This window comes from Actinomadura luzonensis (assembly GCF_022664455.2).
GTDB lineage: Bacteria > Actinomycetota > Actinomycetes > Streptosporangiales > Streptosporangiaceae > Nonomuraea > Nonomuraea luzonensis.
This window is the reverse complement of record NZ_JAKRKC020000003.1, coordinates 227111-284146: the sequence shown is the minus strand read 5'-3', so window position 1 is coordinate 284146 and position 57036 is coordinate 227111. Positions and strand designations below refer to the sequence as shown.

The window sequence follows — 57036 nt, the reverse complement described above, 5'->3', positions numbered from 1 at the left end:
CCCGACGGCGGCAACGAGACCCAGCCCGGGCTGCTGGTGCCGACCAGCGGCTGCCACGACATCACCGCGTACGCGGAGAAGGACATCGCGGCGGGCGCCTGCATGGGCGACGGCGTGCTGTTCGACATCCGCGACCGGCTCAACCCGGTGGTCACCGCCCGCATCACCGACCCGAACTTCGCCTTCTGGCACTCGGCCACGTTCAGCAACGACGCCAGGAAGGTCGTCTTCACCGACGAGCTCGGCGGCGGCGGCCAGGCCACCTGCAACGAGGCGACCGGGCCGACCCACGGCGCGGACGCCATCTACGAGATCGAGCGCGGGCAGCTCGTCTTCAAGAGCTACTTCAAGATCCCGCGCTACCAGGCCGACAGCGAGAACTGCGTCGCGCACAACGGCTCGCTGATCCCGGTCAAGGGCCGCGACATCATGGTCCAGGCCTGGTACATGGGCGGCCTGTCGGTCTGGGACTTCACCGACTCCGCGCACCCGAGGGAGATCGGCTACTTCGAGCGCGGTCCCCGGTCCGCCGGGGGCGGCGGCGGGATCTGGTCCGCCTACTACTACAACGGCTACATCTACGCGGCCGACTTCCACGAGGGGCTGGACGTGGTCAAGATCGACGACCGGCTGACCGACAGCGCCCGGCACGTCAGGACCGACCGGCTCAACGTGCAGACGCAGGAGTCGTACCGGCCCGGCTGGGGGCACTGACCCCTGACGGCCCGCGCGGCGGCCGTCCCTCCTCGCGAGGGGCGGCCGCCGTCCGTCATTGCGGCGGCGCGAACCCGCCCGGCGTGGCGCGCGGCTCCTGCGGCGCGGGCGCGGCCGGGGGAGGCGGCGGGGGCGCGTACGGGGCGGGCCGGGTGTAGGGGCCGGGCTGCATGGAGGGGTGGGCCGGGGCGGCGTTCGCGGCGCCGGAGCGCCGGGCGAGGCGCGCCTCCTCCCGGCGGCGGCGCTCGGCGAGCACGGCGCTCAGGTACGCGTGCGGCGGCACCCCGGCCGGCGCGGCCGGCGAGACGAACGACGCCGTCTGCGTCGCGATCCGCACCCCCATCTCGTGCCGCACCTGCGGCGCCAGGTCGTGCCAGCGCAGCAGGTACTGCCGGGCCGCCTGTGCCACCTCCTCGGGAAGCTGCGACAGCTCCAGCGTGGCCGCCCACGCCGCGAGCGGCGGCGGCATCACGACGGCCTGCCCGCCCTGCCGCGGCGCCCGGTCGGAGATGACGATCGTGCCCGCGAAGACGTCCCCGAGCCGCTTGCCCCGCTGCGAGACCAGCGACGCGATCAGCGCGGGCGCCCCGGACAACATCCAGAACTCCACCAGGCCCGCGAGCCCGCGGAACAACGCCTGCCGGAACCGCTCCGGGCTGCCGTCGTCGCTCACCACCCGCAGCCCGAGCGCCAGCTTGCCGAGGCTGCGCCCCCTGCTGAGCGACTCGAAGATCACCGGATAGCCCACCAGCACCAGGACCACCAGCAGGATCATCACGGCCGCGGCCATGGCCGGGTCGGACACCACGGCGAACGCCCCGATGGCCAGGTACGCCACCACCAGCGCGGTGATCTGCACGGCCATGTCGATGACGATCGCCAGCGCGCGGGAGGGCATCTGCGCCACGCGTACCTCGACGACGACCGCGTCCCCGGTCACAACCTCTGACATATGTGGAGCCTAACGGCTATGGGCGGGTGGCCGAGCGGCCAGAATGTTCGGGTGGACATCGACGCGTTCATCGCCGCACACCGCCCGGTCTGGGACCGGCTCGACCACCTGGTCAAGCATCGCTCGTCGCTGACCGGCGCCGAGGTGGACGAGCTGGTCGACCTCTACCAGCGGGTGGCGACGCACCTGTCGATCGTCCGCTCCTCGGCCCACGACGCCGTGCTGACCGGCCGGCTGTCCGCGCTGGTGGCCCGGGCCCGGTCGGCGGTCACGGGGGCGCACACGCCCGCCTGGCGGGAGTTCACCCGCTTCTTCACCGTCTCGTTCCCGGTGGTGGCCTACCGGGCGCGCTGGTGGTGGCTGGCCGTCGCGGTGTCGTGCACGGTGGTGGCGTGGGTGCTGGGCGCGTGGGTGGCGGCCAACCCCGACGTGCAGGCCACCATCGGCACCCCCGACGAGATCACCCGGCTGGTCGAGCACGACTTCGCCGACTACTACTCCGAGCACCCGGCCGCGTCCTTCGCCAGCCAGGTGTGGATCAACAACGCGTGGGTGTCCGCGCAGGTGATCATCTACTCGGTGCTGCTCGGGCTGCCCATCCCGTGGGTGCTGTTCCAGAACGCCGCCAACGTCGGCATCTCCGGCGGGCTCATGGCCTCCCGCGGCAAGCTGGACATCTTCTTCGGCCTGATCACCCCGCACGGGCTGCTGGAGCTGACCGCCGTCTTCCTGGCGGCGGCGGCCGGGCTGCGGCTCGGCTGGACGGTCATCGACCCCGGCCCGCGCCGCCGCGTGGAGGTCCTGGCCGAGCAGGGCCGGGCCGTCATGAGCGTGGCCCTGGGGCTGGTCGTGGTGCTGTTCGTGTCGGGGCTGATCGAGGCGTTCGTCACCCCGTCGGGGCTGCCGACGTGGGCCAGGGTGGGGGGCTGCCGACGTGGGCCAGGGTGGGCATCGGGGTGCTGGCCGAGGCCGCGTTCCTGGGGTACGTCGGCGTCTTCGGCCGGCGGGCGCTCCAGGCCCGCGAGACCGGCGACCTCGAACGCGCCCCCGACACCGCCCCGACCGCCTGAGCCCGCTCCGGGGGCCTCTCAGAGCCGCCCGGCGGCCTTCAGCGCCAGGTACGCGTCCGCCAGCGCCGGCGCGATGTCCTCCGGCGGCGCGTCCACCACCTCGACCCCGGCCCGCCGCAGCCGGGCCGTGATGCGCCGCCGTTCGAGCCGGGCGTGCTCGGCCGCCGCCGCGTCGTAGACCTCCTCCGCCGACCCCCGCCGGGCCGCCATCGCGGCCACCCGCGGATCGGACACCCCGGCCACCAGCACCAGGTGCCGCGAGGAGAGCTGCGGCAGCACCGGCATGAGCCCTTCGTCCATGGCCGCCCCGTTGAGGTCGGTCAGCAGCACGACGAGGCAGCGCCGCTTGGCCCGCGACAGGACCGCCGCCACCATGCCCTGCGCGTCGGCCTCGATCAGCTCCGCCTCGATCGGCGCCATGACGTTGACCAGCGACGACAGCAGCTCGGTGCGCGAGGCCCCGCTCACCCAGGCGCGCACCGTCCTGTCGTGGGCGAGGAAGTCGACCTGGTCGCCGGCCCGGGCGGCGAGCGCGGCCAGCAGCAGCGCCGCGTCCATCGACCAGTCGAGCCGCGGCCAGCCCGGCGCCGGGCGCGGGTCGGGCCGCACCAGCAGCCCGCCGCCGCGCGGCACCGCCCCCGCCATGGGGATCGGCGCGTCGCCCACCCGGCCCGCCGACGTGCGCCCGGTGTCGAGCACGATCAGCACCCGGCGGTCGCGTTCCGGCCGCCAGGTGCGCACCACCACGTCGTGCCGGCGGGCCGTCGCCCGCCAGTCGATCGAGCGCACGTCGTCGCCGACCACGTACTCGCGCAGCGAGTCGAACTCGGTGCCCTGCCCGCGCACCAGCGCCGGGTGCTGCCCGTCGAGCTCGCGCAGCCGGGCCAGCCGCGAGGGCAGGTGCTTGCGCGACAGGAACGGCGGCAGCACCCGCACCGTCCACGGCGCCCGGTGGCCGCCCTGCCGCGCCGCCAGCCCGAGCGGCCCGACCGAGCGCACCGTGACCGCGACCGACGAGCGGTCGCCGCGCCTGGTGGGGTCGAGCGTGACGACGATCCGGCGGCGCTCGCCCTTCGGCACGTCGAGCGGCACCACCCGCGGCGTGGCCCCGGCCGACGGCGGCCAGGCGTCGCGCAGCACGCCGCGCACCCGCCGCGCGCCGGGGTTCTCCACGACCAGCTCGACCGTGGCGCGCTGGCCGAGCCGCACCAGGGTGTCGCCGGAGCGGTGCAGGCGCAGCGCCCGTACGGACCCGGCGAACGTCAGGTCCACGACGATCGCCGCCGCCAGCAGCAGGCACACGCCGGCCAGCGCCGCCCCGGGCTGCGGCGCGAACATCACGACCACGATCCCGAGCGCGGCGACCAGCCCGGCCCGCCCCGTCAGCGCCATCAGCGCGGGACCGGGACCGAGGCCAGGATGCCGTCGAGCAGGCCGTCGGCGGTCGCGCCCTCCAGCTCCGCCTCCGGGCGGAGCTGCACGCGGTGCCGCAGCGCGGGCCTGGCCAGGGCCTTGACGTCGTCCGGCGTGACGTAGTGCCGCCCGGACAGCCACGCCCACGCCCGCGCGGCCGCCAGCAGCGCCGTCGCGCCGCGCGGCGAGACACCGAGCTGCAACGACGGCGAGTTCCTCGTCGCGCGGGCCACGTCCACGATGTAGCCGAGCACCTCGGGCGCCACGTGCACCTGCGCGGCGGCCTGCCGTCCGGCGGCCAGGTCGTCGGCGGTGGCGACCGGCTTGACCTCCGACAGGTCGCGCGGGTCGAAGCCGCGGGCGTGCCGGTCCAGCACCGCGATCTCCTGCTCGCGGGGCGGCAGCGGCACCGTCAGCTTCAGCAGGAACCGGTCGAGCTGGGCCTCGGGGAGCTGGTAGGTGCCCTCGTACTCGACGGGGTTCTGGGTGGCGCACACCACGAACGGGTCCGGCAGCCGCCGGGCCGCGCCCTCCACGCTGACCTGCCGCTCCTCCATCGCCTCCAGCAGCGCGGCCTGCGTCTTCGGCGGGGTGCGGTTGATCTCGTCGGCCAGCAGCAGGTTCGTGAAGACCGGGCCCTCGCGGAACTCGAACTCCGCGGTCTTCGCGTCGTAGATCAGCGAACCGGTCACGTCGCCCGGCATCAGGTCAGGCGTGAACTGCACCCGCTTGAAGTCCAGCGACAGCGCGGCGGACAACGTGCGGACCATCAGCGTCTTCGCCACGCCCGGCACGCCCTCCAGCAGCACGTGGCCCCTGCACAGCAGCGCGATGACCAGCCCCGTCACCACCGCGTCCTGGCCCACGACGGCCTTGGACACCTCGGCCCGGAGCGCGGCGAGCGCGTCCCTGGCCGCGTCGGCCGACGTCGTCGTGCGGTAACTCTCCTCAGAGTTCACTGACCTGCCTTTCCATGAGGTCCAAGTATGCGGCCAGGGCGACGAGGGCCGCGTCGTCGGTGGGCGGCGGCCCGTACAGGGCCGCGCCGACCTGCTGGGCGTCCTGGCCGGTGCGGACGGCGAGGGCGGCGACGACCTCCCGCCGGTCGGCGCCGGCGGCCAGGCCCAGCCGGGGCGTCAGGCGGTCGATCGCGCCCGCGCGCAGCGCCTCGGCGGCGCGCTGCCGGGCCCGCCTGGCCCGGTAGAGCCGGCCGCGGCCCTCGACCGTCTCGGCCGCCCGCACGACGACCGGCAGGCGCTCGGCCACCACCGGGCCGAGCCGCCGGCCGCGCCAGAACGCGGTCACGGCCACCGCGATGATCGCCATGTAGACGCTCCAGGGGACGTTGTCCGGCATCAGCTCGGTCAGCGTCTTGCCGCGCTCGCCGGGCAGCTCGGTGAGCGGCGGGTGGTCCGGGCGCACCAGCCAGGTCACCGGCCGGCCGGTGCCGATGAGGTTGAGCGCGAGGGCGGCGTTGCCGTCCTCGGCGAGACGCAGGTTCGTCATGAACGAGCCGTCGCCGACGACCGTGATGGTGCCGCGCTCGTTGGCGTAGGAGACCAGGGTGTGGCCGTCGCCGGTCGCCGGGTAGCAGAGCGCCGCCCCCGGCGGGGCGTAGAACGCCGTGCCGCCCAGGTAGGCGCTGCCCGCCGCCCGGGCGGCCGGCAGCGCGCACGCGGGCTCGCGGGAGCGGCGCTGCGCCGGGACCGCCTCGGTGCGCACCCCCGGGGCCAGGGTCTCCAGGCCGGGGAGCGCGCCGACGATCAGCCGGTCGCCCGGGATCGCGGCCAGCGCGTGCTCGCTGACGTACATCGTGTCGGTGATCAGCAGCAACCGGGGGCCGCCCGACGCGGCCAGCCGGGCCGCCGCCTCGGCCGAGTCCACCCGGTCCACCTGGACGCCGCGGGCGCGCAGCAGCTCGGCCAGCGCCCTGGAGCCGGCGAGCGAGGTGTCGGCCGGGTCGAGCGGGCGGGACGGGCCGCGCTGCGGGGCGAGCAGCACGCCGAGCACCGCGATCAGCACCACGAGGGCGCCCAGGAGCACGATGACGCGGCTCGCCCGCCACGCCGAGCGGACCGTGGGGGAGGTGGGCGCGGAGCCGCCCGGCGGGTCGCCGGGGATGACGCCGTCGCGGGTGATGACGGGCTCGCCGAGCGCCGCGCCGCCGGGCGCCAGGGACTCGTCGGCGGGCGCGCTCATGCCGGCCCTCCAGCCGACGGCCCGGCGGGCGGCCCGGGAGGCGGCCCAGGCGGTCCGACCGGCGCAGCCGGTCCCGCCGGGGCCCCTACGAGGGCTCCCGTCAGGGCCTCGGGCGAGGTGGCCGAGGGCAGGGGGGCCGGGCGGGCGTGGCGCAGGCGTTCGTCGAGCCCCGCCAGGGCGGCGTAGGCGTCGGGAGTGCCCGGCACCCCGCCGTACGTCACCTCGTCGAAGGAGCGGGCCGCCGCCGCCAGCTCGCCCGCGAACGCCGGCAGCGCGGCCCCCGCCTCGGCGGCCAGCTCGTCGGCGGTGCGTCCCGGCATGCCGTCCACGAGCGCGCGCTCCTCCAGGTCGCGGGCGATGGCCCGGAGCCGTTCCTGGACGGCCTCGCCCCACCGGCCCTCGCCGGCCAGGCGTTCGGCGGCGCGCCGGTGCTCGTCGGCGGTCAGGGCGCGCGCGCCGAACAGCCCGCCCGTGTCGAGGGACCTCCGGCGGGCGTTGCGGCGGAGCTGCCAGCTCACCAGCACGATCACCCCGATGATGATCGCCAGGATGACGACGCTCGCCACGACCCCGCCCGCCGGCCCGCCGCCCGTGACGGCGTCGAGCAGGTCGTTGAGGAACTGGTTGAAGCGCCGCGAGAGCAGGTCGAACAGCGACTCGTGCTCGTACTGGGGCTTGAGGAGCTCCTCCGCGGCCCGCCGCGCGGCCTCCTCCCTGCCGGCCGGGCTCACGACCTGGCGGAGTTGGACGGGTGCCAGAGCTCGTCGGCCGAGGCGTGCACCCAGCCCTGGCGCTGCTGTTCGATGGCCGCGGTCTGCAGCACGAGGTCGAAGGCCTCGCTGCGCATGCGCCGGTCGGCGTACAGGAGGCCGGCGACCCCCGCCTCGAAGGGGTAGGTGAACATCGCGCCGAGCGTGGCGCCGACGGCGATCAGCACGGCCGACACGACGGCGTTGGCCACCGAGCCCGCGCCCAGCATGCCGAACAGCGTGCCCGCGATCGTGAACGGCACCGACAGGATGCCCGCCACCACCCCGACCAGCAGCGACGTGAGCAGCAGGATGCCGAGCACCCGCCAGAAGTCGCCGGTGACCAGGTGCCAGGAGCGGCGCATGGCGTCGATCGGCCCCCGGCCCTCCAGCACCACGGCGGGCGAGGCGAACGCGAAGCGGGTGCGGAAGAACAGGTAGTAGGCGACGTAGAGCACCAGGAACAGCACGATCACCCCGAGCATGGTGCCGACGCCCGCGCCGCTCGCCGCCAGCGCGACGCCGATCACCACGAAGGCGGCCAGCGGCACCCCCATGACGAGCACCATCAGCCCGACGACGCCGAACAGCGCGGGGACGCGGGCCTTGACGAGCTGCCACGCCTCGCCGGCGCTGAGGTTGCCGCCGAAGACGGCGCGGCCGAGGATGCGGGTGAGCACGCCGGTCAGCAGCGTGACCACGACGAACTGGACGGCGTAGGAGATCAGCGCGCCGCCGTACTGGGCGGCCAGGCCGCCCATGGTGGTCAGCTCGCCGCTCTGGACGCGTTCGGGGTCGGTGAGCGCCGTGCCCATCTCGTCGAGCACGAACGCCTGCCCCACGGCCACCGGCACGGAGGCGAGCAGCGCGGCGACGGCCGACAGGCCCAGCACCGCCTTGGGGTTGGAGCGGATGAGCTTGATGGTGCCGTCGAGCATGTCGCCGAGGCCGAGGGGGCGCAGCGGGATGATGCCCGGGCGCAGCGCGGGGGGCGGCAGGTAGCCGTGACCCGGCTGCGGGTAGGGCGGATGGGGTGTCTGCGGGCCGGGCCCGTAGGGCTGCTGCTGGGGGGTCTGCCCGTACGGCTGCCCGTAGGGCGCCTGTTCGGGGGCGCCGGGCGCGGTCCACGGGGAGGCCGGCGGGGCGCTGTAGGGCGGGGGCTGGGCGGCCGACCACCCGGGTGGCGTCTCGGGCGAGGGACCGTGACCGTCAGACATATCCCAATCCTGGCATGCTGGGCGGGGCGGTGGTGTCGCGGAGCGGATTCGCCCTCGCATTAAGGCCGCATTCCACGGCGAATCTGGCAAGCTTCACATCCTGGGGATGGCCGAAAGTCGTCCCGTTACCTCAGACTGAGATTGCGGTCGCGGGGGCGCAGCTGAAATTCGCCTTTTGCCCGGCTCAAGTCACACTCATGGGCCGACCAAGGGTAACCTTCAGCGATCGTGCGGGTATGTCCCACAATGCGTAGAACGAATGAGGGGCCATGAAAGGTCGCGTGCTGGTCGTCGACGACGACGCCGCTCTCGCCGAGATGCTGGGGATCGTGCTGCGGGGCGAGGGTTTCGAACCATCCTTCGTCTCCGACGGCGACAAGGCCCTCGACGCGTTCCGGGACACGCGCCCGGACCTGGTCCTGCTCGACCTGATGCTGCCGGGGGCGGACGGCATCGACGTGGCGCGCAGGATCAGGGCTGAGTCGGGGGTTCCGATCGTCATGCTCACGGCGAAGAGCGACACGATCGACGTCGTGCTCGGGCTGGAGTCCGGCGCCGACGACTACATCGTCAAGCCGTTCAAGCCGAAGGAGCTGGTCGCGCGGGTGCGGGCGCGTCTCCGCCGCACCGACGAGCCGACCCCGGAGATCCTCCAGATCGGCGACATCACCATCGACGTGGCCGGCCACTCCGTCAAGCGGAGCGAGGAGACCATCAACCTCACGCCGCTGGAGTTCGACCTGCTCGTCGCGCTGGCCCGCAAGCCGCGTCAGGTCTTCACCCGCGAGGTCCTGCTGGAGCAGGTCTGGGGCTACCGGCACGCGGCCGACACGCGGCTGGTCAACGTGCACGTCCAGCGGCTCCGGGCCAAGATCGAGAAGGACCCCGAGCACCCCGAGATCGTGGTCACGGTCCGCGGCGTGGGCTACAAAGCCGGCCCCGCCTGACCTGCCCGCCGTCCTCCCGCCATGCCCCCGACGACGAAGAAGCGCACGCGTCGGCGGACCTTCCGCCAGATACTCGGCGGCGTCCGCCGGCGGGTCCGCCGTGCGGCGGGCAGGGCGCGCCGGGCCTGGCGGCGCTCGCTCCAGCTCCAGGTGGTCACCAGCACGCTGGTGATCTCGGTCATCGTGGTGGTCGTGCTCGGGGTGTTCCTGTCCGACCAGATCAACCGGGCCGTCATCCAGAGCAGCCAGCAGTCGTCGGTCAGCGAGGCCAACGCCGACCGGCTGCAGATCGCCGACGCGCTGGCCCCGCCCGACGAGGACCAGGGCAAGGCCGTCGACGCCGGCAAGACCACGGCCAACCCCCTCGACGAGGTGATGGGCACCGTCACCGGCTCCGTCGACGGCGGCTCCAAGAAGCGCTACGACGTGCTCATCCTCAACGTGGCCAGCCCCGGCCAGTCGCGCGCCTCCGGCCGCATCGTGCCCGCCGACGTGCCGCTCCTGCTCAGGACCGGGCTGCAGCGCAGCGCCGAGAAGCTGGAGTACGACAAGCCCATCGCCTCCATCGCGCGGATCACGCTGGCCGGCCAGAGCCAGCCCCGGCTCATGTACGTCGTCGGCGGCATCGTCCACGAGCCGTTCACCGGCCAGAACTACGAGGTCTACCACTTCTTCCCGCTCGACGAGGAAGAGGCGCTGCTGTCCACCGTCCGGCTCGCCATCGTCGTGGTGGGCCTCGGCCTGGTGCTGCTGCTGGCCGCCATCGCGTACCTGGTGGCCCGGCAGGTCGTCACCCCCGTGCGGCTGGCCCGCCAGGCCGCCGAGCGCCTGGCCGCCGGCAAGCTCGACGAACGGCTCAAGGTGCGCGGCGAGGACGACCTCGCCCGCCTCGCCAACTCCTTCAACGAGATGGCCGCCAACCTGGCGCTCAAGATCCACCAGCTTGAGGAGCTGTCGCAGGTGCAGCGGCAGTTCGTCTCCGACGTCTCGCACGAGCTGCGCACCCCGCTGACCACCGTCCGCATGGCCGCCGACCTGCTCTACGACGCCCGCGAGGACTTCGACCCCATGGCCGCCCGCTCCGCCGAGCTCATGCAGGCCCAGCTCGAACGGTTCGAGTCGATGCTGGGCGACCTGCTGGAGATCAGCCGCTACGACGCCGGCGCCGCCACCCTCGACCTGGAGCCCGTGGACGTCACCAAGGTCGTGCTGCGCGCGATCGAGGACTCGGAGGCGCTGGCCGAGCGCCACGGCACCCGCTTCGAGCTGCGGCTGCCGCCCGAGCCGTGCATGGCCGAGATCGACAACCGCCGGGTCGAGCGCATCCTGCGCAACCTGCTGTTCAACGCCATCGAACACGGTGAGGGCAGGGAGATCGTGGTCACCGTAGGCGCCGACCGCGACGCCGTGGCGGTCGCCGTCCGCGACCACGGCATCGGGCTCAAGCAGGGGGAGGACACCCTGGTGTTCGACCGGTTCTGGCGGGCCGACCCGTCCAGGGCGCGCACCATCGGCGGCACCGGCCTCGGCCTGGCCATCTCCCGCGAGGACGCCACGCTGCACGGCGGCTGGCTCCAGGCGTGGGGGCAGCCGGGCGAGGGCTCCCAGTTCAGGCTCACGCTGCCGAGGACGGCCGGGGCCGACCTCAAGGGGTCGCCGCTGCCGCTGGTGCCGCCGGAGATCGAGATGCGGCGCACCTGGCGCGGGGCCATGACGCCCGTGCTGCTGCCCGCCTCAGGGGACGGGGCGCTCGATGACGAGGACTAGCCGCATCCGCGCGGCCGCCGCCGCGGCGGCCGCCGTCGTGCTGGCGGGCTCCGGCTGCTCGGTGATCCCGGTCAGCGGGCCGTACATGGTCAACGACTCCGGCAGCGGCGACCCGCTGAGCAAGCCGTTCCAGCGGATGATCGCCACCCGGCCGCAGCCCGGCTGGAGCGCCCCCGACGTCATCAAGGGCCTCCAGGCGGCCATGGCCGCCTACGCCGACGACCCGACGGTCCTGCCGCAGTACCTCACGCCCGAGGCGCTGAAGAGCTGGAGCCCGGCGGGCGCGGTGACGGTGCTCGACGACACCTGGAACTGGAACTTCGACCTCGGCGAGCAGGACGGCACCGAAGCCGTCCAGAAGGTGTCGGTCAAGGCCCCGCAGATCGCCAGGATCGAGGAGGACGACACCTACGTCCCCCAGGCCGGCGACTGGACCCGGACCATCGAGCTGGTCAAGGTCGAGGGCGCCGGCTACCGGGTGCGCAGCCTGCCGCCCGGGCTCGTCCTGACCAAGTCCGACGTCGACCGGGCCTACCGGCCCACCAAGCTCTACTACCTGGGCGGCGGCGGGCAGCACCGGCTGGTCGTCGACAGCGTGCGGCTGCGGCTCAAGCCGGCCAAGACGTACGCGCAGGTCATCCTCGAACGGCTGCTCAAGGCGCCGAGCGCCGCCCTGCAGGGCGCGGTGGGCACCGGCTTCCCCGCCGGCACCAGGATCGAGTCGGTGCGCTCCGGCGAGGACGAGCGGGTCGTCGTCAACCTGTCCGGGCCGATCGACACCCTCGACCTCAGCGGCGAGGACGCCCTCATGGCGCAGATCCGCTACAGCCTCAACAACAACGACGTGGCCAAGGGCCGCGTCATCGAGGTGCAGGTGGACGGCGAGCAGTACTCCGTCTCCCAGCCCAACTTCGACCAGGGCTGGCTGGACAACGGCGCCAACGCCGACTACTACGTCACCAAGGGCGCCGTCCACTACATGACCAACGAGGGCCCGGGAGGCGCCATCGCCGGGCCCGCCGGGCAGCCGCGCGAGGGCTACTCCAACTTCGCGCTGTCCAAGCAGGGCGACCTCGTCGCCGCGCAGACCTCCACCGGCATCTCCGTCACCCCCGCCACCCAGGAGGGGCAGTGGCAGGAGGTCATCCAGGGCGCCCCGCAGGACCTCACGGCGCCGTCCTGGCACCGCGACGGGTCGTTGTGGACGTTCGACCGCAAGAACGGCGTCGTGCTGCGCTACGACCCCGCCACCGGCCGCCCCGCCCAGCGCGTCGCGGCCCCCGGGCTCAAGGGCTGGGACGTCACCCGCCTCCGCATCGCCAGGGACGGCGTGCGCGTGGTCCTCACCACCGGCGAGAACCTCGTCCACGTCGGCGCCCTCACGCAGGCGGGCGGGCTCAAGCTCAGCAACGTCCGCGTCCTGACCGCCCGCGACACGGGCGGCGTCATCGAGGACCTGGCGTGGCGGGACGACGAGCACGTGCTCGTCCTGGTCAAGCGGCAGGCCGGGCAGATACTCAACGAGATCGACATCGGCGACGGGGACGTCACCGAGATCCCGCTGAAGAACCGGCTGACGCGGGTGGCCGCGCTCAACGAGCACGTGCTGGCGCAGGCGGAGTCGGACAAGGGGCAGTCGCAGATCCTGGAGCTGTCGCAGGACCAGTCCTGGACCACCAAGATCGAGTCCGACGCCGAGACGCCCCTCTTCCCCCTCGGCTGACCTTTCCGCAACCCGCCCACCACGCGACCTCCGCCGCTCGCGAGGCAGCCCAGCCCTTCAGCGCCCGCCTCCCATCGCCCCGGAGGCCGGCGCACCCTGCCTCGGCCCCTACCCGTCCGCCTTGTGGGGCCGGCTCGCCCGCCCCTCAGCACCCTGACCCCTCTGACCACACCCCAGCCCGCTTCCCCACACCCGCCCCGTTACGCCTTTTGCGCCCCAGGAGCCCAACCGGCCGCGCAACCCCTCACGCCCTACACCGCCCCCAGAGCTGAGCGTTTCGACCTCCCTATCGCCTGCGCCCTGATCACCCCCAACCCCAGCGGTCCCCGGACCCGGACCGGAGGCGCAGGGTCGCGGAACTGTCGGTGGCGGGCGGCATCCTGGGTCGCGTGCTGACCGCCGTGCTCGACCTGCTCCTGCCCCCCGTCTGCGCGGCGTGCGGCGCCAAGGGGGCACGCTGCTGCCCCGCCTGCCTGGCCGAGCTGAGCGCCCACCCGGCCCGGCGCCTCCCGCACCCCCGCCCGTCCGGCCTGCCCGACTGCTGGTCGGCCGGCCCGTACGAGGGCCCGGTGCGCCAGGCCGTCCTCGCCTACAAGGAACGCGGCGCGGTGACGTTGGCCACCGCCCTGGCGGAGGCCCTGGCGTTCACGGCAATCACCGCGTTCACCGCGCTCTCTGACACCCCCGGCGTCGCCCGCGCGCTGGCCGAGGGTTTCGCGGTCGTCCCGGTGCCGAGCGCCCGGGCGACGGTCGGCGCGAGGGGCCACGACCCGGTCGCCCGCCTGGCCGTCCTGGCGGCCCGCGCCCTGCGCGCGCTCGGCCTGCCCGCCCACCCCTGGCCGGCCGCCCTGACCCAGGCCCGCCCCGTGGCCGACCAGGCGGGCCTCAGTCGCGCGCAGCGAGCCGCCAACCTCGCGGGGTCACTACGGGTCAGCCTCTCCGCGAACGGCCCTCCAGCGCCTCATGTGCTCCTCGTGGACGACATCGTCACCACAGGCGCCACTCTCGCCGAAGCCGCGCGGGCCCTCCGAGCAGCCGGAACACGAGTCCCGGCGGCCGTCACTGTCGCCGCGACACGCCGAAGATCTTAAAAAGCATTACGGTGACAGTGAGTAAAACTCACGATCAATTCACCCCGTCACCAGGAGGTCACATGTCACTTCCTCCAACCCGGCGACCGCCCAGCTCAACGAGCGATCAGCGTTCCTCCATAAAGGTCACGGGCCGATTAAACAGGGCATCAAGCGGCCCCCGCGGACCCCGCCGATATCACGCACCGTGATCGTTTGGCCGATCCTCCGGCTGACATTCGCGCAGGATGCGGATAGCGTTCTGACATGGCACCCGTTCGGGTCCGTGGTTGCGCAGGGTCGGGGTCCCCGGCTCTGCTAGCCGATGCCAGCCGCAGGCAAAACGGCCCACGTAAGGCGACTCTTCGTCGACCGATCACGGTGCGGCTTAGGGGTAAGTCCTGCCTTCCCGAGAGGTCAGATGCCTCTCGCCAGAAGAGAAGGGCAGTAGTGGCAACAGAGCTGCGAGACCCTCAGCAGGCGAATGTGGGGTCGAAGACCAGGTCGGCCGGACGGGTGCCAACCGAGTTCCCGGTGACCGCGAGTCGGAAGAGGGTAACGGTGACAGAAGGGCAGACAGAAGACCCCGCCCGCACTGCACGTCGTCGGGCGCTCTTGCTCAGTCGTTAGACGGAAGGGGGGCTGTTGCATGGACATCATCGTCAAGGGCCGGCACACAGGAGTGAGTGACCGGTTCCGAGACCAGGTGGAGACCAAGCTGGCCAGGATCGAACGTCTGGACAACAAACTGATCCGAGTCGATGTGGAGGTGTCGAAGGAACGCAATCCGCGCCTCGCGGGACAGCGGGAGCGCGTCGAGCTGACCATTCACTCACGAGGGCCGGCCATCCGCGCCGAAGCCTCGGCCGACGACCGGTTCGCCGCCCTCGATCTAGCCCTCGACAAGCTGGAAGGCCGCCTCAGGAGGCTGGCCGACCGGCGCAAGGTTCACCACGGCAACCACTGCCCGCCCTCCGTGGCGGAGCTCACCTCGGCGCTCCCCGACATCGCCGACCTGGCGCCCAAGGAGCGCGCCGAGCCGCAGCCGGCCGCGCCCAGCGAGGACGAACTGCTCCAGCAGGCCGACAAGCACTACGACGACAAGACCTACGACGACATCGTCCCGATCGAGATGGACGGCGAGGGGCCGCTCATCGTCCGGGAGAAGTTCCACCGGGCCGAGCCCATGACCATCGACCAGGCACTGCTCGAGATGGAGCTGGTCGGCCACGACTTCTACCTGTTCCGGGACAAGGAGAGCGGCCAGCCGAGCGTCGTCTACAACAGACGCGGGTACAACTACGGCGTGTTGCGGCTCGTGGAGCCCTGATCGCGCGCTGAAAGATCTTCTCGACCACCCGAAGACCGCGGCACACGTGCCATCATGGCGGTTACGGCTCTGGCCCCCCGACGAGGAGGAGACGTGAGCGAGCTCAGTCAGGTTCAGTTGAGCGAGCGAAGCGAGGGATACGCAGTCGCGAGGCGGATCAAGGAGGCCTCGTGAGCGATTCCGGCGAGGCCCGCACGTCAGCGAGCGAGCCCATCCGCGTGCTCATCGTTGACGATCACGAGCTGATACGGCGGAGCCTGGCGTTGGCGCTGGCGGCTGAGCCTGACATCGAGGTGGTCGGTGAGGCGAGCGACGGGCAGGAGGCGGTCGAACTGGCCGATCGCCTCATGCCTGACGTCGCGCTCATGGATGTGCGCATGCCACGGCAGGACGGGATCGAGGCGACGAAGGGCATCAGGGCCTCGGTCCCCAGCACCCGCATCATCATGCTGACGGTGAGCGACGAGGAAGAAGACCTCTTCGAGGCCATCAAGGCAGGGGCGACCGGCTACCTGCTGAAGGACGTCCAGATCAACGACGTCCCCGCCGCAGTGCGCGGCGTGCACGAGGGCCAGTCGTTAATCAACCCGGCGATGGCCGCCAAGCTCATCAGCGAGTTCGCGAACATGAGCCGCAAGGAGGCCGAACGCCCGCCCCAGCTGCCCGTGCCCCGGCTGACGGACCGCGAGATGGAGGTCCTTCGGCTGGTGGCCAAGGGGTTGAACAACCGCGAGATCGCCAAGCAGCTTTTCATCTCCGAGAACACCGTGAAGAACCACGTGCGCAACATTCTCGACAAGCTGCAGCTGCACTCGCGCATGGAGGCCGTGGTGTACGCCGTGCGGGAGCGCATGCTGGAGATCACGTAGCCGTTCCGGTGCAGGGCTCGCCCCCCGCACCGCGACGGACACGTGATCCCCGCGATCCGGGCGTTCCGTGTGGCCGGCGCCATCCCGCGATCCGCCTGACCCGTGCCCGCGCGGGGGGTGTCACCTTGGGGTGTTGAGCAGCGGGATGAGCTCCGGAGGGTTGGCGCGTTCGACGCGTACCGAGTCGCAGCCCACCCACTCGGCGGCCGACCACAGCGCGTCGGCCAGGGCGTCCGCCCATTTGGCGGCGGAGAGGCCGGGCTCCAGGTGCACCTGCCGGGCGACCAGTGTCGTGCCCTCGCGGGCCGGGTCGACCCGGCCGATCAGCCGGCCGCCCGCCAGCACCGGCATCGTGAAGTAGCCGTGCACCCGCTTGTGCTTGGGGACGTACAGCTCCAGCGTGTAGGAGAAGCCGAAGACCCGCTCGGTGCGCCCCCGGTGCCAGATGAGGGAGTCGAACGGCGACACCAGCGTGGTGCGGTGCCGGCCACGCGGCTCCGACGCCAGCGCGGCGGGATCGGCCCAGGCGTTGGCCTGCCCCTTCCGGCCCGGCCAGCCCGCCACGGTGACCGGCGTCAGCCCGGCCGCCCCGCTGAGCAGGACCTCGTCGAGGATCGCCGCGTAACGGCCCTTGAGGCGGAGGAAGTCGATGAGGTCGGTCCTGTTGGCCACGCCGAGGGAGCGCCCGGCGATGCCGGCGAGCCGGGTCACGCACTCCTCGTCCGTGACGTCCTGGGCCAGCAGGTCGGCGGGGATCGCGCGTTCGGCGAGGTCGTAGACGCGGCGCCAGCCGACCCGGCGGGTGCAGACCAGCTCGCCGATGTCCAGCAGCCACTCCAGGCCGATCTTGGAGTCGGACCAGTCCCACCACGGGCCGCCGTTCTTCGCGCCGCCCACGTCGGTGGTCATCACCGGGCCCGAGTCGCGCACCTGGTCGAGCAGCTTGTCGACGTTGTCGGGGACCTGGTGCCACCGGAACTTGCGCTCACGGTACGCGCGGCGGCGGAAGGAGTAGAGCGGCCAGTGCTCGATCGGCAGGATGCAGGCCGCGTGACACCAGTACTCGAAGCTGCGGGCCGGGTCGTGCCAGTAGGCGCTCTCGACCTTGGACCTGCCCACCGCGCCCAGGCGGGCGTAGGCGACCAGCTCGTGCGAGCGGGCCAGGACCGAGATCGTGTCGAGCTGCACGGCGCCCACCCGGCGCAGCATGGCGTGCACCCCGCCCTTGCGCGCGTCGGCGCCGAGCAGGCCCTGGGCGCGCAGGATGAGGCGGCGCGCCTCTTCGGTGGTGAGGTCGATCGGGCTGCCGGTCATGTGCGCGGCGCTCCGGGGACGAGGGGACGGGCGTTCTCAGGGCGGTGCATGCGAGCAATTTAGCGTCGCCCACCGACAAAACGAGCCGTACCCGGGCTCACCCCCACTGACCGGCGCGGAATCCGGTTGCGGCGGCCACCCGGCTCACCCATGCTGGCGGCCATGCTGATCAGAGAGGCGACGCCGGAGGACTGGCCCGGCATGTGGGCGTTCATGGAGGGCATCGTGCGGGCCGGCGAGACGTTCTCGTGGGATCGCGACACCCCGGAGCCCCGGGCCAGGCGGATGTGGTTCCCGGAGCCGCCGGGCCGCACCTTCGTCGCGGTGGACGCGGACGGAACCGTCCTCGGCACCGCCAACAGCGTCCGCAACCACGGCGGCGGCGCCGGGCACATCTCCAGCGCGAGCTTCATGGTCGATCCGGCCCGCAGCGGTCAGGGCGTCGGCCGCGCGCTCGGGGAGCACGTCCTGGAGCAGGCGCGCGCGGACGGCTTCCGGGCGATGCAGTTCAACGCCGTCGTGGAGAGCAACGCGCGGGCGGTGGCGCTGTGGAGGTCGCTCGGCTTCGAGGTGATGGCCACGCTCCCGGAGGGCTTCCATCATCCGGTCCACGGGTACGTGGGGCTGCACATCATGTACCGGAGGCTTTGACACGTACGCCCGGCGACGGGGGGCGGGGTGATCCGCGGCGCGCCCGCACGGGGCCGGCCGGTTCGCGGGGCGGGGCGGGCGAGTGGGCATACAGAAAGGCGGGCCGCCGTATCAAGGGGCCCGCCTTCGGGAGATCGCGGTGTGGTCGGTCGCCGGCCGGCGGCCTCAGCGGTGGTCCTCGGCCCGCATGCCCACGCGCGGCGCGTCGATCACCACGTCGGTGAAGATGTCGAAGACGAGGGCGAGGATGCCGCCCACCACGAACACCCCCGCGCCGATCCAGACGAGCGTCCAGCTGGCGATCGTCAGACCGAAGCCGGCGACGATGAATCCGGCCAGCATGACCGTCACCGCCAGCCACGATGACGCCCGTCCGCCGTGGCTGCCCAGATTCTCCGTCTGCTCCGACTTCTGCCCCTCAACCATGGTTAATCCTTCCTTTTGCCGGTTAAACCGCTATACGTGCGGGCCGGCGGTCAACCGGCAAGCCTACGCCTTGCCCTCATTCTCCCAGACCAGTCCTGCGCCCTCGTCGGCACGGTGGCTGTGTCTGGTTGCAGAAGCGCCTACGATGGCAGTCGGGGAAGTTTGTCTCGGCCTCTCCTCCTGGCGGCGCCGCCGGGGTAGACCTGCGAGGAGCTTTACATAAAGTGGCAGCCATTCTCGACAAGATCCTGCGTGCCGGCGAAGGCAAGACCCTGCGCAAGCTCAAGCGGATCGCAGACCAGGTCAACTCCATCGAGGACGACTTCACGAGCCTGTCCGACGCGGAGTTGCGCGCGCTGACGGACGAGTTCAAGCAGCGCTACGCGGACGGCGAAACTCTCGACGATCTGCTTCCCGAGGCGTTCGCGACCGTGCGCGAGGCGGCCCGCCGCGTGCTCGGCCAGCGGCCCTACGACGTGCAGATCATGGGTGGAGCCAACCTCCACATGGGCAACATCTCCGAGATGAAGACAGGTGAGGGCAAGACCCTCACCTGTACGCTGCCCTCCTATCTCAACGCGCTGGCGGGCAAGGGCGTGCACGTCGTCACCGTCAACGACTACCTCGCCAAGCGCGACGCCGAGACGATGGGGCGCATCCACCGTTTCCTCGGCATGGAGGTCGGCTGCATCGTCTCCGGCCAGCAGCCCGACGAGCGCCGCAAGCAGTACGAGGCCGACATCACGTACGGCACGAACAACGAGTTCGGCTTCGACTACCTCCGCGACAACATGGCGTGGTCGCTGGAGGAGTGCGTGCAGCGCGGCCACTTCTTCGCGATCGTCGACGAGGTCGACTCGATCCTCATCGACGAGGCCAGGACGCCGCTGATCATCTCCGGCCCGGGCGAGCAGTCCGGGAAGTGGTACCAGGAGTTCGCCAAGATCGTCCCGCGGCTGCGCAGGGGCGTCGAGGCGAAGAACCCCGGCGAGGAGAGCACCGGCGACTACATCGTCGACGAGAAGAAGCGCACGGTCGGCATCCTGGAGGCGGGCGTCGAGAAGGTCGAGGACTGGCTCGGCATCGACAACCTCTACAAGCCCGAGCACACCCACCTCGTCGGCTTCCTGAACAACGCGCTGAAGGCCAAGGAGCTGTTCAAGCGCGACAAGGACTACATCGTCTCCGACGGCGAGGTCCTCATCGTCGACGAGTTCACCGGCCGCATCCTGCACGGCCGCCGCTACAACGAGGGCATGCACCAGGCCATCGAGGCCAAAGAGGGCGTCAAGATCAAGGACGAGAACCAGACGCTCGCCACGGTCACCCTCCAGAACTACTTCCGCCTCTACGACAAGCTGGCCGGCATGACCGGTACGGCCGCCACCGAGGCCAACGAGTTCCACCAGACGTACAAGCTCGGCGTGGTCCCCATCCCGACCAACCGGCCGATGATCCGCAAGGACCAGGCCGACGTGGTCTACAAGACCGAGGACGCCAAGTTCAACGCGGTCGTCGAGGACATCAAGGAGCGCTACGAGCGCGGCCAGCCGGTCCTGGTCGGCACCACCTCGGTGGAGAAGTCCGAGCGGCTGTCGAAGGCGCTCAAGCGGCGCGGCGTGCCGCACGAGGTGCTCAACGCGAAGAACCACGCGCGTGAGGCGTCCATCATCGCCGAGGCGGGCCGCAAGGGCGCCGTCACCGTCGCCACCAACATGGCCGGCCGCGGCACCGACATCATGCTCGGCGGCAACTCCGAGTTCCGCGCCGACCTGGAGCTGCGCCAGCGCGGCCTCGACCCGGTCGAGACGCCGGAGGAGTACGAGAAGGCCTACCCCGAGGCGCTGGAGAAGGCGCGCGCCGCGGTCAAGGCCGAGCACGACGAGGTCACCGAGCTCGGCGGCCTCTACGTCCTCGGCACCGAGCGGCACGAGTCGCGCCGCATCGACAACCAGCTCCGCGGCCGTTCCGGCCGGCAGGGCGACCCCGGCGAGTCGCGCTTCTACCTCTCGCTCGGCGACGACCTGATGCGGCTGTTCAACTCGGCGCGGGTCGAGGTCATCATGACCCGGCTCAACATCCCCGACGACCAGCCGATCGAGTCCGGCATCGTCTCCAAGGCCATCGCCTCCGCCCAGCACCAGGTCGAGCAGCAGAACTTCGAGATCCGCAAGGAAGTTCTGAAGTACGACGAGGTCATGAACCGCCAGCGCAAGGTGATCTACTCCGAGCGCCGGCGCGTGCTGGAGGGCGCCGACCTGCACGACCAGGTGCAGGGCTTCATCGGCGAGGTCATCGACGGCTACGTCCAGGGCGCCACGGCCGAGGGCTTCGCCGAGGAGTGGGACCTCGACAAGCTGTGGAAGGCGTTCGGCGAGCTGTTCCCGATCTCGATCAACGTCGCCGACGTCGTCGAGGAGGCGGGCGGCCGCGAGGAGCTGACCGCCGAGCTGATCAGCGAGAAGGTCAAGGCCAACGCGCTGGAGGCGTACGCCAGGCGCGAGGAGGAGATCGGCCCGGAGACCATGCGCGATCTGGAGCGCCGGGTCATCCTGTCCGTCCTCGACCGCAAGTGGCGCGAGCACCTCTACGAGATGGACTACCTGCGCGAGGGCATCGGCATGCGGGCCTACGCGCAGAAGGACCCGCAGATCGAGTACCAGCGCGAGGGGTACGAGATGTTCGCCGCGATGCTCGAGGGCATCAAGGAGGACTCCGTGGGCTTCCTGTTCAACCTCGAGGTCGAGGTGCAGGAGAACCCGATCGTGGAGGAAGAGGACGCGGTCATCGCCGAGACCCGCTCGATCATCGCGCGCGGGCTGCGCGGGCCGGAGCGGCCGGCCGAGCTGGAGTACTCCGCGCCCGGCGAGCAGGGCGAGGTCGAGCACACGCGGGTGAGCACGACGTCGGCCGAGCGGGCCGCGTACGGGAACGTGGAGCGCAACGCGCCGTGCCCGTGCGGGTCCGGCAAGAAGTACAAGCGGTGCCACGGAGACCCGAAGCACGCGGCCTGACCTGCCGGCTGGCTGACCGATCGCGGTCCGGAGGGACCCTCGCCCCAGGTTGGGGCGGGGGTCCCTCCGGCGTTCACGGAAGGATCACCCGGAGGGGTTCCGGAGAGGGCGGCGTGGGCGGCCGTCAGGCGGCTTCCACGTCGGTGCAGAGCCAGTGCAGGCCGCGGCGTTCGAGCCGGACGGCGAGCACCCGGTCGCGTTCACCGCAGTGCACGGTCACGCACATCTCGATCACCCCGTCCCGCGGCTCGGTGACGTGCACGCGGCGGGCGAACGGGGCGCGGCCGGACCGGAACAGCGCGCCCGTCGTGAGCAGGTGGCGGTAGGCCCGGCTGGTGAGCCGGTCCGCCAGGGTCTCGGGGGCGCGGTGCCCGGCCAGCACCTCGGCGAGGGCCTGGCCGAGGTGGCGCAGCCGGCGCTCGTCGGGTGTCGCGCCCGGCGGCCCCCAGATCATGGGCTGGGGGTCGAGGGCCAGAGCGCCGTCGGTGCGCGGGAAGTGGGGGGCTGCCGACACGGGGTACTCCTCTTCGCTCGGGAAATTGCCTTGAAGAGTTTTCGGCCCTCCTCGGCGTGTACGCGACCCGCCAACTTTCCCGGCACCTGCCGGGATCGTCCCGGAATGCCGGGGCCAGGTCGCGCCAACCCCGGCGGGACGAGCGCGTCCGGGCCCATGACGGACGGGGCTTAGGAGTCGGCCGTAACCTCGCGGCCCGGGGTGGGCAGGTTCAGGGCGCGGATGAGCAGGGCGAACAGGGCGTAGTAGACGGCGAAGTAGACCACGCCGAGGCCGAGGATCAGCCCGAGGCCGTGGGTGTTCGCCTTGCCGGCGTTCAGCAGGAGGTCGATCGCGCCGCCGGAGAACGTGAAACCCAGCCGGGCCCCCAGCTCGGCCATGAGCGCCATCGACAGGCCGGTCAGCAGCGCGTGGACGACGAAGAGCACGGGCGCCACGAAGATGAACGCGAACTCCAGAGGCTCGGTGATCCCGGTGACGAAGGCGGTCAGCCCGGCCGAGAGCAGGATGCCGCCGACCGCCGGGCGGCGTTCCGGCGGGGCCGCGCGCCACATGGCGATGGCCGCCCCGAGCAGCCCGAACATCATGACGGGGAAGAAACCGGTCATGAAGACGCCGGCGCCCTGCTCGCCCGCGAAGTAGCAGTTGAGGTCGCCGGTGGCGTCGCGGGTCGCGCCGCGCACGCCGGCGTGGCAGTCGGGCAGGGTGAACCAGACGATCGTGTTGAGGAAGTGGTGCAGGCCCACGGGGATGAGCAGGCGGTTGGCGACGCCGTAGACGCCGGCGCCGGCCGCGCCGTGGGCCGACAACCAGTCGCCCGCCCCGGCCAGCCAGTCGCCCACGGGACGCCACAGCAGGCCGAAGACCACGCCCAGCAGCAGCGCGGCGACCGCCGTGACGATGGGCACCGAGCGGCGCCCGCCGAAGAAGGCCAGCCAGGCCGGCAGCTTGACCCGGTAGAAGCGCTGCCAGAGCAGGGCGGCGGTGAGGCCGATGACGATGCCGCCGAGGACGCCGGTGGGGTTCTGCGCGCCGGTGTTCAGCGTGCGGGTGCCGTCCTGGAGGACCAGCAGGACCTTCTCGTGGACCGCGCCCTCGCCCGCCTCGAAGAACAGGGTCTTGGTGACGCGGTCGAAGACCAGGTAGCCGACCAGGGCGGCCAGGGCGGTCGAGCCGTCGGCCTTGCGGGCGAAGCCGATGGCCACGCCGATGGCGAACAGCACGGGCAGGTTCTCGAAGAGGGCGCCTCCGGCGGCGGCCAGCACCCGGGCGAGCGGCGCCAGGGCGGGGACCGCGCCGAGCAGGTCGTCCTGGCCGAAGCGGAAGAGCAGGCCGGCGGCGGGGAGGACGGCGATGGGCATCATGAGCGAGCGGCCGATGCGCTGCAGCACGGCGAAGGCGGCGCGCCACGCCCCGGCCCAGCGCCGTGCCCCCGCCCAGCGCCGTGCCCCCGCCCGGCGCCACGCCCCGGCCCGGCCGCCCGGCCCGGAGTCGCCGCCGGATGGTGAGGGGGTGTCGGCGCCGCTCATCGTGTGCCCCCGCTCGACGGTCCGTTCGCGGGGGATCGGTGGGTTCCTACCACTCAGGCATGGGGGGAAAACGGTCAGGTCTCGCCGGCGTCGAGGTCCGGCTCGGGTTCCCGGCCGGGGGTCATGATGTCGAGCCGCCGGATCAGGAACGTGAACACCGCGTAGTAGACGACGCCGTAGACCGCGCCCAGCAGCAGGATGCCGGGCAGGTTCTGGGTGTTGGACTTGCTGGCGTTCAGCAGCAGGTCGAGCAGGCCGGCGGAGAAGCCGAAGCCGAGCTGCCCGCCGATGAGCGTGGTCAGCGCCATGGCGAGGCCCGTCAGCAGCGCGTGCACCACCAGCAGCAACGGGGCCACGAAGATGAAGGCGAACTCGATCGGCTCGGTGATGCCGGTGACGAACGACGCCAGCCCCGCCGACAGCATGATGCCGCCCACCGCGGCCCGCCGGTGCTTGGGGGCCGCCCGCCACATGGCCAGGGCGGCGGCCGGCAGCGCGAACATCATGACCGGGAAGAAGCCCGCCATGAACTGCCCGGAGTGCGCGGCGCCGCCGAAGTAGCAGTTCCAGTCGCCGCCGAGCACCCGGCCGCCGACGTCGCACTGCGGGACGACGTACCAGACGACCGAGTTGACGAAGTGGTGCAGGCCGAAGGGGATGAGCAGGCGGTTGATCACGCCGTAGACGCCGGTGCCGACGGGGCCGAGGGCGGTCAGGGCCTCGCCGGCGTGCCGGATCCACTCGCCGATGACCGGCCACAGCCAGCCGAAGACCACGCCGATGAGCAGCGCCACGATCGAGGTGATGATCGGGACGAACCGCCGCCCGCCGAAGAACGCCAGCCAGGACGGCAGCTTGATGCGGTGGAAACGCTGCCAGAGCAGGGCGGCGATCAGGCCCATCACGATGCCGCCGAGCACCTTGGTGGGGTTCTGCATGCCGTAGTTGATGATCTCCCGGATGCCGCCCTGCTCCTGGACCTCCTTGAGCGAGACGGTGTCGCGGATGTCGGAGCCGAAGAACATGACCTTGGTGACCCGGTCGAAGACCAGGTAGCCGACCACGGCGGCGAGCGCGGTGGAGCCGTCGGCCTTGCGGGCGAAGCCGATCGCCACGCCCACGGCGAACAGCAGGGGCAGGTTCTCGAACAGCGCGCCGCCGGCGGCGGCCAGCACCGCGGCGACCTCGTTCATCCAGGCCAGGCCCGCGACGTCGGCCAGGCCGCCGGGGGCGGGGCCGTTCGAGCCGAGCATGTCGGGCTGGCCGAACCGCAGCAGCAGGGCGGCGGCCGGCAGGGCGGCGATGGGCAGCATCAGCGAGCGCCCCAGCCGCTGCAGCACGGTCATGACGCGCGCGAACGGCGAGGGCCGGGCGGCGGCGGTCTCGTTCACCGGCGTTCCTCCGGGCGGGGGTGGGAGCACCGGGGCCGGGGCGCGGCGCCCTGGCCTCGGTCGTGGAGCGGCGGGTGCTCAGCCCCGTCGCCCGGGCATCTCCAGGAGCGTGCGGAGCTGGTAGCGGTCGGCGCGGTAGGTGGAGACGCCCAGCTCCGCGCAGACGCCCCCGGAGAACGAGCGGCGCTGGAGCAGCAGCACCGCCCCGCCGCGCGGCAGCTTCAGCAGGTCGGCGTCGCTCGGGTCGGCGATGCCGCCGTCGATCGTCAGCTCGCCGGCGTCCATGACGAGGCCGTAGCGGCTCTCCAGCAGCTCGTACAGGGATCTGTCCGACAGGTCGTGGTCGGCGAGGTCGGGGGCGAGCTTGACCGGGATGTGCGCGCGCTCGATGGACAGCGGCTCCCCGTCGGCGGTGCGCAGGCGCTCGATGAAGTGCACCTCCTCGCCCGGCTGGATGCCCAGCTCCTTGGCCAGGTGGGCGCTGGCGCGCACGACCCGCCGGTCGAGGTCGCGCGAGCCCGGCACCATGCCCCGGGCCCGCATGTCGTCGGTGAACGAGGTGAGCTGGAGCGCCAGCTCGATCTTCGGCCGGGCCACGAACGTGCCCTTGCCCGGCACGCGGTGCAGCCGCCCCTCGGAGACGAGGTGGTCGACGGCCTGCCGGACGGTCATCCTGGACAGGCCGAAGCGCTGGCACAGCTCCCGCTCGGACGGGATGGCCGCGCCGATGCTGAGCTCGTCGCTGTCGATGAGGTCCAGCAGGATCTCGCGGAGCTGGAAGTACTTGGGCACCGGGCTGTCCGGGTCGATGTGGGCCACGGGATCCTCCCCTCGTTCGAGGACGGTCGATGAGTTATGGTTCGTACTGGTCTAGTCCGGACTAGACCACAGGTCGCCGAAGGCGGTCAAGCCCGATCCGCCCCCATGTGAAGGATGAGCCCACGATGACCACGAAGATGCGCAGCGAGATCGCCGAGCAGCCGGCCGCGCTGCGGGCCACACTGGACTCCCTGCTGCCCAGGGTCGGCGAGGTGAGGGCGGTGGGCGAGCGCACCCGCCAGTTGCTGTTCATCGCGCGTGGCACCTCCGACAACGCAGCAGTGTACGGCCGCTACCTGGTGGAATCACGCGCGGGACGGCTGTCCGCGCTGGCCGCGCCGTCGATCGCGACCACGTACCGGCGCAAGCTGGACCTGGACGGCGTGCTGGCGGTCGCGATCTCGCAGTCCGGACGCACCGAGGAGATCGTGGAGACGCTGGCCTGGGCCAAGGACTGCGGGGCGGCGACGGTCGGCATCACCAACGGCGGCGCCGACAGCCCCCTCGCGCAGGCCGCCGACGTGGCCCTGTGCACGGTGGCCGGCGAGGAGAAGGCGGTCCCGGCGACCAAGACGTACACGACGCAGCTCGCCGCGCTCGCGGTGCTGGCGCTCGGCCTCGGCGCGGACGTGGACGCCGGCGACCTGCGGCGCGTCCCCGAGGCGGTGGAGAAGCTGATCGCCGAGCCCGGCGACCTGGAGGCCGTGGTCGAGGGGCTGCTGGACAAGCCGGGCGTGGTCGTCTCCGGCCGCGGCCTGGCCTTCTCCACGGCGCTGGAGACCGCGCTGAAGCTCAAGGAGGCCTGCTACCTGCACGCCATGGGCCTGTCCTACGCCGACCTGCTGCACGGCCCGATCGCCGTCGTGGACGCCGACACCCCGGCGCTGCTGGTCGCCGCCGAGAACAGCCCCACGCTGCCCGGCACGGTGGCGCTGGCCGAGCGGGTGGTGGCCGCGGGGGCGGCGGCGTACACGATCGGCGGCGGCGAGGGCCTGGCGCGGGCGGGCACGGCCGCGCTCAACGGCCCCGACCTGCCCGAATGGGTGGCCCCCATGGGCCTCATCGTGCCGGGGCAGCTCCTCACCGAGGCGCTGGCCCGCCGGCTCGGCATCGATCCCGACGCGCCGCGCGGTTTGAACAAGGTCACCCAGACGGACTGATCTAGCCTGGTCACGGAGAGCTAGGGAGGCCGGATGGCGGCGGATGTGAACGCGATCATCGCCGGGCTGGGCGGGGCCGACAACATCATCGAGATCGAGCCCTGCATCACCCGGCTGCGTACGGAGGTGCACGACGCGTCCAAGGTCGACCAGGCCGCGCTGCGGGCGGCGGGCGCGCACGGCGTCATGGCCGCGGGCAACGTGGTGCAGGTCGTCGTCGGGCCGGAGGCGGACACGATAGCCAGCGACATCGAGGACATCATCGGCTAAGGGCGAGGACCATGACGACTGTTCTCGCCCCGGTCGAGGGGGCGGCCGTGGGGCTGGCAGCCGTGCCCGACCCGGTGTTCTCCGCGGGCCTGGTCGGCCCGGGGACGGCCATCGACCCGCTGCGGGGGCCCGGCAAGGCCGTGGCCCCCATCGCCGGGAAGATCATGAAGCTGCATCCGCACGCGTACGTCATCGTGGGGGACGACGGCAAGGGCGTGCTGGTGCACCTGGGCATCGACACGGTCCAGCTCAAGGGCCGCGGCTTCCAGCTCCTGGCCGCCGAGGGGGACCGGGTGAGCGCGGGCCAGCCCGTCGTGGCGTGGGACCCGGCGGCCGTCGAGGCGGGCGGCCGCTCGCCGGTCTGCCCGGTGGTGGCGCTGGACGCCCTGACCGGGGCGGTGACAGGCGTCGCCGAAGGGGCAGTGCACGTGGGGGACGAGCTCTTCCGATGGGACTGACGCCGCGGGGCCCCGCGAGGAGCGGGCCCGCCCGGATCGGTGCTGCCGGGAAGGCGACACAATAGGCACGGCCGTCGATCCCGCCCCCCGATCGGCGGATTTCACGCACGCGCGTCCGGCACTGGTCCGGACCGGCACAGAAGGAGGTTCCGATGGGTGAGCGCAAGGTCACCGTGGCGGCGGAGGTGGGGCTGCACGCCCGTCCCGCGGCGACGTTCGTCCAGCGGGCGATGAAGGCCCCGATGGACATCACGGTGACGAAGATGAACAGCGCCAAGGCCCCGGTCAGCGGCAAGAGCATCCTCGCCATCATGGCGCTGGACGTCCGCCAGGGCGAGACCGTGGTCATCAGCGCCGATGGCGAGGGCTCGGAGCAGGTCCTCGACGAACTGGCCGAGATCGCCGGCACGCCGTGAACCTGCGGGGGGTGGGGGTCAGCCCGGGGATCGGGCACGGCCCCGCACATGTGCTCTCCGTCTCGGTGCCCGAACCCCCCGAGGGCGCGACGTACGACGGCGAGGCGGAGCCGGAGAAGGAGCGCGCGATGACCGCGCTCACGCAGGTCGCGGGCGAGCTGGAGTCCCGCGGCCACCGCGCGGGCGGCGAGGCCGAGGAGATACTGAAGGCCCAGGCGCTGATGGCCGAGGACCCCGGCCTGGTCGTCCGGGTGCGCTCGCTGATCGACCGGGGCCTGGCTGCCCCGAGGGCCGTCTACGAGGCCTTCGCCCGCTACCGCGACGTGCTGGCGGGCTCCGGCGGCTACCTCGGCGAGCGGGCCGCCGACCTCGACGACGTGCGGGACCGGGTGATCGCGGTGCTCTACGGCATCCCGATGCCGGGGCTGCAGGGCGCGCCCGAGGAGCCGTACGTGCTGGTCGCCCGCGACCTCGCGCCGGCCGACACGGCGCTGCTGGCGCGCGAGCACGTGGCCGCCTTCGTCACCGAGGAGGGCGGCCCCACCAGCCACACCGCGATCCTGGCCAGGTCGCTCGGCGTGCCCGCCGTCGTGGCCTGCCCGGGCGCGACCGGCATCAGGCAGGGCGCCCGCGTGCTGGCCGACGGCACCTCCGGCGAGGTGCGGGTGGAGCCCGCCGAGTCGGACGTCGCCGACGCGGTCAGCGCGAACGCCGCCAGGCGGGCCGCGTACGCCGAGGCCGGCGGGCCGGGACGGACCGCCGACGGGCACCCGGTGCCGCTGCTGGCCAACGTCGGCGGCCCGGCCGAGCTGGCGGCCGCCGTGGCGGCGGGCGCGGAGGGCGTCGGGCTCTTCCGCACCGAGTTCCTGTTCCTGGGCCGCTCCGAGCCGCCCGGCGTCGAGGAGCAGGTGCGGGCGTACCGGGCGGCGGCGGAGGCGTTCCCCGGCGGCAAGGTCGTCGTGCGCACCCTCGACGCGGGCGCGGACAAGGCGCTGGCGTTCCTGCCGGCGCCGCCGGAGCCGAACCCGGCGCTGGGCGAGCGCGGGCTGCGCGTGTTCCTGCGGCACCCGGAGGTGATGGCGGCGCAGCTCGACGCGCTGGCGCAGGTCGAGGGCGCGGAGGTGATGGCGCCGATGGTGGCGACCGCCGAGGAGGCCGCGTGGTTCGCGCGCGAGTGCCGCGCGCGGGACCTCCGGCGGGTCGGCGTCATGGTCGAGGTGCCGGCGGCCGCGCTGCGCGCCGGTGACCTGCTCTCCGCGGTCGACTTCGTCTCGATCGGCACCAACGACCTGTCCCAGTACGCCTTCGCCGCCGACCGCCAGCTCGGCGCGGTGCGCGCGTTGCAGGACCCGTGGCAGCCCGCGCTGCTCGACCTGGTCGCGCTGACCGCGGCCGCCGCCGCGGAGGCGGGCAAGGCGTGCGGCGTCTGCGGCGAGTCGGCCGCCGACCCGGCCATGGCGTGCGTGCTCGCCGGGCTCGGCGCCGGCACGCTGTCGATGGCGGCGGGGTCGCTGCCGGCCGCGCGGGCCGCGCTGGCGGCGCACACGCTGGAGGAGTGCCGCCTCGCGGCCGGGGCCGCCCGCGACGCCGTCACGGCGGCCGAGGCCAGGGCGGCGGCGCGGGCGTACCTGCCCGGTCTCGGGCGTCTGGGCCTGTAGATTCTGGATACCTTTGGAGTCATGCTGCGACGGATCGGTACGACGGGCCTGCTCGTGATCGCTCTGACCGCGTGCGCCGGGGGCGGCGGCACGGCGGGCGCGACCCCGACGGGCGGCAAGGCCGCCCCGCCCGCCCCGGCGGCGAGCACGGGCGCCGGGGCGAGCGCCGCCGCCTCGCCGTCGCAGGCCGACCCGGTCGCCAGGGCGCTGGCCCGGCTCAGCGTCGAGGAGAAGGTCGGCCAGCTCTTCATGCCCGTCCTGTACGGCACCTCGGCCGACTCCTCCTCCGGCGAGAACCAGGCCAGGTACGGCGCGCAGACCCCGGCCAAGGTGATCGCCCGCTACCACCTGGGCGGCGTGATCCTGTTCCCGGCCAACGTCAAGAGCGTGTCCCAGGTCGTCGGCCTGACCAACGGCCTGCAGCGGGCCGCGAAGGAGGTGCCGCTGCTCATCGCCACCGACCAGGAGAACGGCCTGGTCTCGCGCATGTCGGCGCTCATGACCGACTTCCCGGGCGCGTCCGTGATCGGCGCCACCGGTGAGCCGGGCCTGGCCCGCGACGTGGCGAAGGCGACCGGCCAGGAGTTGCGGGCGCTCGGCGTCAACCTCGACTTCGCGCCGGTGGCCGACGTCAACATCGACTCGCGCAACCCGGTCATCGGGCAGCGCGCGTACGGCAAGGACCCGCAGCGGGTGGCGAAGATGGTGGGGGCGGCGGTGAAGGGCTTCGCCGACGCGGGCGTGGCGGCCACCGCCAAGCACTTCCCCGGGCACGGCGACACCCGCGTCGACAGCCACACCGGGCTGCCGGTGATCAAGCACACCAAGGCCGAGTGGGAGCGCGTGGACGCGCCGCCGTTCAAGGCCGCGATCGCGGCCGGGGCGGACGCCGTGATGAGCGCCCACATCGTCTTCCCCAAGCTCGACCCGTCCGGCGACCCGGCGACGCTGTCCAAGCCGATCCTGACGGGGCTGCTGCGGCAGAAGCTCGGCTTCGACGGCGTGATCTCCACCGACGCGCTCAACATGGCCGGCGTGCGCCAGAAGTACGGCGACGGCGAGATCGCGGTGCGGGCCGTGCTCGCCGGGGCCGACCTGCTGCTGATGCCGAACGACCTGCCGAAGGCGTACCAGGCGGTGGTGTCGGCGGTCCGGTCGGGCCGCATCAGCGAGCAGCGCCTCGACCAGTCGGTGACCCGGCTGCTCAAGCTCAAGCAGGCCAAGGGCTTCCTGGCCGAGGCGCCGGCGGCGTCGGCGGCGGAGGCGGCCCGCGTGCTGCGCTCGGCCGAGCACCGCAAGCTGACCGCCCGGGTGGAGTCCGCCGGTTAGTGCTCGCCGTGCAGGCCGCTGGCCAGGTACATCGCGGCCAGCACGGCGAACAGGAACGCCTGGAGGAACTGGATGAACAGCTCCAGCGCCGTGATCACGACCGTCATCGCCACGCCGAGCAGGCCGAGCCCCGCGCCGAGCGGGGTGAGGCGTTCGAAGAGGAACCAGAAGCCGACGGAGCTGAAGAAGGCGACCAGGATGTGGCCGGCGAACATGTTGGCGAACAGCCGGACGAAGTGGGTGAACAGCGAGGTGACGAAGACCTCGGCGAGGATCATCGGGGCGTAGATGCCGTACGCCCAGCCGGGCAGGCCGGGCAGGTGCACGATGCCCCGGAGGTAGCCGCGCACCCCGTGGTGGCGGACGCCGAGCCAGACCTTGATGGCGTACACCGAGACCGCCAGCACCAGGGGGAAGGCGATGTGCGCGGCCACGGGGAACTGGATGAGCGGGATCACGCCCATGAGGTTCCAGGCGAGCACGGTCAGGAAGATCGTCAGGAGCAGGCCCATCCACCGGTCGGCGTCCTTGCCGAGGCTGGGGCGGGCGATCTGGTCGCGCACGAACGTGTACGCGTACTCGCCGAGGCTCTGCCACCCGCGCGGCACGAGCTTCGGCCGGGCGAAGGCCGCCCAGCACAGGGCTGTGACGGCCGCCGCGCCGAGCAGCGCGATCAGCACCGGCTTGGTGAGCCACGCGGGCCCGCCGGGGATGATCGGGGCGAACTGGAAGAGGTCGAGGCCGGGGGCCTGCCACTGGCCCGGGGAGGTGATCAGGATCGTCGTCCGCACGGCGGTCCTTTCTGGTCGCGTCCTTGCGCCGGAAGGTCACCCTAACGACCGAATTGTCCAGTCCCTTTCGGTGGTTTACGGTCAGGCGTCGCGGCGCTTCAGCAGCACGACGCCCAGGGCGAGCGCGGCCGCGGCCCACGCCGCCAGCACGCCGAGCCCCGCCCACGGGCTCAGGGGGAGCACGGCGGCGTCCGTGGTGGCCTGGACGGCCAGGCCGGCGTTCACCGGCGAGAGCTGCCAGAGCACGCGCTGGACGTCCTCGTCGCCGATCAGGCGGATGGCCAGCGGCGACAGGTACAGCAGGCCGAGCGCCGCGCCGGTGGCCGCCGCCGCGTCCCGCACGGCGACCGCGATCCCCACGCTGAGCAGCGCGACCAGGCCGAGGTAGAGCACCGAGCCGGCGGCGGCGCGCAGGGTCGGGCCGTCGAGCAGGGACAGCGGGGCGTAGCCGTGCTCCGGCGTGAAGCCGCTGCCCGGCAGGAGCAGCCGCCCGGCCAGCACCGCGCCCAGCACCGCGGCCACCCCGGCGGCCAGCGCCGGGACGGTGACGACGGCGGCCTTGGCGGCCAGCAGCGTCCCGCGGCGCGGCACGGCGGCGAGGCTGGTGCGGATCATGCCGGTGCCGTACTCGCCGCAGACCGCGAGCACGGCCAGCACGGCGACCGGGGCCTGCCCGAGCTGCACGCCCGTCAGGGCGAGCCGGACCTGGTCGTAGCCGCAGCCCGCCGCGTCGCAGCGCACGACGGCGACGGCCAGCGCGCTCAGAGCCGCGGTCAGCACGACCGTCAGGGCCAGCAGCCAGCCGGGGCCGGGCACGGTGCGGAGCTTCGTCCACTCCGCGCGCACCGCGCGGCTCACGCGTCGGCCCTGTTCAGCCTGCGCACGGCCAGGACGAGGGCCAGCCCCGCCCAGGCGCACGACACCGCGAACCCGGCCCACCACGGCAACGGGTAGTAGCCGTTGGAGGGGGCGTAGAAGTCGAGCACCTGCGGGTACTCCGGCTTGCTCTGCTGCACGGCGAAGCCGGCCGCCGGCGTCAGCCGCAGCAGCCAGTCCGCCGCCTGCTCGGGCAGCACCGACGCGGTCGCGAGCACGTACGGCACGACGACCGCCACGACGGCCGCGATCACCGCCATCGCGCTGCGCCGCAGCAGCGCGCCGAACGCGAGCGCGAGCACGGCGGTCACCGCCAGCACTCCCGCGACCCCCGCGACGACCCGCAACCCGGTCAGCACCGGCACCGGCGAGACCTGGACGCCGTTGCCCGCCAGCACGCGCAGCCCCACGGCCACCGTGACCCCGGCGGCGGCCAGCGACACCGCGAAGGTCGCCGCCAGGAGCACCACGGCCTTGGCGGCCAGCACCCGGCCGCGCCGCGGGCTGGCCAGCAGCGACGTGCGGATGAGCCCCCGCCGGTACTCGGCCGTCACGAACAGCACGCCCACGACGATCGCCGCGATCAGCGCGAACATCACGCCCACCAGGGTGTTCTCGACGGCCGGCCCCTCGGTCAGCGGGGAGACGTCGCCGACGCCGGTGATCTTGTACGTGCCGCCCGCCTGCTGGAGCCCGCCCGGGTGGTGGGGGGTGACGCCGTCCGCCTCGTAGTGGACGCCGATGTCGTCGCGGGCGAACGCCCCGGCGGTGCCCGTCCCGCGCATGCTCAGGCCGTCCATGGTCGCGGTGACCTCGGCGAAGCGGGAGGCCACGTTGAAGCCGCCGATGGTGTTGGCGCTGACCCGCACGTCGCCGGGGGAGGCGGCGAACAGGCCGATGCGGACCTCGTCCGGCAGCCCGGCCAGGCGGGCGGTGCCGACCTTCGTCCACGTCCGGCCGTCGGCGGACTCCTCGCCGGTGATCGTCTCACCGGCCCTGGTCAGCCGCAGCCAGCGGGGCGCGGACGGGCTGACCTTGCCGGGCCGGCCGGCGACGTCCTCGGTGAAGTCGTGCTGCATGCGCACGCCGTGCTCGGCGGTGACCATCACGGCGGCGTACGAGGCGCCCTGCCGCACGCCGGCCTTGACCATGAGGCCGGCCTTGGCCCACGGGACGGTGCCCGCGGCGACGTTGCGGATGCCGGGGGTCGAGTCGGGCAGGCGGATCTGGCCGGTCATCGAGGTCACCCGCACGGTGATCTGCCCGTCGCCGCGCAGCGGCCGGTGGGCGAAGTAGAACCGGTCGCGCACCGCCTCGCCGCCCGGTCCGAGCGGCGGCGGCGGGCAGACCACCTCCTTGCCCCCCTCCATGCAGGAGGCGTGGCTGCCGCTCGCGAACAGCAGGCCGAGCCCGACGACGAGCAGCCCGGCGAGCGCGAGGCAGGCGGTCCAGCCGCGCACGGTGCGGAGCTTGGTCCACTCCGCGTGGACGAGCTGCGCGAACCCGTCCCGACCGGCCGCGCCCAGCGGCGAACGGTAGGGGCTCATCGCGGGCTCCCGCGGAACTCGACGGCGTCCCTGGTCAGGTCCAGGTACGCCTCCTCCAGCGTGGCCCGGTGCGCCGCGACCTCCGCGAACGGCACCCCGCGCGCCCCCAGCAGCCGCACGACGTGCTCGGCGGGCAGCCCGTCCACGGTGAGCAGGTCCCGGTCGTGCACGGTCACCGTGGCGCCGGCCTCGGCCAGGGCCCGCATGGCCGCCTCGCGGTCGGCGGTGCGGAGCCGCACCCGGCCGCCGGAAGCGCGGGCGATGAGGTCGGCCACGCTCGTGTCGGCCACGACCCGGCCCCGGCCCGCGACCACGAGATGGCCGGCGGTGTCCTCCAGCTCGCTCATCAGGTGACTGGAGACCAGCACCGCCCGCCCCTCGGCGGCCAGCCCCCGCAGGAAGCCGCGCATCCACACGATGCCCTCGGGGTCCAGGCCGTTGAACGGCTCGTCCAGCAGCAGCACCGGCGGGTCGCCGAGCAGCGCGGCGGCGATGCCGAGCCGCTGGCGCATGCCGAGCGAGTAGCCGCCCGCCCGGCGGCGGGCCGCCTGGCCCAGCCCGACCAGCTCCAGCACCTCCTCCACCCGGCGGGCGCCGAGCCCTTGCGACCGGGCGAGCCAGAGCAGGTGGTTGCGGCCGGTGCGGCTCGGCTGGAGGGCGGCGGCGTCCAGCAGCGCGCCGACGTGCCGGAGCGGGGTGCGCAGGCTCGGGTACGGGCGGCCGCCGACCAGCGCGCGGCCCTCGTCGGGGGCGTCCAGGCCGAGGACCACCCGCATGGTGGTGGACTTGCCCGCGCCGTTCGGGCCGACGAAGCCCGTGACGTGGCCGGGCCGGACGGTGAAGGACATCCCGTCCAGGGCCAGGGTGGGCCCGTACCGCTTGCGCAGGGCGTCGACTTCGATGGTTGCTTCCACGGACAAGGAGGCTAGGCAGCGGGAGGGGGCCCGGTCGTCACGCGGGGGAGCGATCTGCGAGGTCGCTGGCGTCAGCCAGGGCCCGTCCCTCGCGCGAGGGATGCAGGGAAGGCGGCGCGACCGGGACAATGGGGACGTGGAGACGGGAGCGGAGCGGTTCACGGACGGGGGCGCGAGGCGGCACGCGCTGCTCGTGCTGGGGCTCCTGCTGGCCCTGGTCGCGGTGGTCGAGGCGGTGGCGCAGGTCCGCGTGTCGGACGTGCAGCCCGGTTTCGGCGGCGAGTCGGTGAGCGTCCCGGTCGCCGGGGTCGCGCCGGGCGGGCCCGCCCATCCGGGGACGACTGAGGGCCCGCTCCTGCTGCTGGTCCTGCCGCTGCTCGCGCTCGCCACCACGCTGCCGCTCGCGCTCCTGCCCGGGCAGCCGGTGGTCGCGGCGGTCGCCGGGTGCGCGGCCGGCGTCCTGTCGGCCGGGGCGTTCCACACGCTGACCGTCGCCGGGGCGGCGACCCAGGTGATCCTGCTGTACCGGGCCGGGCGGCACGGGCGGCCCGCGCCCGCGGTCCTGGCCGCGGCGCCGTTCCCGGTGCTGGCGGCGGTGCCGCGGCCGGCGGACGGGCTCGTCCTGCTGCTGGCCTGCCTGGCCCCGGCCGCCGCGCTCGGCGGGATCGCGCTGCGCGCCCGCGCCGCGGCCGGCGCCGGCGCCGCCGCCCGGTCGGAGGCGGCCGGCAGCCTGCTGGAGCACACCGCCCGCGGCGAGCGGGCACGCATCGCGCGCGAGCTGCACGACGTCGTCGCGCATCACATCTCGCTGGTCGCGGTGCAGGCCGAGACCGCCCGGCTGGCCGTGCCCGGCATGCCGCAGGCGGGCGCCGAGCGGCTGCTGGCCATCGGCGACACCGCCCGGCAGGCGCTGACCGAGATGCGCCGGCTGCTCGGCGTGCTGCGCGAGGACGCCGGGGCTGAGGCGTCCTGGCGGCCCCAGCCCGGCCTGCGGCTGCACGAGCTGAACGCGCTGCTCGACGACTCGCGCGCGGCCTCGGGCGCCGCCACCCGGCTCATCCTCCGGGGCACGCCGGTCGAGCTGGACCCGGGGGTGGAGCTGGCCGCGTACCGGATCGTGCAGGAGGCGCTGACCAACGCGCGGCGGCACGCGCCCGGTGCGGCCGTGGACGTCGAGCTGCACTACGCCGCCGACGCCCTGCGGCTCAGCGTCAGGGACAACGGCCCCGGCGGTGGCCCCGGCGGTGGCCCCGGCGGTGGCCCCGGCGGTGGCGCTGGGGCGGGCGGTCACGGGCTGGCCGGGATGCGGGAGCGGGCCGCGGCCGTCGGCGGCGAGCTGACCACCGGCCCCGCGCCCGGCGGCGGATTCCTCGTCCAGGCCGTGCTGCCGGGCAGGGAGGACGGCGGGTGAGCGGGCCGATCAGGATCGTCATCGCCGACGACCACCTCGTGGTGCGCACCGGGTTCGGCGAGCTGCTCGACACCCAGCCCGACTTCGCCGTGGTCGGCCGGGCCGCCGACGGGCTGGAGGCGGTGCGGCTGTGCCGCGAGCTGACCCCCGACGTCGTGCTCATGGACGTGCGCATGCCCGGCATGGGCGGCATCGAGGCCACCAGGGAGGTGGCCGGCCCCGGCGGGCCGCGGGTGCTCGTCCTGACCACGTTCGACCTCGACGAGTACGTCTACGACGCGCTGCGGGCCGGCGCCAGCGGCTTCCTGCTGAAGGACGTCACCGCCGAGCGCCTGTTCGACGCCGTGCGGGTGGTCGCGGCCGGCGACGCGCTGCTGGCCCCGGCGGTCACCCGCCGCCTCATCGGCGAGTTCGCCCGGATGGGGCCGCGCCCCGGCGCGCCCGTCGCCGCGCTGGCCGCGCTCACCCCGCGCGAGACCCAGGTCCTGCGGCTGGTCGCCGAGGGCCTGTCCAACCCCGAGATCGCCGCCCGGCTCGTGGTGACCGAGGAGACGGTCAAGACCCACGTGAGCCGGGTGCTCAACAAGCTGGGGCTGCGCGACCGCACGCAGGCGGTCGTGGCCGCGTACGAGACCGGCCTGGTGGTGCCGCGCAGCCGTTAGTCAGGGCCGTCAGAAGTCGAAGTCGTCGATGTTGGACTTGTCGAACACGGTCGGCTTGCCGAGCAGCACCTCGCCCTTGGCGCCCACGGTGTGGTCGCCGAGCCTGCCCGCCTTGAACGTCTCGCCCTCGCCGCCGGTGATCTGCCCGGAGGCCAGCGCGGCCGCGGCGTAGGAGGCCAGGTAGCCGAGGTCGGCCGGGTTCCACAGCTCGAACGCCTCGATCGTGCCGTCCTTGACGAACTTGCGGAGCTGGTTCGGCGTGCCGAGCCCGGTCAGCTTCACCTTCCCCTTGTACGGCGAGTCCGACAGGTAGCGGGCCGCCGCCGCGATGCCGACCGTGGTCGGCGAGATGATGCCGGCCAGGTCCGGGTACGAGCGCAGCAGGCCCTGGGTCTCGGTGAAGGACTTCTGGTCGTCGTCGTTGCCGTAGGCGACCTTGACCAGCTCCATGTCCTGGTACTCGGGCTTCTTCAGCTCGTCCTTCATGAACTCGATCCAGGTGTTCTGGTTGGTCGCGTTCGGCGTGGCGGACAGCACCGCGATCTTGCCCTTGTTGCCGATCTGCTTGGCCAGGAGCTGCACCTCGGTGCGGCCCAGGTCCTCGGCGCTCGCCTGGTTGACGAAGACGTCGCGGCCCTCCTGGGCGGTGTCGGAGTCGTAGCTGACGACCTTGATCCCGGCGGCCCTGGCCTGCTTGAGCGCGGGCACGACGGCGTTCGGGTCGTTGGCGGAGATGACGATGGCGTCCTGCTTCTGCTGGATGAGGGTGTTGATGTAGGACACCTGCGAGGAGGCGCTGGCGTCGGACGGCCCGACCTCCTTGCCCTCGCCGCCGAACTCCTTGGCCGCGTCCACGCCGCCCTTGTCGGCGATCGTGAAGTACGGGTTGTTGACCTGCTTCGGCAGGAAGGCGATCTTGAGGCCCTGCTTGATCGGGGCGTTCGGGTTCGCCCCGGCCGACGACGCGCCGGCGGCCGGCGCGGACGACTGCTGCTGCTGCACGTCGCTCTTGGTGGTGCCGCCGCACGCGCCGGTCAGCAGCACGAGGCCGGCGAGCAGCGCCACGGGACGCCAGGGGGTGCGCGTTGTCATGTCACGGACTTCCCTTCCGCAGGTGATGGTGTACGCCGCCGCCGGACCGCCCCCAGGTTCGGCGCCAGCACGGAGGCGACGAGCAGCAGGCCCGTCACGAAGTTGAGCACCTCGTTGCGCACGTCCGCGAGGATCAGCGCGTTGCGCACGACGCCGAGCAGCAGCACCGCGACCAGGACGCCGGGCAGCGTGCCCGTCCCGCCGAAGATCGACACCCCGCCGAGCAGCACGGCGGCCACCACGGCCAGCTCCAGGCCCATGCCGTTGTCGGCGCGGGCGCTGGCGTAGCGGAAGGTGTAGACCAGGGACGCCAGCGACGCCATGACCCCGGACGCCACGAACAGCCAGAGCTTGATCCGCTTGACCCGGACGCCGGAGAAGTACGCGGCCTCGACGTTCGAGCCGAGCGCCACGATCGAGCGGCCGAGCCCGGTCGCGTGCAGCACCAGGCCCGCCACCACGGCCAGCGCCACGACCAGCAGCGTCGCGAGCGGCACCGGCCCGATCGAGGCGGTCGCGAGGCTCGTGTACGCGGGCGGCAGGTCCGCCACCGCCTCGCCGCCCAGCAGCACGTACGCCAGGCCGCGGAACAGCGCGAACGTGCCGATCGTGACCGCCAGCGAGGGCAGCCCGAGCCGGGTGACGAGCAGCCCGTTGACCGCGCCGCACGCCGCGCCCACCAGCAGGCAGATCGGCATGATGGCCTCGATCGGCAGCCCGGCGTCCCACAACGTGCCGAGCACCGCGCAGGACAGGCCCAGCGTGGAGGCCACGGACAGGTCGATCTCGGCCGCCACGACCACCAGCGTCATGGTCAGCGCCATGAGCGCGATCTCGGTGGTGTCGAGCAGCAGGAACGACACGTTCGAGGCGTTGGCGAAGTTGTCCACGGCGAGCGAGGCCCACACCGCGACCCCGGCCAGCAGCACGACGATCAGCGTCTCCCAGCGGCGCAGCACGTCAGCGCGCACGGAACCTCCCCCTGCGCAGGGCGGCCGCCACGCGCAGCGCCAGCAGCCGGTCGAGGACGATGGCGGCCAGCAGGAGGGCGCCGTTGATCGCGGTCTGGGCCAGGGCGTCCACCCGGAGCACGGCGAGCGCGCTGGTGATGGAGGCCAGCAGGACCGCGCCGAGCGCGGCGCCGTACACGGTGCCGCTGCCGCCGAAGATGGCGACGCCGCCCACCACGACGGCGGCGATCACGTCGAGCTCCTTGCCGGTCGCGACGGTGGCGTCCACGGTGCCGAAGCGGGCCGCCCACAGCACGCCGGCCAGCCCGGCGAGGGCGCCGTTCGCGACGAACGCGGCGAGCACCCGGCGGCGGACCCGGATGCCGGCCAGCACGGCCGCCTCGGGGCTGGAGCCGATCGCGTACAGCTCGCGGCCGGAGCGCAGGTTGCGCAGCATCCAGCCGACCGCGAGCAGCACGGCCAGGGCGACCAGCGCCGGCAGGGGGACGCCGAGCACCGAGCGGGTGCCGAGGGCGAGGAAGCTCTCCGGCAGGTCGGCGGCGTTGACCTGCCGGCTGCCGGCCCACGCGTAGTCGACGCCGCGGAGGGCGTACAGGGTGCCGAGGGTGGCGACCAGGGCGGGCACCCGGGCCGCGCCGACCAGCAGCCCGTTGACCGCGCCGCAGGCCGCGCCGAGCAGCAGGCAGCCGGCGATGACCACCGGGATCGGCACGGCGGGGTGGTCGGCCAGGACCAGCGCGCCGCCGAAGGCGGACAGGCCGACGACGGAGCTGACCGACAGGTCCACGTTCCTGGTGACGACGACGAGCGTCTGGCCGACCGCGAGCAGCGCGACGATGGCCGAGTTGAGCAGGATGTCGCGGATGCTGCCGTAGCTGAGGAAGCTCGGGTTGGCCGCGCCGGTGACGCCGAACAGGACGCCGAGCGCCACCACGATGCCGAGCTCGCGCACCCGCGCCACCCGGTCCGCCAGCCGCCGGGCGCCGTTGCGGCGCGCGGTCTCCGGGGCCGCGGCGAGGCTGCTCACGGGGCTGCTCACGGGGCGCTCCTTCCGGTCGCGGCGGCCATGACGCGCTCCTCGGACGCCTCGGCCCGGTCCAGCTCGGCCACCAGCCGCCCCTCGTGCATGACGAGCACCCGGTCGGCCATGCCGAGCACCTCGGGCAGCTCGGAGGAGATCATCAGCACCGCCACCCCGCTCGCCGCCAGCTCCGACAGCAGCCGGTGCACCTCGGCCTTGGTGCCGACGTCGATGCCGCGGGTGGGCTCGTCCACGATGAGCACCGACGGCGCGCGGGCCAGCCACTTGGCCAGCACCACCTTCTGCTGGTTGCCGCCGGACAACACGTTCACCGGGTCGCTCAGCCGGGCGAACTTCAGCCGCAGCCGCACCGCCCAGTCCCTGGCCCGCTCCCGCTCGGCCGGCCGCGAGATCAGCGGCCCGCGGCGCAGCGCGGACAGCCCGGTCAGGCCGATGTTGCGCTCGATGGACAGGTCCATGACCAGGCCCTGCTGGCGGCGGTCCTCGGGCACCAGGGCGAGGCCGGCCGCCATGGCGGCCGTGGGGCTGGCCGGGCGCAGCGGCCTGCCGTCCACCTCGACGCCGCCCGCGTCCCACCGGTCGATGCCGAACACCGCCCGCGCGACCTCGCTGCGCCCGGCGCCGACCAGCCCGGCCAGGGCGACGATCTCGCCGTGCCGCACCTCGAAGGAGACGTCGGTGAACACGCCCTCGCGGGTGAGCCGGCGCACTCGGAGCGCCACCTCGCCGGCCGTGCTGTCCTGCTTGGGGAACAGGGCCGCGAGCTCCCGGCCGACCATGCGGCGGACCAGGTCGTCGGGGGTGAGGCCGGCGATGGGGTCGCTCGCCACGAGCGCGCCGTCCCGCAGGGTCGTCACCCGCTGGCACAGGGCGAAGATCTCCTCCAGCCGGTGCGAGATGAACAGCAGCGCCGCGCCCTGCTCGCGCAGCGTCCCGGCCACGCCGAACAGCCGGGCGACCTCCTGGCCGGACAGGGCGGCGGTGGGCTCGTCCATGACCAGCACCCGGGCGCGCCGCGACAGGGCCTTGGCGATCTCGACGAGCTGCTGGTCGGCGATGGACAGGCCGCGGGCCGGCCGGTCGGGGTCGAGGTGCACGCCGAGGCGGCCGAACAGCTCGGCGGCCGAGGCGCGCATGGCCCGCCGGTCGAGCCCGAGGCGGCGGCGCGGCTGGCGGCCCATGAAGATGTTCTCCATGACCGACAGGTCGGGGAACAGGGTGGGCTCCTGGTAGATGACCGCCACCCCGGCCTCCTGCGCGTCGGCCGGGCCGGCGAACTCCACCGGCCGGCCGTCGAGCAGGATCTGGCCCGAGTCGGGCCGGTGCACGCCCGACAGGATCTTCACGAGCGTGGACTTGCCCGCGCCGTTCTCGCCGGCGAGGGCGTGCGTCTCGCCGGCGCGCAGCTCCAGAGTGACCTCGCGGACGGCGCGGACCGCGCCGAACGCCTTGCTGACCTGTGAGAGGGACAGGACGGGAGTTTCCTCCATCGGCCGCACTCCCGGCAAAATCGTTTTAAGCAGTGGGAGGACGGTATTTCAGGGGACGGCGGCCCGTCAATGGTGGATCTTCACGGCTGGAAGTGCCGCAGCACCTCCGGGTTCGCCATGGCGTCGGGGTTGGCCGCCTGCTCCACCGGCGTGCCCAGCAGGATCTTGCGCACCGGCACCTCCAGCTTCTTGCCCGACAGCGTGCGCGGGATGCCGGGCACCACCCGGATCTCGTTCGGCACGTGGCGCGGCGACAGCTCGGTGCGCAGCGCGTCGCACAGCGCCCGCTCCAGCGTCCCGCTCAGCTCGGCGCCCTCGGCCAGCGTCACGTACAGCAGCAGCCGGCCCTCCTGGCCGAGCTGCCCGGTGTCGATCACCAGGCTGTCGGCGACCTCCTCGAACCGCTCGACCACCCGGTAGAACTCGCTGGTGCCCATGCGCACGCCGCCCCGGTTCAGGGTGGAGTCGGAGCGGCCGTAGATGACGCAGCTCCCGTCCTCGTTGATCTTGATCCAGTCGCCGTGCCGCCACACGCCGGGATAGACGTCGAAGTAGCTCTCGGCGTACCGCTCGCCGTCCGGGTCGTTCCAGAACATCACCGGCATCGACGGCATGGGCCGCGTGATCACCAGCTCGCCCACCTCGCCCGTGACGGGCTTGCCCGCCGGGTCGTACGCCTCCACCTTCGCCCCCAGCGACCGGCACGGGATGATGCCCGCCCGGATCGGGTGCAGCACGGTCGCCCCGACGAAGCCGGTGCACACGTCCGTGCCGCCGGAGAACGACCCCACCGGCACCCCGGGCAGCTCGGCGGTCACCCAGGCGAACCCCTCGGGCGGCAGCGGCGACCCGGTCGAGCCGACCCCGCGCAGCCGTTCCAGCCCGGTGGGCCGGATGCCGGCCTTCAGCGAGGCCATGATGTACGGCGCCCCGGTGCCGAAGTAGGTGACCCCCTCCGAGTCGGCGATCCGCCACAGCGCGGCGGGGGAGGGATGGGCGGCCGAGCCGTCGTACAGGACCGCCGTGGCCCCCACCAGCAGGGCGCCGACGAGGTAGTTCCACATCATCCAGCCAGTGGTGGTGTACCAGAAGAACACATCCCCCTCGCCCAGGTCCTGGTGGAAGGAGAGCGACTTCAGGTGCTCCAGCACGATGCCGCCGTGGCCGTGCACGATCGGCTTGGGCAGCCCGGTCGTGCCGCTGGAGTAGAGGATCCACAAGGGGTGGTCGAACGGCACCCGCTCGAACTCCAGCGGCGCCTCCTCCGCGCGCAGCCCCTCCCATCCCACCACCTGGCCGTGCGGCACCTGCCGGGTGTGCAGCGGAAGGGGCTCGGCCTGCTGCGGGGCCCGGCCCTCCTCGGCCGCCGCCAGGTAGGGGATCCACACGGTGGCGCGCAGCGAGGGCAGCGCGGCGGCGATCTCGTTGACCGCGGCCGAGCGGTCGTAGCTCCTGCCGTTGTAGTGGTAGCCGTCGACCGCGATGAGCACCTTGGGCGCGATCTGCCGGAACCGGTCGACGATGCTCGGCACCCCGAAGTCGGGGGAGCCGGCCGACCAGATCGCCCCCAGCGAGGCGGTGGCGAGGAAGGCGATGAGGGCCTGCGGGATGTTCGGCAGGTAGCCGGCCACCCGGTCGCCGCGCGTCACGCCGAGGCGGACCAGCCCGGCCCGCACCCGGGCGACCTCCTCGCGCAGCTCGGCGAAGGTCAGCTCCTGGCGGGCGCCGTCCTCCGAGACGAAGATCATCGCGGTGCCCTCGGCGTGGCGCAGGGCGTTCTCGGCGTAGTTGAGCCGCGCGCCCGCGAACCAGCGCGCCCGCGGCATCGCGCCGGACAGCGCCGGGCCGTCGCCGCGCTCGCCGACCACGTCGAAGTGCTCCCAGATCGAGGTCCAGAACGCGGCCGGCTCGTCCACCGACCAGCGCCACAGGCTCTCGTAGTCGTCACCCGGCCGGCCCAGCCACTCCAGGTAGCGGGTCAGCCTCGCCCGCGCGACCACCTCTTCGCCCGGTTCCCACAGAAGCTCGCCCTCAGCAACCATGTGCCCCATCCTGTCGCCCGTTCAATGGAGAGTCCTACCTCTACCCCCCACATAACTAGCTACCGCCTCAGGTGGTCCACCGCCATACGCGCGGCTGTGCCGATCACCGCGTCGGCGCGCGGCTGGTTGAGCGCCGTGGCGAAGGAGCGGGTGAAGACGGCCACCGCGTACCGCCCGCCGTCGGGGTACTCGACCACGCCCGACTCGGTGCGGAGCGTCGGCAGCGTGCCGGTCTTGCCGCTGACGGCCACGTCGTCGTACGGGAAGCCGGAGGCCAGCCGGTGCGGCCACACCTGCATGTTGAGCACGCCGCGCATCCAGGCGCAGGACGCCGCCGAGGCGATCTCGTCGCGCCAGATGAGCCCGAACAGCCGGGTCATCTCCCTGGCCGTGCTCACGTTGCCCCGCGCCGGGTCGAGTGCGCGCATCCGGGCCACCTCCTCCGGGTCCAGGTACGGCCACCCGTGCCCGGCGTCGGCCGCCATGCTCGCGTTGATCTCGGCGCTGCTCTGCCGCACCCGCGTGGCGCCCAGCCCGTACGCCTCCAGCATCGCGTTCACCGCGTCCCGCCCGACCCGCCGCAGCAGCGTGTCGGCCGCCGTGTTGTCGCTCACCGCGATCATCAGGTACGCCAGGTCGCGCAGCGAGATCGTCACGTCGTCGAGCATGACCGCGATGCCCGTCGGCCCCTGCGAGCGGCCGGCGGCCGGCACCGTGACCCGCTCGGCCGGGTCGAGCAGCCCGGCGTCGGCCTGCCGGCACAGCTCCACCAGCAGCGGCACCTTGTACATCGACGCCGTCGGCTGCGGCTCGTCCGACCCGTGCCCGACCTCCCGCCCGGTGTCGAGGTCGGCCGCGTGGATCCAGCCGGTGACGCCCGCGGCCCGGAACAGCGCCTCGAAGCCCGGCCCGGCGGCCCCGGCGCCGGTCATGCCCACATCCCCGGCCTGCGGCTGACGCGCCGCGCGGGCACGGCGCCCTCGTCGGTCATACCGGCGCTCTCCTTCAGGGTTCGTGCGGCGACGGCCGAGAAGTCACCGGCCGCGGCCGTCTCCACGCGCCAGGCCGTGGAGACCCGGGACGTGATCGGCGAGCCTGGCAGCGGCCGCCAGGCCAGCCCCGGCGCCTCCGTGCGGGGGCCGAACGCCACCGCCGCGCCGGCCAGCACCAGCCCCAGCCCGGTGCCCTGGTGCACCCGCGGCGGCACGTAGCCGTGGCGGCGGCACTCGGCCAGCACCTCGGCGTGCAGGCCGGGCTCGCCCTCCTTCGGCGGCATCAGCAGCTCGCGCCCGGCGAGGTCGGCCAGGTGCACCTCGCCCACGCCGGCCAGCGGGTCGCCGGCCGGCAGCAGCACGCCCTGGACCTGCACCAGCACCTCGCCGAAGCGCAGCCCGGGCGCCGCGACCGGGTGCCTGACCAGGCCGACGTCGATCGTCCCCTCGGCCAGGGCGGTCACCTGGTCGGCGGTCCAGATCTCGGCGGGCGCGAGGCGTACCTCGGGGCTGGCGGCGCGGAAGCCGGCGACCAGGGCCGCGATGACGGCGGCGGCCAGGTCGGGCGGGACGCCGACCCGCAACACCGTGCCCTGGCCCTGGCGGGCCAGCTCGTGCAGCCGGTCGACCCGGGTGATGATCTCGCGGGCCTCGCCGAGCAGCAGCCGGCCGGACTCGGTCAGGCGCACCTGGCGGGCCGAGCGGTCGAACAGGCGGGTGCCGAGCTCCTCCTCCAGCCGTTTGATGCGCTGGCTGAGCGGCGGCTGGGCCATGCCGAGCCGGATGGCGGCGTTGCCGAAGTGCAGCTCCTCGGCCACCGCGACGAAGTAGCGAAGATGTCGCACGAGGTCCACGACCAGCCACTATATCCAGATTTATAACTTGTGGAGCGTCATATCAGTATTGGACACCTCTGTTCCTCCTCTGGTCTGCTCAGCCGTATGGCACCACAAACGGGGACGATTTATGGAAGAAGACGCCGTCGGCGGCCCTGGCTGCTCGCCGGGCTCCTGGTCCCGGCCGTCGCCGCGGGCGGCGTGATCTGGGCGCTGCGCACCGAGGGCACGCCCGAGGAGACCGCCGACCGCTACCTCGCCGCCTGGACCGCCCAGGACTACGCGACGATGCGGGCCCTCGTCGCCGACCCGCCGGCCGGCTTCGAGAGCCGGCTGGAGCGCTTCCGCGCCGACCTCAAGGTCACCCAGGCGAGCTTCACCCGCTCGATCAGCGACGGCCCCTTCGCCGACAACGGGCCGGACGACGACGGCTACCTGTCCTTCCACGCCAGGCTGTCCGGCGTCCGGGACTGGGAGTACGACGGCCGGATCCGGCTCGTCGAGCGCGACCGCGCCTGGAAGGTCGCCTGGACCCCGGCCGCCCTGCACCCGCTGCTCACCACCGCCGGCCGCGGCCTGCGGGTGATCGCCGAGCAGGGTGACCCGCTGCAGGTCCTCGCCGCCGACGGCACACCGGTCAACACCCCGGACGCGCCCGGCTCGGTGCAGCAGCTCGTCGAGGGCATCAGGCAGACCTACCCCGACCGCTTCAAGGCCCAGGGCCGCGCCCGCATCGACCTCTACGAGGACGGCAAGGCGGTCAGGACGGTGGCGAAGGCGGCCGGCGTGCGGCCGCTCAGAACCACCCTCGACCTGGCCGTGCACCGCGCGGGAGCGGCCGCCCTCGAGGACGTCGGGCAGCCCGCCTCGCTGGTGGCGCTGCGGGCCTCGACGGGGGAGATCCTGGCCGTGGTCAACAAGCCGGGCGGGTTCAACCGGGCGCTGCTCGGCACGTACCCGCCGGGTTCGACGTTCAAGGTGGTGACCGCGTCGGCGCTGGTCGCGGACGGGGTCTCGCCCAGCGAGCGGGTGACCTGCCCGGCCGAGAAGAACATCGGCGGGTTCCCGTTCCACAACGCCGGGTTCGAGGACTTCGGCACGCTCAGCTTCCAGGACGCCTTCGCGCACTCGTGCAACACCACGTTCGGGGAGATGAGCGTGCGCTCGCTGAAGGGCGGCCGGCTGGCCGAGGTCGCGCGGAGCTTCGGCTTCGGCGCGCCGATCACGCCGGGCGTGCCCGCCGTGCGGGCCGAGTTCCCCGACCCCAAGGACGACACCGACCTCGCCTCCGCCTCGATCGGCCAGGGCCGGGTGCTGGCGAGCCCGCTCAACATGGCCTCCGTGGCCGCCGCGATCGCCGCGGGCGCGTGGATCCCGCCCCGGCTCGTCGTGGCCGAGCCCGGCACCCAGGACGACCGCCCCCGGCCCCTCGAACCGGCCGTGGTGGACGCCCTGCGCAAGCTCATGCCCGCCGTCGTCACCGACGGCACCGCGCACGCCGTGCGCTTCCCGGCCGGCACGGCCGGCAAGACCGGCACCGCCGAGTACGGCTCCGGCGCCGAGCCGCCCGCCCACTCGTGGTTCATCGGCTACAAGGGGGACGTGGCCTTCGCGGTGATCGCCGAGGGCGGCGGCGCGGGCTCCGCGGTGGCCGCCCCGGCCGCCGCGCGCTTCCTCGACGCCCTGGAGTGACCCTCAGCCGGCCTCGCTCAGCCGGCTTTGCGGGGTGCGGACGGCGTGGTGAGCGCGGTGACGGCGGCGACCACCTCCGAGGCGTCGGACAGGTCGGGGAGCACCAGGTCGGCCCCGGCCTCCCGCAGCTCGCCGGCCATCGAGCGGCCCGACGCGACGCCGATCACGGCCGCCCCGCCGATCCTGGCGGCCTGCACGTCGCGCGTCGAGTCGCCGATCACCACCGTGTTGGCCGCGGTGAAGGGCGTGCCGAGCCGCTGCTTGGCCCGCCCCTGGGCGACCTGCAGCAGCGTCGCCTTGGGGTAGGGCTCCTCGCCGTAGCCGCCGAGCTCGAAGTCGACGAACTTGTCGAGGCCGAACGCCTTCAGCTTGAGCACGGCGTTGCTCTTGATCGTGCCGGTCAGCACGGTCTGCACGACGCCGTCGAGCCGGGCGACGGCCTTCAGCGCGTCCTTGGCCCCGGCCATCGCCCGCCCCTCCTTGGCCAGCCGCCCCTTGCGCGCGGCGAAGGCCGTGGCCAGCGCGGCCAGGAAGCCGGGCAGGTGCTCGTCCTCGGCCCGCACGCCGTTGACGGCGAGCGTCTCGAAGACGATCTCGGAGTCGGGCCGGCCCATCGGCGGGACGAGCTTGACCAGCGGGCGGCCGGTCACGGCCCGGAACGCCTCGGCGTAGGCGTCCCTGGTCACGATGGCGACGTCGACCAGCGTGAGGTCGACGTTCCAGAGCACAAGGCGGTTGATGGCAGCCTCCTGTCGGGGACACTGCAAGAGTACGGGCGGCGCCCGGTACGGGGCCGCCGTCCCGCGGATTTCCGTATGCCCGGCCTCAGACGTGGTCGAGCGCGGCGGCGAGCGTGTCCACCACCGGCAGGCCGGTGGCCTCCAGGTCGGCCCGCGTGGTCATGCCGCCGGTGTAGAGCACGGCCCGCGCGCCCACGTGCCGGGCGGCGAGGCCGTCGTCCACGCTGTCGCCGATCATCAGGACCTCGGCGGGGTCCACGGCGAGCGCCTGGAGGTGCGCGGCCAGGTGGGCGGCCTTCTCGCCGCCGGTGGTGCCGACCAGCCCGTCGACGCGGGTGAAGTGGCGGGTGATGCCGAACGAGTCCACCTTCGGCACCAGGTGCGCGTGCGGGGCCATGGAGCAGAGCGACTGCGTGCCCGTCCAGCCGGTGAGCACCAGCTCGGCGTCGGCGGCCAGGCCGCAGATCTCGGCGAGCCGGAAGTAGTGCTCGTGGAAGCCGTTGTCCAGGAGCTCCCACTCGCCCTCGTCGAGCGGGCGGCCGAGCATGCGCTCGTAGGCGACCCAGATGGGCCGGGTGTAGACGGCGCGGAAGTCGTCGGCGGTGAACGCGGGCAGCGCGTAGGGCTTGAAGACCTCGTTGGTGGCTCCGACCACGGCGTCGATGTCGTGGAAGAGCGTGCCGTTCCAGTCCCAAATGATGTGCTTCGTCATCTCATGGGTCAGCTTATGCGGCGCGGATGACATTCCCGGGTAACGACCCGGGTCGCCGGCCGGAGTGGCCGCGACCCGGGTGGGCGGCAGGTCAGCCGCAGGCCTTGCCGGTGCTGCCGGAGCCGTTCTGGCCGCCGCGCCCGCCGTTCCACTGGACGGTGGCGCTGCCCCAGGCGCACACGTTGTTGGCGTAGAGCATGTTGCCCCAGTGCCGGCCGCCGTTGCCCTTCTTGAAGTGGAAGGTGTCGCTGGCGCCGTTCCGGTAGACGCTGATCATGCCGCTCGCCGAGGTGGCGGTGGTGATCTCGGTCCAGTTGGTCTTGCACTTGCCCGACCACATGAGCTTGATCGTGCCGACCCGGCCGTTGGCCCGGCTGTTGATCGGCGCGGTGCGCACGGCCCGCGCCGAGTTGCCGCAGCCGCTGCGGTACGGGTCCTTGTGGTCGTAGGGCTTCAGCGCCGCGGCCTGCGCGACGGCGGGGGAGCCTGCCAGGAGGGTGACCGCCGCGGCCCCCACCGCGGTCGCCACAACGCGAAGCTTCACTTGGAACCGACTCCTCGTGTCAGAGAACAGTGCTGCGTCGGGACCTTAGCGAGATTTCGCTCCGTGCGGTCAAGGAATTGTGATCTTTGTCATGATCGCAGGAGGTCGGGGATCTCCTGGGTGGCGTACCACATCAGCTCGTGGGCCTCGGCGCCGTCCACGGTGAAGCGGGCGTCGTCGTCGCCCCCGTCGGCGGCGGGCAGCGCGGCGACGGCCGCCTCGATGTCGGCCGCGGCCTCCACGTCGTCGATGTGCACCGCGGCCACCTTGGCCAGCGGGACCGCCTCGGCGAGCCGCACCCGGGCGCGCTCCTCCAGGTCGGCGCCGGCCTTGGCGGAGCCCTCCGGCACCTCGGCGGCGATCACCACCCGGCGCGGCGGGGCCTCGACGCCGTCGGCGCGGTCGGCGGCCAGCATGCGCAGCGAGGCGCGGGCGGCCTCGGTCAGCGCCACGTACTCCAGCTCCTCGGTGTCTCCCGAGGCGTACCACTCGGTCAGCGCGGGGGTCACCGCGTAGCCGGTCAGCGGGGCCGGGCCCACCTCTCCCGCCTTGACCGCCGTGGCCAGGGCCGGGAGCGTGCACGGCAGATAGACGCGCATCACGAACCTTTCGTGCTTCAGCCGCCGGGGGTCGGTCCGGCGTGCAGGGCACCTATCATGCCCGTCGCAGCGTGAGGCGTAGGAGAGACTCGACCTCCGCGATGGTCGTGTCCGCGTCGCGGTGGTGGATCCCGGCCATGCCGAGGGCGCGGGCGGCCACGATGTTGGCCTCGATGTCGTCGATGAACACGCACTCCGCGCCCGGCAGCCCGACCTGGCCGAGCGCGTGGTGGAAGATGCGCGGCTCCGGCTTGCGCATGCCGACCTCGCCGGAGATGACCACGGCGTCGAAGACCTCGTCCCAGTCGTCGCGCGGGTAGGTGTTGGACCAGGAGTTGGACACCAGGCAGGTCTTGACGCCGTGGGAGCGTACGTCGCGCAGCATGTCGTACATCGCCTCGACCCGGTCGAAGCCCGCGAACATGCGCTCCAGCAGGCCCTCGGCGACCGGCGGCACCCCGTCGAGCGTCACCAGGCGGGCGGCGAGGTCGCGCTCGAAGGCGGGGCCGTCGAGCTCGCCGCGCTCCAGCGCGTGGACGGCGCTCTCGCCCGCGCCGTCGCCGTAGGCGTGGTCGATCATCTCGCGCATGACGGCGCGGTAGTGCTCGGCGTCGATCCGGTCCGCCTCGATCCACTTGGCGATGGAGTCGGTGAGGCTGGTGGTGAGCACCCCGCCCCAGTCGATCAGCACACCCGTGACCACGGCCACCTCCAGGCTCGAATACCGTTCTAGGGTAAAACCTCCCCAGAAGTGCCGGTAAATCAGGCTATTCGCGGCGGCTCAGGAGCCGTCGAGGCCCAGCAGCGGCAGGCACGGGGCCAGCCCGTGGACCTCGACGCCGGGGGTCTCGGCCCACTCCCCGGCGCGCAGCCGGAAGCGCTGGGTGACCGCCGCCTCGCCCCTGCGGTTGTGCAGGGTGATGCCGTCCTCGCGGTAGCCGAGCTTGCGGGTGACCGCGAGCGAGGCGTGGTTGTCCTCGAACGCCTGCGTGACCGCGTGCCGCGCGCCGAGCCCGGCGAAGGCCAGGTGCAGCACGGCCGCCCGCATCTCGGTGCCGATGCCCCGCCCGTGGAAGCGGCGGCCGAGCCAGGAGCCGGTGGAGACCTCGCGGGTGACGGCGAAGTCCTTGGCCATGACCCCCTGGGTGCCCACCACCACGCCCTCGTGCAGGACGGCGAACTCCAGCGCCCAGTCCTCGGGGGTCAGGGCGCCCCAGGCGCGGAAGTGGTACTGCGCGGTCCGCCTGGCCCGCTCGGCCGGCTCCCCGTCGGTCCAGGGGAACAGGAACGGCATGAAGCCCTCCTCGTGGACGCCCTCGGCGGCGCGGTCGGCCAGCTCGTCGAGGTCCGCCAGGGACGGGAGGCGGAGCACGAGGCGAGGAGTCGTGATGGACAGGTCGAAAAGCGGCCAGTTACGCATACCACCACATCTTCCCGGGTCGCGCGGGAGGATTGCGACTTGTTTTCCGGAACCCGTGGGTGGTTATTCGGTGGTTCGGGTACGCGCGATACATGAGGACAAAGGTACGGGGAATTGCGGCACTCGTTATGGGATGCGGCTTTTCGGCGTTGCTGGGCGTGCCGGTCGCGGCGTACGCGGAGACGGCGCCGGAGGTCGTGCTGAAGCCCGGCGACCGGGGCGAGGACGTGCGGACGTTGCAGCGCAGGCTGCACGCGGGCGGCTTCTACTGGGGCCGGCTGAACGGCGTGTACGACGACCAGACCAGGTACGCGGTCTGGGCCTTCCAGAAGACCCGCAGGCTCATGCCGAAGGGCGCGGTCGGCCCGGAGGTGTGGAAGGCGTTCGAGCGGCGCTCGCGCCAGCGGCCCATGGTGTCGACCGGCGGCCCGAACCGGGTGGAGGTGGACCTGCGCGACCAGCTCCTCACCGTCTACCGCAACCGCCGGCCCGTGCTGACCTCGCACATCTCCTCGGGCGCGGAGGTGCACTACTGCGAGAACGGGCACTGCGGGAACGCCGTGACGCCGGTGGGGGACTTCCGCGTGTCCAGCCGCGCGCCCGGCTGGACGACCGGGCGGCTGGGCTCGATGTTCAACTCGCTCTACTTCGTCGGCGGCATCGCCCTGCACGGCTCGACGCAGGTGCCGCTGCGGCCGGCCTCGCACGGCTGCGTGCGGGTGCCGATGTCGGTCTCCAAGCGGCTGTTCGAGATCGTCAAGATCGGCGACCCGGTGTACGTGCGCGGCAAGGTCTTCAAGCGCTGAGCCCGGTCACACGCCCTGGGGGAGGCGGAACAGGCGGCCGGGGTCGTAGGCGGCCTTGACCGCCGCCAGCCGGGCCGCGTTGGCGCCGTAATAGGCGCTCCGCCAGTCCGGTAAATCGGGGTCGAGGTAATTCACATACGCATGGTTCCCGAAATAATCGGACATATCAGCGTGAATGGCGCGTAGCCAAGCGCGGTCCATTCCCTCCTGGTAATACTGCACGCTGTAAAACGCCGCCCGGTGCGGGAAAGCCGTCGCCGTCGCGGCCACCCGCCCGATCGCGCCGCCCATCGCGTCCAGCAGCACCGAGTGCCGCCCGCCGCGCGCCACCCCGGCCACCAGCGCCCGCACGCCGGGCGCCGGCAGCCGCCGGTAGGCCAGGTGCGACTTGGCCGCGAACGACGTGCGCGGGACGCGCCGGCACTCGGCCGTGCTCCGCGAGCCGCAGCCGCCCATGATCTTCATGGCCTCCAGGTGGGGGACCGTGCGCACGTACCGGCGGGCGGGCCGGCCGAGCCGCGCCGTCAGCGGGGCCAGCGCCCGCTCCAGGCCCGCCGCGCCGCCCAGGTAGGTGCCCACGACCTCCACGTCCAGCCCGCTCGCCGAGCGCGTCAGGTGCAGCGACGACCACAGCTCGTCCGGGGCGGCCGGCGCCCACGCCTGCCACTCGCGCACCGCCGCGCCCGCCTTCGACCACGGCCAGTGCAGGAAGAACACGGTGGCCTGGCCGGCCTCGAACGTCCGGTAGGTGAAGGACACCGCCACGCCGAAGTTGCCGCCGCCCCCGCCCCGGCAGGCCCAGAACAGGTCGGGATGCCGCGTGGCGTCACAGTCGAGCACCCGGCCGTCGGCCGTCACCACCCGCACCGACTCCAGGACGTCGCAGGTCAGCCCGTGCTTCCTGGACACGACGCCGATCCCGCCGCCGAGCGTCAGGCCGCCCGCCCCCACCGTCGGGCAGGAGCCGGCGGGCACGCTCACGCCGCTGCGGGCCAGCCGGTCGTAGACGTCGATGAGCCGGGCGCCCGCGCCCACCGTGGCCCGGCCGCCCGCGTGGCCGCCCGCGTGACTGACCGCGTTCATCCGCGACAGGTCGACGACCAGCCCGGTGCCCGTGGACCAGCCCGCGTACGAGTGGCCGCCCGAGCGGGCGGTGACGGGGATGCCGCCCGCCCGGGCGAAGGCGAGACACGCGGCCACGTCGGCCGCGCTCTCGCAGTAGGCGACGCCGCCCGGCCTGATCCGGTCGTAGGCCGGGTTGAACAGGCGGCGGGCGGCGGCGTACCCGGCGTCGGCCGGCCGCACCAGCGACCCCGACAGCCTGCCGCGCAGCCCCGCCCAGTCGGGCGCGGCCGCGCCGCGCGCGCTCGCCCCGAACGCGCCCGCGAGCGGGGCCGCCGCCGCCGCGCGCAGGAAATCCCGGCGATCCATGAACGTCTCCCCGTCCCTCGTGCTCAACGGTGAGACGCCGGCATGGAGCACCGGGTTGGTCACAGCTTCGTCACCCGGCGGCCCCTCCTCCGGCTCCGGCGCGGGCCAGCCGGGGCACGCTGGCCGCCTTCATCACGCCGTCCTTGACCAGCCGCAGCGGCGACCCGGTCGACTTCGACGGGCCCGGCCCGTGCCCGTCCCCGCTGGACTGCGCGAGCCGCAGCGCCAGCGCCGGGCACATGTCCACGGCCCGCCGCGCCTCCTTGACCATCCACGCCGGGACGTTGCGGAAGGACGGGAAGCCGTAGTCATCCAGGTCCACGAACTCGGGCAGCAGGTGCGCGCACAGCCCGTGCCCCTGGCAGCGCGACCAGTCCACCTCCAGCCGGTACTCCAGCTCGGCCGCGCGCTCCGGCATCGGCATCACGCCGCGCACCGGCCGGCCGCACGAGCCGTGCTCCAGGTGCAGCGCGATCTCCGCCTCGAAGGCGTCCAGCGCCGACAGCACGAACTTGGCGGTGCCGTCGGGGTGGAAGCAGGCGCCGCGCCGCTCCACCAGCCGCACCGCCCGCCGTACGGCGTCGACCGAGCCGGCGCCCTCGACCAGCGCGTTCATCAGCTTGGCCACGTCCGGCAGGCCGAGCCGGCACGGGCCGCACTGGCCCGCCGACTCGCTGGCCAGGTACGAGGCGACCCGGGCGGCCTCGCCGAGCGCGCACGTGGACTCGCCCAGCGGCACGATGATGCCGGCCCCCAGCGTCGCGCCGGCGGCCTTCATGCCCTCGCGGGAGATCACCGCCGTCTCGACGGCCTCCGCCGACAGCCACGCGCCGTGGTAGCCGCCGATCAGCACGCCGTCGCCGATGTCGGCCTCGCACATGGCGAGCACGTCGGCCAGCAGCGTGCCGGTCGGCGTCTCGATGACCGCGCCGTGCGCCGCGCCGCCGCTGACGGTGAGCAGGATCGTGCCCGGCTCCTTGCTGGTGCCGACCGCGGCGTACTTCTGGGGGCCGTACTCGGCCAGCAGCGCGAGCTGCGCGTACGTCTCGGTGTTGGACAGCAGCGTCGGCAGCCCGTCCACGCCGCTCGTCGCGGCCCGCTTCTTGCGGCCCGGCGGGATGCCCTCCTCGCCGTTGACGGCCCTGACCAGCGCGCCGCCCTCGCCGGAGATGAAGCGCTCCTTGATGCCGACCACCCGGATCGGCACCCGGCTCTCGGCCCCGCCGGAGACGTTGGCGGCCCGGCGCTCGGCCACGGCGGCGGCGACGGACGCCTCGGCCACCTCGCCCCCGGCCGTGGCCACCACCACCTCCCTGGCCCCGAGCGCCTCGGCGGCCAGCACCGCGCCGTCGAGGACGAGGTGCGGGTTGCGGGTCAGCAGCATGGCGTCCTTGGAGCTGGCCGGCTCGCCCTCGGCGCCGTTGACCAGCACGACGCTCTCGCCGTTGGAGCCGGCGGCGTCGGCCACCGCCCGCAGCTTGCGCGCGAACGGGAAGGCCGCGCCGCCCCGCCCGCGCATGTCGACCTCGTTGGCGTAGGAGATGAGCTCGCCCAGCTCCCGCGGCTCCACGACGCCGTGGAGGGTGCGGTGGGCGGGCAGGTCGAGGCGACGGCAGTGGTCCAGCCCGGCGGTCAGCCGGGCCGGACCCATCCGTAACACCCTTGGCACTCGGGCCGGGATCACAGTCGCTCCTTCGCGATGAGAATCAGGGTCATCCGGCCTCCCGGTATCTGCGGCGGGCCTCGGCGAGGCTCACCGGCGCGTTCCGCATGGCCGCCGCCGTGGCGGCGGCGTTGCCCGCGGCGACCTTCTGCGGCCGCTCGGCGGGGACGCCCACGGCGGCCGGAGCGGTCACCGCGGGCCCTTCGACCCGTTCGGTGACGACGGGCGGCCGGCGCAGCGAGGCCAGCACGCGTACGATCAGCGCCCCGCCGACCGCCGCCAGGCTGGCCACGTACGACCAGGCCACCCAGCCCGCCGGTGGCCGGCCGGCGGTGAGCCCGTGCATGATGCCGATGGGCCAGGCCAGGTAGGCGGCGGAGTGCATGACCCGCCACATCCACGGCCGGTTCTTCACCGCGAACCGTCCCCGGACCATCCCGGTGACCACGGCCACCACCATCAGGTCGAGGGCCACGGTCCCGAGGGCCACGTAGATCCCGGCCACCGGGACGAACGCCGCCCCCAGCGGGACGTGGCCGAGACTGATCATGAGGGAGAGGTGCGTGACCAGGTAGGCCATGCCGATCAGGGCGGTGGCCCGGTGGGCGAGCTGCGCCCTGACCCGGTTGGCCGGGGACAGGAAGACGCGTTCGGTGGTGATGATGCCGAGCGCGACCGTCGCGGTCAGCAGCACCAGGGCGAACACGCCCGCGTAGAACTCTAGGAAGCCGACCCCGCGGCCGAGCAGCTCGATCCCGCGCTCGGTCCTGGTCAGCGCGAACGCCGACAGCAGGAGAGCCATGACCGTGGCGCTGGCCCCCAGCCGGACGCTTCGGGTGTCCAGCTGGGTGGCGTGATGCCGGGGGTGTCGTCTGTGGAGCATCTATTTCCCTCCAAGGTCGGGTGAGGGTGCGACTCGGAAGGCGGTGTGACCCTTCGCGGGCGCGTTCTCAGGTCAGCAACGGCGGCCCCGGTTGATGCAGGAGACGACGGTCTGCATCAGCCGGTCGGGCATGACGTTGGCGAAGTCGGCATGGTCGGTGACCGGGTTGTGCTTCTGCTCGGGGAAGGCGTCCAGCGCGTACGACGGACCCTGCGGCACCGAGTAGGTGAGCGTCATGCGGAGCTGCGGGATCGCTCGCGTGCCCTGCGGGCAGGCACCGCTCTGGTCGGGGAAGACCACGTGCGTGCGATGGTTGGCGCTGTCGGTGTTCTGCCCGTCCCAGCAGCTCGGGAAGTCCAGGATACGAACGACGAGGCTGCCGCGCGGGCAAAGCGGATATTTGTCGTTCGTTATGCGATTTTGGAATCCCGTGCAGGTCCAGGCGGCCTTCGCGTTCGCCGGGCCGTTGGTCGCGGCCTTCGCGTCGCCGGTGATGATCCGCAGGAACCTCGGCATGGCGACCACCCGGGAGGTGGCGTTGCCGCGGAACTGGAGCTGCACCGAGCGGGCGGTGAGCTGCTGGCCGACGTTGCCGTCGGGGTCGTTGGTGTTCTGGTCGACCTTGCGGTCCCTGAGCACCGGCCAGAAATAGGTGGACTTGTCGCCCAGCCGGCAGGTGGTCCCCGCCGCGGCCAGGCTCTCGTCGGTGGAGAAGGCGTCCGTCGACACATTGCCCACGTAGTCGTGGATGTGGTGCGCGCCGTTGCTCACGCCCGGGGCCACGATGAAGTTGTCGGGGTTGTTGTGCCTGTTCTCGTTCCTGCCGCACTGCGAGACGAAGGTGCCGCGCGAGCCGTTCCGGTTGAAGCGCACGCCGAACCGCTGCGGCGGGACCTGGCGGATGTCGACGA

Annotated in this window: 52 protein-coding genes and 1 pseudogene (2 of these 53 only partly in view); 20 read left to right on the top strand and 33 right to left on the bottom strand. The window is 73.2% G+C overall.

Annotated elements, in window-relative coordinates; translation table 11 throughout:
* Positions 1-714 carry the 3' portion of an LVIVD repeat-containing protein gene (locus MF672_RS46370; RefSeq protein ID WP_407654816.1) on the top strand. 693 nt of this gene lie to the left of the window's left edge, so 714 of the gene's 1407 nt are visible here — the last part of the coding sequence; the start codon falls outside the window, past its left edge; the stop codon is at positions 712-714.
* A gap of 55 nt (positions 715-769) precedes the next feature.
* On the opposite strand, the gene MF672_RS46365 is transcribed toward MF672_RS46370, so the two are convergent.
* Entirely contained in the window at positions 770-1666 is an 897-nt protein-coding gene (locus MF672_RS46365) for an RDD family protein (protein ID WP_242374930.1), read from the bottom strand.
* On the opposite strand from MF672_RS46365, the pseudogene MF672_RS46360 reads away from it, so the two are divergent.
* Positions 1667-2500: pseudogene (locus tag MF672_RS46360) on the top strand (stage II sporulation protein M); the annotation flags it as partial. It lies immediately after the preceding gene.
* A gap of 254 nt (positions 2501-2754) precedes the next feature.
* On the opposite strand, the gene MF672_RS46355 reads toward MF672_RS46360, so the two are convergent.
* The 5 genes from MF672_RS46355 to MF672_RS46335 are packed head-to-tail and all read right to left on the bottom strand — an operon-like array spanning position 2755 to position 8314.
* Positions 2755-4128, bottom strand: coding sequence for a DUF58 domain-containing protein (locus tag MF672_RS46355; RefSeq protein ID WP_242374932.1), 1374 nt, complete (start codon positions 4126-4128; stop codon positions 2755-2757).
* Entirely contained in the window at positions 4128-5108 is a 981-nt protein-coding gene (locus tag MF672_RS46350; RefSeq protein WP_242374933.1) for an AAA family ATPase, read from the bottom strand. The genes MF672_RS46355 and MF672_RS46350 overlap by 1 nt, the downstream gene beginning before the upstream one ends.
* Entirely contained in the window at positions 5098-6348 is a 1251-nt protein-coding gene (locus MF672_RS46345; RefSeq protein ID WP_242374934.1) for a DUF4350 domain-containing protein, read from the bottom strand. Before MF672_RS46345 ends, MF672_RS46350 begins: the two co-directional genes overlap by 11 nt.
* Entirely contained in the window at positions 6345-7079 is a 735-nt protein-coding gene (locus MF672_RS46340) for a DUF4129 domain-containing protein (RefSeq protein ID WP_242374935.1), read from the bottom strand. Before MF672_RS46340 ends, MF672_RS46345 begins: the two co-directional genes overlap by 4 nt.
* Positions 7076-8314 (bottom strand): DUF7847 domain-containing protein, encoded by a 1239-nt coding sequence (locus MF672_RS46335; RefSeq protein WP_242374936.1) that lies wholly within the window; start codon positions 8312-8314, stop codon positions 7076-7078. The genes MF672_RS46340 and MF672_RS46335 overlap by 4 nt, the downstream gene beginning before the upstream one ends.
* Positions 8315-8583: 269 nt before the next feature.
* Here MF672_RS46335 and mtrA point away from each other — a divergent pair, with 269 nt between their 5' ends.
* The 6 genes from mtrA (at position 8584) to MF672_RS46305 (ending at position 16020) form a co-directional block, all read left to right on the top strand.
* Positions 8584-9261 (top strand): MtrAB system response regulator MtrA, encoded by a 678-nt coding sequence (gene mtrA / locus MF672_RS46330; RefSeq protein WP_026213951.1) that lies wholly within the window; start codon positions 8584-8586, stop codon positions 9259-9261.
* A 21-nt stretch (positions 9262-9282) separates the two neighbouring features.
* Positions 9283-11028 carry an MtrAB system histidine kinase MtrB gene (gene mtrB, locus MF672_RS46325; protein ID WP_242374937.1) on the top strand — a complete coding sequence of 582 codons (1746 nt, stop codon included), beginning with the start codon at positions 9283-9285 and terminating at the stop codon, positions 11026-11028.
* Positions 11015-12751 carry an LpqB family beta-propeller domain-containing protein gene (locus MF672_RS46320; RefSeq protein WP_242374938.1) on the top strand — a complete coding sequence of 579 codons (1737 nt, stop codon included), beginning with the start codon at positions 11015-11017 and terminating at the stop codon, positions 12749-12751. The genes mtrB and MF672_RS46320 overlap by 14 nt, the downstream gene beginning before the upstream one ends.
* Before the next feature lie 389 nt (positions 12752-13140).
* Positions 13141-13842 carry a ComF family protein gene (locus MF672_RS51680; RefSeq protein ID WP_302893405.1) on the top strand — a complete coding sequence of 234 codons (702 nt, stop codon included), beginning with the start codon at positions 13141-13143 and terminating at the stop codon, positions 13840-13842.
* A 628-nt stretch (positions 13843-14470) separates the two neighbouring features.
* The gene (gene hpf / locus MF672_RS46310; RefSeq protein ID WP_242374939.1) at positions 14471-15151 is read left to right on the top strand and encodes a ribosome hibernation-promoting factor, HPF/YfiA family; all 681 of its coding nucleotides are present in this window, start codon (positions 14471-14473) and stop codon (positions 15149-15151) included.
* A gap of 170 nt (positions 15152-15321) precedes the next feature.
* Positions 15322-16020: a response regulator gene (locus MF672_RS46305; RefSeq protein ID WP_242374940.1), complete on the top strand. Its 699-nt coding sequence runs from the start codon at positions 15322-15324 to the stop codon at positions 16018-16020.
* 120 nt (positions 16021-16140) lie between these two features.
* Here the strand turns inward: MF672_RS46305 and MF672_RS46300 are convergent, their stop codons facing one another.
* Positions 16141-17334: a winged helix-turn-helix domain-containing protein gene (locus MF672_RS46300; RefSeq protein ID WP_242374941.1), complete on the bottom strand. Its 1194-nt coding sequence runs from the start codon at positions 17332-17334 to the stop codon at positions 16141-16143.
* Between the two features lie 162 nt (positions 17335-17496).
* Here MF672_RS46300 and MF672_RS46295 point away from each other — a divergent pair, with 162 nt between their 5' ends.
* Positions 17497-17985 (top strand): GNAT family N-acetyltransferase, encoded by a 489-nt coding sequence (locus tag MF672_RS46295; protein WP_242374942.1) that lies wholly within the window; start codon positions 17497-17499, stop codon positions 17983-17985.
* 165 nt (positions 17986-18150) lie between these two features.
* On the opposite strand, the gene MF672_RS46290 is transcribed toward MF672_RS46295, so the two are convergent.
* Positions 18151-18411, bottom strand: a complete 261-nt coding sequence (locus tag MF672_RS46290; RefSeq protein WP_242374943.1) for an HGxxPAAW family protein — start codon at positions 18409-18411, stop codon at positions 18151-18153.
* A 224-nt stretch (positions 18412-18635) separates the two neighbouring features.
* Between MF672_RS46290 and secA the strand changes: the two genes are divergently transcribed.
* Complete coding sequence (gene secA, locus MF672_RS46285) at positions 18636-21425, top strand: preprotein translocase subunit SecA (protein ID WP_242374944.1); 2790 nt, start codon at positions 18636-18638, stop codon at positions 21423-21425.
* Positions 21426-21549: 124 nt separating this feature from the next.
* On the opposite strand, the gene MF672_RS46280 is transcribed toward secA, so the two are convergent.
* The 4 genes from MF672_RS46280 to MF672_RS46265 all read right to left on the bottom strand — a co-directional run bounded on the left by MF672_RS46280 (position 21550) and on the right by MF672_RS46265 (position 25678).
* On the bottom strand, positions 21550-21939 hold the full coding sequence (locus MF672_RS46280) for an Rv3235 family protein (protein ID WP_242374945.1): 390 nt from the start codon (positions 21937-21939) through the stop codon (positions 21550-21552).
* A 170-nt stretch (positions 21940-22109) separates the two neighbouring features.
* Positions 22110-23468 carry a PTS transporter subunit EIIC gene (locus MF672_RS46275; protein ID WP_242374946.1) on the bottom strand — a complete coding sequence of 453 codons (1359 nt, stop codon included), beginning with the start codon at positions 23466-23468 and terminating at the stop codon, positions 22110-22112.
* 74 nt (positions 23469-23542) lie between these two features.
* Positions 23543-24859, bottom strand: a complete 1317-nt coding sequence (locus tag MF672_RS46270) for a PTS transporter subunit EIIC (RefSeq protein WP_242374947.1) — start codon at positions 24857-24859, stop codon at positions 23543-23545.
* A 78-nt stretch (positions 24860-24937) separates the two neighbouring features.
* Positions 24938-25678: a GntR family transcriptional regulator gene (locus tag MF672_RS46265; RefSeq protein ID WP_242374948.1), complete on the bottom strand. Its 741-nt coding sequence runs from the start codon at positions 25676-25678 to the stop codon at positions 24938-24940.
* Between the two features lie 125 nt (positions 25679-25803).
* Here MF672_RS46265 and MF672_RS46260 point away from each other — a divergent pair, with 125 nt between their 5' ends.
* The 6 genes from MF672_RS46260 (at position 25804) to nagZ (ending at position 30969) form a co-directional block, all read left to right on the top strand.
* Positions 25804-26838, top strand: a complete 1035-nt coding sequence (locus MF672_RS46260; RefSeq protein WP_242374949.1) for an SIS domain-containing protein — start codon at positions 25804-25806, stop codon at positions 26836-26838.
* A gap of 33 nt (positions 26839-26871) precedes the next feature.
* The gene (locus MF672_RS46255; RefSeq protein ID WP_125632338.1) at positions 26872-27108 is read left to right on the top strand and encodes a PTS sugar transporter subunit IIB; all 237 of its coding nucleotides are present in this window, start codon (positions 26872-26874) and stop codon (positions 27106-27108) included.
* An 11-nt stretch (positions 27109-27119) separates the two neighbouring features.
* Positions 27120-27566: a PTS sugar transporter subunit IIA gene (locus tag MF672_RS46250; protein WP_242374950.1), complete on the top strand. Its 447-nt coding sequence runs from the start codon at positions 27120-27122 to the stop codon at positions 27564-27566.
* Between the two features lie 152 nt (positions 27567-27718).
* Entirely contained in the window at positions 27719-27982 is a 264-nt protein-coding gene (locus MF672_RS46245) for an HPr family phosphocarrier protein (RefSeq protein WP_242374951.1), read from the top strand.
* A gap of 11 nt (positions 27983-27993) precedes the next feature.
* Positions 27994-29640 (top strand): phosphoenolpyruvate--protein phosphotransferase, encoded by a 1647-nt coding sequence (gene ptsP / locus MF672_RS46240; RefSeq protein ID WP_242374952.1) that lies wholly within the window; start codon positions 27994-27996, stop codon positions 29638-29640.
* A gap of 21 nt (positions 29641-29661) precedes the next feature.
* Entirely contained in the window at positions 29662-30969 is a 1308-nt protein-coding gene (gene nagZ / locus MF672_RS46235; RefSeq protein ID WP_242374953.1) for a beta-N-acetylhexosaminidase, read from the top strand.
* Here nagZ and MF672_RS46230 read toward each other — a convergent pair.
* The 4 genes from MF672_RS46230 to MF672_RS46215 all read right to left on the bottom strand — a co-directional run bounded on the left by MF672_RS46230 (position 30966) and on the right by MF672_RS46215 (position 35097).
* The gene (locus MF672_RS46230; RefSeq protein WP_242374954.1) at positions 30966-31760 is read right to left on the bottom strand and encodes a F0F1 ATP synthase subunit A; all 795 of its coding nucleotides are present in this window, start codon (positions 31758-31760) and stop codon (positions 30966-30968) included. The genes nagZ and MF672_RS46230 overlap by 4 nt on opposite strands.
* 81 nt (positions 31761-31841) lie before the next feature.
* Positions 31842-32618 carry an ABC transporter permease subunit gene (locus MF672_RS46225; protein ID WP_242374955.1) on the bottom strand — a complete coding sequence of 259 codons (777 nt, stop codon included), beginning with the start codon at positions 32616-32618 and terminating at the stop codon, positions 31842-31844.
* Entirely contained in the window at positions 32615-34183 is a 1569-nt protein-coding gene (locus tag MF672_RS46220; RefSeq protein WP_242374956.1) for an ABC transporter permease subunit, read from the bottom strand. The genes MF672_RS46225 and MF672_RS46220 overlap by 4 nt, the downstream gene beginning before the upstream one ends.
* Positions 34180-35097, bottom strand: a complete 918-nt coding sequence (locus MF672_RS46215; RefSeq protein ID WP_242374957.1) for an ABC transporter ATP-binding protein — start codon at positions 35095-35097, stop codon at positions 34180-34182. The genes MF672_RS46220 and MF672_RS46215 overlap by 4 nt, the downstream gene beginning before the upstream one ends.
* Before the next feature lie 136 nt (positions 35098-35233).
* Between MF672_RS46215 and MF672_RS46210 the strand changes: the two genes are divergently transcribed.
* Together MF672_RS46210 and MF672_RS46205 are read left to right on the top strand one after the other, a co-directional pair.
* Positions 35234-36508, top strand: coding sequence for a sensor histidine kinase (locus tag MF672_RS46210; RefSeq protein ID WP_247815789.1), 1275 nt, complete (start codon positions 35234-35236; stop codon positions 36506-36508).
* On the top strand, positions 36505-37170 hold the full coding sequence (locus tag MF672_RS46205) for a response regulator (protein WP_242376797.1): 666 nt from the start codon (positions 36505-36507) through the stop codon (positions 37168-37170). Before MF672_RS46210 ends, MF672_RS46205 begins: the two co-directional genes overlap by 4 nt.
* 9 nt (positions 37171-37179) lie before the next feature.
* Here the strand turns inward: MF672_RS46205 and rhaS are convergent, their stop codons facing one another.
* The 7 genes from rhaS to MF672_RS46170 all read right to left on the bottom strand — a co-directional run bounded on the left by rhaS (position 37180) and on the right by MF672_RS46170 (position 45653).
* A complete protein-coding gene (gene rhaS, locus MF672_RS46200) occupies positions 37180-38262 on the bottom strand; it encodes a rhamnose ABC transporter substrate-binding protein (protein WP_242376799.1) in 1083 nt (360 codons plus the stop codon).
* A complete protein-coding gene (locus MF672_RS46195) occupies positions 38259-39233 on the bottom strand; it encodes an ABC transporter permease (protein ID WP_242376801.1) in 975 nt (324 codons plus the stop codon). The genes rhaS and MF672_RS46195 overlap by 4 nt, the downstream gene beginning before the upstream one ends.
* On the bottom strand, positions 39223-40272 hold the full coding sequence (locus MF672_RS46190) for an ABC transporter permease (protein WP_242376803.1): 1050 nt from the start codon (positions 40270-40272) through the stop codon (positions 39223-39225). Before MF672_RS46190 ends, MF672_RS46195 begins: the two co-directional genes overlap by 11 nt.
* On the bottom strand, positions 40269-41774 hold the full coding sequence (locus MF672_RS46185) for a sugar ABC transporter ATP-binding protein (protein ID WP_407654815.1): 1506 nt from the start codon (positions 41772-41774) through the stop codon (positions 40269-40271). Before MF672_RS46185 ends, MF672_RS46190 begins: the two co-directional genes overlap by 4 nt.
* A gap of 71 nt (positions 41775-41845) precedes the next feature.
* Positions 41846-43807, bottom strand: a complete 1962-nt coding sequence (locus tag MF672_RS46180) for an acetoacetate--CoA ligase (protein ID WP_242376807.1) — start codon at positions 43805-43807, stop codon at positions 41846-41848.
* Between the two features lie 59 nt (positions 43808-43866).
* The gene (locus tag MF672_RS46175) at positions 43867-44739 is read right to left on the bottom strand and encodes a serine hydrolase (protein ID WP_242376809.1); all 873 of its coding nucleotides are present in this window, start codon (positions 44737-44739) and stop codon (positions 43867-43869) included.
* Positions 44736-45653 carry a LysR substrate-binding domain-containing protein gene (locus MF672_RS46170; protein WP_242376811.1) on the bottom strand — a complete coding sequence of 306 codons (918 nt, stop codon included), beginning with the start codon at positions 45651-45653 and terminating at the stop codon, positions 44736-44738. Before MF672_RS46170 ends, MF672_RS46175 begins: the two co-directional genes overlap by 4 nt.
* Positions 45654-45740: 87 nt before the next feature.
* On the opposite strand from MF672_RS46170, the gene MF672_RS46165 reads away from it, so the two are divergent.
* The gene (locus MF672_RS46165; RefSeq protein WP_242376814.1) at positions 45741-47327 is read left to right on the top strand and encodes a penicillin-binding transpeptidase domain-containing protein; all 1587 of its coding nucleotides are present in this window, start codon (positions 45741-45743) and stop codon (positions 47325-47327) included.
* A 17-nt stretch (positions 47328-47344) separates the two neighbouring features.
* On the opposite strand, the gene MF672_RS46160 is transcribed toward MF672_RS46165, so the two are convergent.
* The 6 genes from MF672_RS46160 to MF672_RS46135 form a co-directional block, all read right to left on the bottom strand.
* Positions 47345-48055 carry an HAD family hydrolase gene (locus MF672_RS46160; protein ID WP_242376816.1) on the bottom strand — a complete coding sequence of 237 codons (711 nt, stop codon included), beginning with the start codon at positions 48053-48055 and terminating at the stop codon, positions 47345-47347.
* Positions 48056-48152: 97 nt separating this feature from the next.
* Positions 48153-48779, bottom strand: a complete 627-nt coding sequence (locus MF672_RS46155) for an HAD family hydrolase (protein WP_242376819.1) — start codon at positions 48777-48779, stop codon at positions 48153-48155.
* A gap of 91 nt (positions 48780-48870) precedes the next feature.
* Positions 48871-49323: a DUF2690 domain-containing protein gene (locus MF672_RS46150; protein ID WP_242376821.1), complete on the bottom strand. Its 453-nt coding sequence runs from the start codon at positions 49321-49323 to the stop codon at positions 48871-48873.
* 89 nt (positions 49324-49412) lie between these two features.
* The gene (locus tag MF672_RS46145; protein ID WP_242376824.1) at positions 49413-49922 is read right to left on the bottom strand and encodes a DUF6912 family protein; all 510 of its coding nucleotides are present in this window, start codon (positions 49920-49922) and stop codon (positions 49413-49415) included.
* Positions 49923-49977: 55 nt separating this feature from the next.
* On the bottom strand, positions 49978-50631 hold the full coding sequence (locus MF672_RS46140; RefSeq protein ID WP_242376827.1) for an HAD family hydrolase: 654 nt from the start codon (positions 50629-50631) through the stop codon (positions 49978-49980).
* 72 nt (positions 50632-50703) lie between these two features.
* On the bottom strand, positions 50704-51342 hold the full coding sequence (locus MF672_RS46135) for a GNAT family N-acetyltransferase (protein WP_242376829.1): 639 nt from the start codon (positions 51340-51342) through the stop codon (positions 50704-50706).
* A gap of 158 nt (positions 51343-51500) precedes the next feature.
* On the opposite strand from MF672_RS46135, the gene MF672_RS46130 reads away from it, so the two are divergent.
* Positions 51501-52148 carry a L,D-transpeptidase family protein gene (locus MF672_RS46130; RefSeq protein ID WP_242376903.1) on the top strand — a complete coding sequence of 216 codons (648 nt, stop codon included), beginning with the start codon at positions 51501-51503 and terminating at the stop codon, positions 52146-52148.
* Between the two features lie 6 nt (positions 52149-52154).
* Here the strand turns inward: MF672_RS46130 and MF672_RS46125 are convergent, their stop codons facing one another.
* The 4 genes from MF672_RS46125 to MF672_RS46110 form a co-directional block, all read right to left on the bottom strand.
* The gene (locus MF672_RS46125; RefSeq protein WP_242376831.1) at positions 52155-53579 is read right to left on the bottom strand and encodes an FAD-binding oxidoreductase; all 1425 of its coding nucleotides are present in this window, start codon (positions 53577-53579) and stop codon (positions 52155-52157) included.
* 70 nt (positions 53580-53649) lie between these two features.
* Positions 53650-55230: an NADH-quinone oxidoreductase subunit NuoF family protein gene (locus MF672_RS46120; protein WP_242376833.1), complete on the bottom strand. Its 1581-nt coding sequence runs from the start codon at positions 55228-55230 to the stop codon at positions 53650-53652.
* Positions 55231-55291: 61 nt separating this feature from the next.
* On the bottom strand, positions 55292-56125 hold the full coding sequence (locus tag MF672_RS46115) for a ferric reductase-like transmembrane domain-containing protein (RefSeq protein WP_242376835.1): 834 nt from the start codon (positions 56123-56125) through the stop codon (positions 55292-55294).
* Between the two features lie 72 nt (positions 56126-56197).
* Positions 56198-57036, bottom strand: the 3' portion of a protein-coding gene (locus MF672_RS46110; protein ID WP_242376838.1) for a DUF1996 domain-containing protein. Its footprint extends 643 nt past the window's final position; 839 of the gene's 1482 nt are visible here — the last part of the coding sequence; the start codon falls outside the window, past its right edge — the gene reads right to left on this strand; its stop codon occupies positions 56198-56200.

Coding starts and splice junctions, on each gene's coding strand:
- MF672_RS46260 (WP_242374949.1), top strand. CDS start 25,804: ATGACCACGAAGATGCGCAGCGAGATCGCCGAGCAGCCGGCCGCGCTG.
- MF672_RS46320 (WP_242374938.1), top strand. CDS start 11,015: ATGACGAGGACTAGCCGCATCCGCGCGGCCGCCGCCGCGGCGGCCGCC.
- hpf (WP_242374939.1), top strand. CDS start 14,471: ATGGACATCATCGTCAAGGGCCGGCACACAGGAGTGAGTGACCGGTTC.
- MF672_RS46295 (WP_242374942.1), top strand. CDS start 17,497: ATGCTGATCAGAGAGGCGACGCCGGAGGACTGGCCCGGCATGTGGGCG.
- MF672_RS46135 (WP_242376829.1), bottom strand. CDS start 51,342: ATGCGTAACTGGCCGCTTTTCGACCTGTCCATCACGACTCCTCGCCTC.
- MF672_RS46180 (WP_242376807.1), bottom strand. CDS start 43,807: ATGGTTGCTGAGGGCGAGCTTCTGTGGGAACCGGGCGAAGAGGTGGTC.
- MF672_RS46335 (WP_242374936.1), bottom strand. CDS start 8,314: ATGTCTGACGGTCACGGTCCCTCGCCCGAGACGCCACCCGGGTGGTCG.
- MF672_RS46175 (WP_242376809.1), bottom strand. CDS start 44,739: ATGACCGGCGCCGGGGCCGCCGGGCCGGGCTTCGAGGCGCTGTTCCGG.
- MF672_RS46345 (WP_242374934.1), bottom strand. CDS start 6,348: ATGAGCGCGCCCGCCGACGAGTCCCTGGCGCCCGGCGGCGCGGCGCTC.
- MF672_RS46145 (WP_242376824.1), bottom strand. CDS start 49,922: ATGCGCGTCTATCTGCCGTGCACGCTCCCGGCCCTGGCCACGGCGGTC.
- rhaS (WP_242376799.1), bottom strand. CDS start 38,262: ATGACAACGCGCACCCCCTGGCGTCCCGTGGCGCTGCTCGCCGGCCTC.
- MF672_RS46115 (WP_242376835.1), bottom strand. CDS start 56,125: ATGCTCCACAGACGACACCCCCGGCATCACGCCACCCAGCTGGACACC.
- MF672_RS46255 (WP_125632338.1), top strand. CDS start 26,872: ATGGCGGCGGATGTGAACGCGATCATCGCCGGGCTGGGCGGGGCCGAC.
- MF672_RS46300 (WP_242374941.1), bottom strand. CDS start 17,334: ATGACCGGCAGCCCGATCGACCTCACCACCGAAGAGGCGCGCCGCCTC.
- MF672_RS46275 (WP_242374946.1), bottom strand. CDS start 23,468: ATGAGCGGCGCCGACACCCCCTCACCATCCGGCGGCGACTCCGGGCCG.
- MF672_RS46125 (WP_242376831.1), bottom strand. CDS start 53,579: ATGGATCGCCGGGATTTCCTGCGCGCGGCGGCGGCGGCCCCGCTCGCG.
- MF672_RS46290 (WP_242374943.1), bottom strand. CDS start 18,411: ATGGTTGAGGGGCAGAAGTCGGAGCAGACGGAGAATCTGGGCAGCCAC.
- MF672_RS46220 (WP_242374956.1), bottom strand. CDS start 34,183: ATGAGCCCCTACCGTTCGCCGCTGGGCGCGGCCGGTCGGGACGGGTTC.
- nagZ (WP_242374953.1), top strand. CDS start 29,662: ATGCTGCGACGGATCGGTACGACGGGCCTGCTCGTGATCGCTCTGACC.
- MF672_RS46365 (WP_242374930.1), bottom strand. CDS start 1,666: ATGTCAGAGGTTGTGACCGGGGACGCGGTCGTCGTCGAGGTACGCGTG.
- mtrA (WP_026213951.1), top strand. CDS start 8,584: ATGAAAGGTCGCGTGCTGGTCGTCGACGACGACGCCGCTCTCGCCGAG.
- MF672_RS46355 (WP_242374932.1), bottom strand. CDS start 4,128: ATGGCGCTGACGGGGCGGGCCGGGCTGGTCGCCGCGCTCGGGATCGTG.
- mtrB (WP_242374937.1), top strand. CDS start 9,283: ATGCCCCCGACGACGAAGAAGCGCACGCGTCGGCGGACCTTCCGCCAG.
- MF672_RS46245 (WP_242374951.1), top strand. CDS start 27,719: ATGGGTGAGCGCAAGGTCACCGTGGCGGCGGAGGTGGGGCTGCACGCC.
- MF672_RS46250 (WP_242374950.1), top strand. CDS start 27,120: ATGACGACTGTTCTCGCCCCGGTCGAGGGGGCGGCCGTGGGGCTGGCA.
- MF672_RS46120 (WP_242376833.1), bottom strand. CDS start 55,230: ATGGGTCCGGCCCGGCTGACCGCCGGGCTGGACCACTGCCGTCGCCTC.
- MF672_RS46155 (WP_242376819.1), bottom strand. CDS start 48,779: ATGACGAAGCACATCATTTGGGACTGGAACGGCACGCTCTTCCACGAC.
- MF672_RS46165 (WP_242376814.1), top strand. CDS start 45,741: ATGGCACCACAAACGGGGACGATTTATGGAAGAAGACGCCGTCGGCGG.